Origin of the sequence: Mycolicibacter heraklionensis (genome assembly GCF_001021505.1) — a bacterium.
In the GTDB taxonomy this organism is placed as follows: Bacteria; Actinomycetota; Actinomycetes; order Mycobacteriales; family Mycobacteriaceae; genus Mycobacterium; species Mycobacterium heraklionense.
Window position 1 is genome coordinate 397,235 of record NZ_LDPO01000002.1, and the last position, 50,269, is coordinate 447,503.

The following is a 50,269-nucleotide window of genomic DNA, read 5'->3' on the forward strand; positions in this document are numbered from 1 at the left end:
TGATCTCCTGCGCCTTGACCTTGCCGACCTTCGGCAACGCCTCCAGCAGCGCAGACACCTTCATCTTGCCAAGGACCTCGTCGGTCTCGGCGTCCTTGAGCACCTGCTTGAGATTGGTGCCGCCACGCTTGAGCCGGTCCTTGAGCTCCGCTCGGGCCCGACGCGCGGCCGCCGCCTTCTCCAACGCGGCGGCGCGCTGCTCGTCGGTCAACTGGGGAAGGGCCACGATTCCTCCGTCTCGTCATCATCGACAACGTCGATGTTTTCCTTGTCCCGGCCAGGTACTTCGGCCAGAGACGACGACCGTACCCACGCCGTCTGACGAAATCTAACCCCACCCCCCCGTTTCCGGCTACAAATGCCCAGCGTATGGGGTCCGGGCGCGCGCCATCCACCCGAGTCAGCCACGATCGGTCTGCCCTCCCGGGGTGAAGCGCGATCCCCGGCGGCGCGACCCGAAAAACCACTCTGAACTAGCCTTTTGCTTCTTCTCGCCGGCCGGATGGGACGCCGCGCCGTGGGCACGGCGGTGGACTTCGGGATGGGACCGGACATTCATGCCATTGACTTCGCACCTCGCGGCGTGTCGGGCGTGTCGAGGGCGGCTTCGGCCACCTACCGGGGATCCATCGCGACGAACGCCGGCTCCGGCTTGATCCATCGGCCACCCGGGGACCACGTCCGGGAGGGGGTTTGGCGACCGAATTCGCATGCCAGCCTCTCGCGGGCCCCCGCCATTCGCTGGCAGCTGAATACCCCGTAAGCCCGCAGCCCGTTATTGCTATGCGAAGGCGTAAGTGGCGCATCAAGACGCCGAAAAACCGGGAACCCGATGGACTAACAGCAACAATTCAGGGAGTTTTTACACTTAAACGGCCGAAGTCGTGGGTTGGCTACCTAACGTTCCGGCCAGGTGGGTGGTCCACCCGGGGGTGTTTATGGGGGGGGGGTATGACTATGAACATTTCCGCTGAATACCGTTTCGGTAGAGAAAGTGGGAATTCATGACAATGACGACAGTTGGCCGTGCTGGCCGGTGGGCTCTTGCAACGGCCGCGGTGTTGACCCTCGGCGCTTTTGGGATTGGCGCAGCCAGCGCCGAACCCAATGACGGAATCACCGGTGGCGCCGGCAACAACGGCGGCGTGAATGTGAATATGGGGCCGTTCGGCGGCGGCATGAATGTCGGCAGAAACGGCGGCTTCAACTTCGGCCCCAACGGAATCGGCGCCGGCGGCGGACAGAACAACAGCGCCAACGTCAACATGGGGCCCTTCGGCGGCGGCATGAATGTCGGCAGAAACGGCGGCTTCAACTTCGGCCCCAACGGAATCGGCGCCGGCGGCGGACAGAACAACAGCGCCAACGTCAACATGGGGCCCTTCGGCGGCGGTTACAGCACGAACGCCGGTGGCGGAGTCAACTTCGGCGGCCGGTAGCTGACAATCCAGGGCCTGCGGCGGCGCCCCCCGAACGGGCGCCCCCGCAGGCCCTGGTGCGTCGAGCCTCGCTGGGTCTCCGGAGCTATCCCGCAGCCAAGTAGGCCACGGCGTCCCGCAGCCGTTCGGCCGCGGCACGCAGCGCGCCAGTCTGCGGGCCGACACGCAGCACCTCACGCGAGACTGCCGGCAGCAAGGCGCCCGGAGCGGCCCCTCCCAGCCCGGCAAGGGCCTCTGGGCGTCCGCCCTGGGCACCAACGCCCGGCACCAGCACCGGACCGCCCAGGGCGCTCAGATCGGGCACCTCGCGCAGCGTGGCGCCCACCACGACCCCGGCTGAGCCCAGTCCCGCCACGCTCTCGGCCCGATTCGCTGCCGCGGCCGCGTCGACGACCGCCTGAGCCACCGTGCGGCCGTCCTCGCCCCGGGCTCGCTGCACGCTCGCCCCCTCCGGGTTGGAGGTGGCCGCCAGCACGAAGACACCCCGCCCATGGGCCGCCGCGGTCTCCAGCAGCGGCTGCAGTGACCCGAAACCCAGGTAGGGCGAGGCCGTCACCGCATCGGCGGCCAGCGGCGACTCGCCCGCCCAGGCGGTTGCGTAGGCGGCCATGGTCGAGCCGATGTCACCGCGCTTGGCGTCGGCCAGCACCAGCACACCGGCCTCGCGCAGCGCCGCGATGGTGCGCTCCAGCACGACGAACCCGGCCGACCCGTACGCCTCGAAGAACGCCACCTGCGGCTTGACAACCGCGAACCCGGCGAACGCCGTCACGCAGGTCTCGCTGAACGCCGCCAGCCCGTCCGGCGTGGCGGGCAGGCCCCACGAGGCCAGCAATTCGGGGTGCGGGTCGATGCCCAGGCACAGCGGCCCGCGGGCCGCCGTCGCCTCGGCCAGCCGTGCACCGAACCCCGGTATCACTAGTGCCCGCCGAGGGTGCTGTGCAGCTCCTGCAGGGAACGCACCCCGATATCGCCCCGGATGCCGGCCTCGATGCCCTGCACCGCCGCGGCCGCACCTTGAACCGTGGTGATGCACGGGATGTTCACACCGACCGCGGCAGAGCGGATCTCATAGCCGTCCACCCGCGGGCCGGAGTTGCCGTACGGGGTGTTGATCACCAGATCCACCTCACCGGCCCGGATCGCGTCCACCGCGGACAGGACCGGCCGGTCGGGGCTGGGCTCCTCGAAGTTCTTGCGCACCACATCGCACGGAATCCCGTTGCGGCGCAGCATCTCCGCGGTGCCCTCGGTGGCCAGAACCCGGAAGCCCAAGTCGGCGAGCCGTTTGACCGGAAACACCAGGGAACGCTTGTCGTGGTTGGCCACCGACACGAAAACCGTGCCCTGGGCGGGCAGCGACCCATAGGCGGCGGTCTGGCTCTTGGCGAACGCGGTGCCGAAGTCGCGGTCGATGCCCATCACCTCACCGGTGGACTTCATCTCCGGGCCGAGCAACGAGTCGATGCCGGAGCCGTCCGCGCGACGGAACCGGTGGAACGGCAGCACGGCCTCCTTGACCGCGATGGGGGCGTTCGGGCCGACGGTGGCGCCGTCCCCGGTGGCCGCCAACAGGCCCTCAGACCGCAGTTCGGCGATGGTGGCGCCCAGCATGACGCGCGCGCAGGCTTTGGCCAGCGGTACCGCGGTGGCCTTGGACACGAACGGGACGGTGCGGCTGGCCCGCGGATTGGCCTCCAGGACGTAGAGCACGTCGTCCTTGAGGGCGAACTGCACATTGAGCAGCCCCACCACCCCGACACCGTGAGCGATCGCCTCGGTGGCACGGCGCACCTTTTCGATGTCGCTGCGCCCCAGCGTCACCGGCGGCAGCGCGCACGCCGAGTCACCGGAGTGGATGCCGGCTTCCTCGATGTGCTCCATGATGCCGCCGATGTAGACCTCGGTGCCGTCGCACAGCGCGTCGACGTCGATCTCAATGGCGTCTTCCAGGAACCGGTCGACCAGCACCGGGTGCTCCGGTGACAGCTGGGTGGCCCGGGTGATGTAGCCCTGCAGGGTCTCTTCGTCGTAGACGATCTCCATGCCCCGCCCGCCCAGCACGTACGACGGGCGCACCAGGACCGGGTAACCGATGTCGGCGGCGATCCGCTTGGCCTGCTCGAACGTCGTCGCGGTGCCGTAGCGCGGCGCCGGCAGCCCGGCGGTGGTCAGCACGTCGCCGAACGCACCGCGGTCCTCGGCCAGATCGATGGCTTCCGGGCTGGTTCCGACGATCGGCACCCCGGCGTCGGCCAGCCGCTGGGCCAGCCGCAACGGGGTCTGCCCGCCCAGCTGCACGATCACGCCGACCACCCCGGGGCCGCCCTGCCCGGACTGCTGTTCGGCGTAGTACACCTCGAGCACGTCCTCGAACGTCAACGGTTCGAAGTAGAGCCGGTCGGCGGTGTCGTAGTCGGTGGACACCGTCTCCGGGTTGCAGTTGACCATCACCGTCTCGAACCCGGCCTGGCTCAAGGTGATCGCGGCATGCACGCAGCTGTAGTCGAACTCGATGCCCTGACCGATCCGGTTGGGCCCCGAACCCAGGATGAGCACCTTGGGTTTGGTGTCCTGCGCGGCCACCTCGGTCTCGGCGGCGGGGTCGAGCTCGAAAGTGCTGTAGTGGTACGGCGTCTTGGACTCGAACTCCGCGGCACAGGTGTCGACGGTCTTGAACACCGGGTGGATGCCCAGCCGGTTCCGCAACAGCCGCACCCCGTCCTCGCCGGCCAGTTCCGGGCGCAGTACAGCGATCTGATGATCCGACAGGCCGCTGTATTTGCAGCGCCGAAGCAGGTCCGCGTCGAGCACCGGGGTGTCGACGACCTCAGTGCGCAGCGCCACCAGGCCGTTGATCTGCTCGACGAACCACGGGTCCACCCCGGAGGCCTCGGCAACCTGTTCCACGGTGGCGCCCAGCCGCAGTGCCAGCTCGATGTCGTAGAGCCGGCCCTCGGTGGGCGTGCGCAGCCGCTCCAGGGCGGCGGCGGGCGAGTCTTCCTCGGGGTCGGGTTTGGTCCAGAACCCGGCGCGATCGGTCTCCAGCGAGCGCATCACCTTGCCGAGCGACTCGATGAAGTTGCGGCCCAACGACATCGCTTCGCCCACCGATTTCATGGTGGTGGTCAGCCGCGGGTCGGCGCCGGGGAACTTCTCGAACGCGAAGCGCGGTGCCTTGACCACGACGTAGTCCAGCGCCGGCTCGAAACAGGCCGGGGTCTCTTTGGTGATGTCGTTGATGATCTCGTCGAGGGTGTAGCCGATCGCGAGCTTGGCGGCGATCTTGGCGATCGGGAAGCCGGTGGCCTTCGAGGCCAGCGCACTCGATCGCGACACCCGCGGGTTCATCTCGATCACGATCAGCCGGCCGTCTTGGGGGTTGACCGCGAACTGGATGTTGCAGCCGCCGGTGTCCACGCCGACCTCGCGCAGGATCGCGATCCCCAGGTCACGCATCCGCTGGTATTCCCGGTCGGTCAGCGTCATGGCCGGTGCGACGGTCACCGAGTCACCGGTGTGCACGCCCATCGGGTCGACGTTCTCGATCGAGCAGACCACCACGACGTTGTCGTTGCCGTCGCGCATCAGCTCGAGTTCGAATTCCTTCCACCCGTAGATGGATTCCTCGATCAGGACATTGGCCGTCGGCGAGGCGGCCAGTCCGTCGCCGGCCATCCGCTCGACCTCGTCGAGGCTGGCCGCCAGACCGGAGCCCAGGCCGCCCATGGTGAAGGAGGGCCGAACGACGACCGGTAACCCGAGCTCGGCGACGGTCTCGGTGACCTCGGCCATGGTGTAGCAGACCCGGGAACGGGCCGACTCGCCGCCGACTTTGGCGACGATGTCCTTGAACTGCTGGCGGTCCTCGCCGCGCTGGATGGCCTCGAAGTCGGCGCCGATCAGCTCGACGCCGTAGCGCTCCAGCACCCCGTGCTCATGCAGGGCCACCGCGGTGTTGAGCGCGGTCTGCCCGCCCAGGGTGGCCAGCAGGGCGTCGACCTTGTTGTCCCGCTCGGCTTGCTGGGCGAGCACCTTTTCGACGAACTCCCAGGTGATGGGCTCGACGTAGGTGTTGTCGGCGTACTCGGGGTCGGTCATGATGGTCGCGGGGTTGGAGTTGACCAGGCTCACCTGCAGGCCCTCGGCCTTGAGCACCCGGCAGGCCTGGGTTCCGGAGTAGTCGAACTCACAGGCCTGGCCGATCACGATCGGCCCGGAGCCGATCACCAGAACATGGCGCAGGTCGGTACGGCGCGGCACTAGCTCTCTCCTCGTGTTGCGCGAGCGTGCGCAGATGTGCGCTCGCCCGCGGCGTGTCGTGTGCAAACACGCACACTCGCGGCAATGTTGTTCACTGCCCGGTCTCCATCAGGTCGACGAACTGGTCGAACAGGTATTCCGCGTCGTGCGGTCCGGCCGCGGCCTCGGGGTGGTACTGCACCGAGAACGCCCGGCCGTTGGCGAGCTTGACGCCCTCGACCACGCCGTCGTTGGCGCAGGTGTGGCTGACCACCGCCGGACCGAAGTCGGTGTCAAAGCGCTGGCCCGCTTCGCCTTCGAGTGCGAATCCGTGATTCTGCGCGGTCACCGCCACCCGGCCGGTGGCGTGGTCGATCACCGGGATGTTGATGCCGCGGTGGCCGAACGTCATCTTGTAGGTGTTCAGCCCCAGCGCACGCCCCAGGATCTGGTTGCCGAAACAGATTCCGAACAGCGGGATTCCGGCGCCGAGCACCTCGCGGGTCAACGCCACCATCGCCGCTGCGGTGGCCGGGTCCCCGGGTCCGTTGGACAGGAACACCCCGTCGGGCTTCAACTCGGCGATCTGCGCGAAATCCACCGACGACGGCAGCACGTGGCTGCGGATTCCGCGGCGGGCGAAGTTGCGTGGCGTGTTGGTCTTGATGCCCAGGTCCAGCGCGGCGATGGTGAACCGGTGGGCCCCCTCAGGTTCCACCACGTATTCCGCATCAGTGCTGACCTGCCCGGCCAGGTCGGCGCCAAGCATCGACGGCTGCTCGCGGACCCGGGTCACCAACTCCTCCGGTGATGCCAGCGCGTCACCGGAGAACACCCCGGCCTTCATCGAGCCGTGATTGCGCAGGTGGCGCACCACGGTGCGGGTGTCAACACCGGCGATACCGACGATGCCCTGACGGACCAGCTCGTCGTCCAGCGTGCCGGTGGCCCGCCAGTTCGACGCCCGCGGCGACGGGTCGCGCACCACATAGCCTGCCACCCAGATCTTTTCGTCGCGGCTCTCCCCGTCCTCGCGGTTCCAGCCGGTGTTGCCGATCTGCGGGGCGGTGGCCACCACGATCTGCCGGTGGTAACTGGGATCGGTCAGGGTCTCCTGGTAGCCGGACATCCCGGTGGAGAACACCGCCTCACCCAGGGTCTGTCCGACGGCCCCGAACGGTGTTCCGGTGAATGTCCGGCCGTCCTCGAGAACCAGCACCGCACGCGCGTTCATCTGTCGTCTTCCTCTTCTTCTAACCAGCGGCTGTGCTCGGCGCGGTCGTCCGCGCGGAAGCCGGTGTCTATCTCGGTGCCCGACGGCAGTCGCCATCGGATGGCCAGCACTCCGTTCTGATTTCGGGTCGGGATGGCGCGCCCGGCGATGCCGCGTTCGGCGCGAACCGCGATCACCGCCTCCTGAGGGATCCAGATCGGCCGGGCGCCGCTGCGCTGCACCATGATTCCCTCGGGGTAGCGGGTCAGCACCGCTTTGGTCCGATAGCCCAGGTCGCCGACCACCACCCGGTCGTTCCACTTCGGGGCCAGCGTGCAACCCAGGTACTGCCCGCGGGTGGCCTCCACGGTGGGCGAACCCACCGTGTCGGGCACGCTCGGCAGCGTCCCGATCAGCGCGTCCTGCAGCTGGCCGCGGCGGCGCCAGCCGCGCATCATCAGCCGGATCACCACGCCGATCAGCACCGCCAGCAGAAAAGCGAAGACCAGCGAGCCGATCAACGTGGGGGTGTTCATGCCGGACTCTTCCCGTCCCGGGCGGTGATCCGACCACGCAGCAGGGTCGCGGTGACGGTCGCCGGCAGCGTCATCTCCTCATAGGGGGTGTTGTCCGAGCGGCTGGCCAGCTGCCCGCCGGTGACCACCCAGGTCGTGTCGGGATCGACCACGGTCAGGTTGGCCGGCTCGCCCACCTCCAGCGGGCGGCCCTGATCGGGCAGACCGACGATCTGCGCCGGCCGCTCGCTCATCACGCGGGCCACGTCGCGCCAGGTCAGCAGGCCGGTCTGCACCATCGTGGCCACCACCACCGACAGCGCGGTCTGCAGGCCGAGCATACCGGGCCGGGCAGCGGCGAACTCGCAGGTCTTCTCGTGTTCGGCGTGCGGGGCGTGGTCGGTGGCCACGCAGTCGATGACACCGTCGGCCAATGCCTGCCGCAGCGCCTGCGCGTCGGACGCCTCCCGCAGCGGCGGGTTGACCCGGTTGCGGCCGTCGTAGTCGGCGAGCCGGCTGTCGTCGAGCATCAGGTGGTGCGGGGTGACCTCGGCGGTCACCGAGATCCCTTGCCCTTTAGCCCATTTGAGGAGTTCGACCGTTCCGGCCGTGGACGCATGGCAGATGTGCAGGCGGGCGCCCGCGTCGCGGGCCAGCAGGACGTCCCGGGCCACGATCGACTCTTCGGCGGCGCGCGGCCAGCCGGCCAAGCCCAGCCGGGCGGCGTTGGGCCCCTCGTGGGCGACCGACCCGACGGTCAGCCGCGGCTCCTCGGCGTGCTGGGCGATCAACACTCCCAGGCCGGTGGCGTACTCCAGCGCGCGACGCATCACCAGGGGGTGGTCCACACAGACACCGTCGTCGGAGAACATCCGAACGCGCGCGGTACCGGCGGCCATCATGCCCATCTCGGTCAGCTGGGTGCCGCCCAGTCCGACGGTGACCGCGCCGACCGGGTGCACGTCGACCAGGCCGATCTGCTGTCCGCGCTGCCAGACATGGTCGGTGACCACCGGGGAGTCGGCGACGGGATCGGTGTTGGCCATCGCGAACACCGCGGTGTAGCCGCCCAGAGCCGCTGCCGCCGAGCCGGTTTCGATGTCCTCGGCGTATTCGCGTCCCGGTTCACGCAGATGGGTGTGCAGGTCGACAAAGCCCGGCAACAACACCTGCCCGGGCGCGTCGACGATCTCGCAGTCGTCCGGGACGGACAGGCCCGCACCGATCTGGGCGATCTGGCCGCCCTGTACCAGGACATCGACCTGGTCGCCTTCGCCGTAACACCGCACTCCGCGAATCAGCACGCTCACAGCGCTGCTTCCTCTCCCGCCGACCCCGAATCCGTCGCCGGCCCCGCGGACTCGCTACCCACCAGCAGATGGAACAGCACCGCCATGCGCACATGTACCCCGTTGGAAACCTGTTGCAGCACCGCGGATTGGGACGAGTCCGCCACCGACGAGGAGATCTCCATGCCGCGCAACATCGGGCCCGGATGCAGCACCACCGCGTGGTCGGCGAGCATCGCCCGGCGCTTCTCGCTCAGCCCGTAGCGCACCGAGTACTCCCGCGTCGACGGGAAGAACCCGCCGGTCATCCGTTCGGCCTGCACCCGCAACATCAGCACCGCATCGGCGGCCGGCAGCTCGGCGTCGAAGTCATGCGAGACCGTCACCGGCCACTCGGCGACCCCGACCGGCAGCAGGGTCGGCGGCGCCACCAGCACCACCTCGGCGCCCAGCGTCGCCAGCAGGCTCACGTTGGAGCGGGCCACCCGGCTGTGCACGATGTCGCCGACGATGACGACGCGGCGGCCCTCGATGCCGCCCAGGCGCTGCCGCAGCGTCAGCGCGTCCAGCAACGCCTGGGTGGGGTGCTCGTGGGTACCGTCACCGGCGTTGATCACCGACGGGCCGGTCGCATCGGTGGCACCGGTCCACTCCGACAGCAGGTGCGCCGCGCCCGACGACGGGTGGCGGATGATCAGCGCGTCGGCACCGGCGGCCCGCAACGTCAGCGCGGTGTCGCGCAGCGACTCGCCCTTGCTGACCGAGGATCCCGACGCGGACACATTGATCACGTCGGCGCTCATCCACTTGCCGGCCACCTCGAACGACACCCGGGTCCGGGTGGAGTTCTCGTAGAACATCGTGATCACGGTGCGCCCGCGCAGAGTGGGCAGCTTTTTGACCTCGCGCCCCACCAGCGCCTGAGCGAAGCGGTCCGCGTCGTCGAGGATCGCGGTGGCCTCATCACGGCTCAAGTCGCCGGCCGCCAGCAGATGCCTGGTGCTCATCGGGTAATCACCACCTGGTCGCGACCGTCATGTTCAGCCAGCAGGACATGCACGCTTTCGCCGCGAGATGTCGGCACGTTCTTGCCGACGTAGTCGGCGCGTATCGGCAGCTCGCGGTGGCCGCGGTCCACCAGGACGGCCAACTGCACGATCCGGGGCCGCCCCACGTCGCGCAGCGCGTCCAGCGCGGCGCGCACCGACCGGCCCGCGAAGAGCACGTCGTCGACCAGGATCACGCACGCGTCGTCGATGCCGCCGGCTGGGATAGAGGTGGGCTCCAGGGGCCGCGGGGGCTGACGCATCAGGTCGTCGCGGTAGAGGGTGATGTCCAGTGCGCCGTGCGCGACGTCCACGCCGCAGAATTCGCTGATCTTGCCGGCCAGCCGCTGGGCCAGGGTGACGCCGCGGGTGGGGATGCCCAGCAGCACGACTCGCGGGGCGTTGGTTCTGTCGGGGTCGTCTAAAGCGGTCTTCTCGATGATCTGATGTGCGATACGAGAAACAGTGCGACCCACATCCGCCGAGGACATCAATTCCCGGTCGGTGCTGGAATTACCGGCAGCGCCCATGCGAAACCGCAGGACCTCCTTCTCCGCCTCGCAGGACGGATCGTTAAAGGATGTCGAACTGCCGCGTAGCCTAGCATCCGCCAGCCGCTGGTCCGGCGCGAGTGTGCGCAGAATCGCGGTCGACCGCGGCGTGTCGACCCCAGACACGCACTCTCGGCACATGAGGCCCGCCGTTAGCCTAAGCGGGTGAACCTCGACCCCAACCAGGCGCCGCTGCGCGAAGCCTGCGATACCGGCCTGCTCGCCGGTGTGGTGACGCTTGTCTGGCAGCGCGGCACGGTGCTGCAGGTCAACGAGATCGGCCATCGCGATGTCGGCGCCGGCCTGCCGATGACCCGCGACACGGTGTTCCGGATCGCCTCCATGACCAAGCCGGTCACCATCGCCGCTGCGATGACCCTGGTCGACCAAGGCCGGCTGCGGCTCACCGACCCGGTCGCGCACTGGCTGCCGGAGTTCGCCGCACCGCGGGTGCTCCTCGACCCAGCCGGATCACTGGAGGCCACCACCGCGGCGCGGCGGGCGCTCACGGTCGACGATCTGATGACGCACCGCTGCGGCATCGGCTACGGCTTTTCCGTGCCCGGTCCGATCGCGCGGGAGTACCAGCGGCTGCCCTTCGGACGCGGCCCCGAGGCCTGGCTGACGGCGCTGGCGGCGCTTCCCCTGGTGGACCAGCCCGGTGAGCGAGTCACCTACGGCCACGGCACCGACGTGCTGGGCGTGCTGCTCTCGCGGATCGAGGGCAAACCGCTGCCGCAGGTGCTCGAGGAGCGGATCCTGGGCCCGCTGGGGATGACCGACACCGGATTCTGTGTCACTCCGCAGGCACGCGGGCGCAGCGCCACCATGTATCGCGTCGACGGAGACACCCTGCGCGACGATGCGATGGGGCCCGTGCCGATCGCGATGCCCGCGTTTCCCAACGCCGGGGGCGGCCTGATGTCCACCGCCGACGACTACCTGGCGTTCGCCCGGATGTTGCTGGCCGACGGCATGTTCGACGGCACCCGGGTGCTCTCCGCCGAGTCGGCCCGAGCAATGCGCACCGATCAGCTCACCGACGACCAGAAGCGGCACCCGTTCCTGGGAGCCCCGTTCTGGATGGGACGCGGGTTCGGGCTCAACCTGTCGGTGGTGACGGACCCGGCGAAGTCCCAGCCGCTGTTCGGGCCGGGCGGTGCGGGCGCGTTCGGCTGGCCGGGAGCCTACGGGACGTGGTGGCAGGCCGATCCGGCCGCAGACCTGATCCTGATCTATCTGGTGCAGAACTCCCCGACGCTGTCCACCGACATGGCCGTCGCGGTTGCCGGCAATACCTCGATCGCCAAACTGCGGGTCGCGCAGCCGAAGTTCGTCCGCCGGACCTACGCGGCCCTGGGCTTGTGAGTCTGGGCCGACGGCAAACCCGTTGAGCCTCAGGCGTGCATCGAGTGTGCGGTTTGGTAGGCCAGAACGCGATTTCGCCGACCAAACCGCACACTCGGCACGTTTCTGCGCTAGCGGCTCTCCCCCGCGAGGCTCTTCCCGGCCAGGCGTGCCTTCTCGAGAGCGGCCTCGCGCATCTGTTCGCGCTCCTCGGGGGTCCACCGCGTGGTCGGCTCGAACACCAGGGTCTGCACCGTGTAGCCCAACATGGTGAATACGTACTCCAGGTAGGGCCGCTGGAAGTCCTGCAGGTCGTGACGGGTGCCGTCGTAGGCGCTGGAGCGGGTCAAGATGAGCTGCACCGGTTTGCCGTCGCCCAACGTGCCCACGTGTTCCCCGCGTTCGTTGACCGTGAAGCTGGCCATCGGTTGCACGATGACGTCGATCCAGGCCTTCAACGCATGCGGCACATGCCAATTCCACATCGGCGACGACACCACCAGCCGGTCGAATGAGCGCACCCGCTCAATCTCGGCCAGCACTTTCGACCAGATCTGCTTCTGCTCCGGTGTCCGGCGTTCGCCGTAGAGCGGCGCGAACTTGGCGAAGGCGGCATCCCGCCCGAAGATCACCATCTCATCGGTCCACACCGAGAACCGTTCGACGTCGCCGACCGCGGCCACGGGCGCGGCCTGCAGGAACGCCTCGGCCAGCGCCGACGACAGCGAATGTTCTCCCTTCGGGCTCGCCTGGACCCACAGGGTTTTCATGGCGGCCATTAGATCATCGAGATCGGCGAGATCTTGACGCCGACTTCCAGTGCGCCGGACAGTTCGCGTGCGGTGTCGTAGTCGTAAACGACATGCCCGCAGATGATGTCGACGTCACGCTTGGCGCGCTGCATCGGGTTGGTCAGGAAGTGCACGCTGGCGCCGGAGGCTTCGAGCAGATCGGCGATCACGGCGCGGGATTCGTGCACGATGTGAGCGGCCGCCGCCCGGGCGTCGGCACGCATGGAGCGGCTGATCCGTTCACGTGCGTCCACCGCGTCCTGGATCCCGCTGACGGTGTTGTCGAACAACCCGTGCAGGGCACGCAGCCTGACCCGCGCATCACCGAGCCGGATCTGCGCGGCAGGCTGATTCTTCTGCGCGGCACCGGAATACGCCAGCATCCGCTCGCCCAGGCGCTTCGCGAACAGATCGGCCACCCGTTCGGCCGCGCCGAGGGCGGGCATCGCCGCGACCAGCGCCAGCGCCGGAACCATCGGCCACCGATATGCCGAGGAGTCGTGCAGCGCGGCGCCCGGTGCCGTTCCCGAGTAGATGTCGACCACCGTCACCAGGCGGTGCTGCGGCACCCAGGCATCGCTGATCACCACGTCGTTGGATCCGGTCGCCCGCATCCCGGCGGTGTGCCAGACATCCTCGACGACGATGTCGCTTGCCGGCAGTAGAGCCAGCGCCGGGTAGGGAGCGTCGTCGGGCCCGCAGATCGCTCCGACCATGATCCAGTCGGCATCCATCACCCCGGTGGCCCAGGACCACCGCCCGGAAAGCCGGATCCCGTCGCCGTCGGGCACACCGCGGCCGGTGGGGGCCAGCGGCGCCGGGCACAGCACCGGCCCGTCGGCGAACACCTCGTCCTGGGCCTGCTCGCCGAAGAGCGCCAGCATCCAGTTGTGCAGCGTGTAGAACGCCAGCGTCCAGGCACTCGATGCGCAGCCGTGCGCCATCCGGCGAACCGGGTCGAAGATCTGCGGGAAGTCGGCCTGTTGGCCGCCGTAGCGCGCGGGCAACAGCAGGCCGGCCAGCCCGGACTTGCGATAGTCGCTGATGGTGTCGGCCGGAAGCCGGCGCAGTTCTTCGGCTTCCGCGGCACGTTCGGCCAGGCCGGCGATGAATTCCTCCGTCACACGCGAGTCCGCAGCGGTCGTCATGTCCGGACCGTACCATACCTTTTGGTATGGAAGTCAGTGCCGAAGCATCACGTCCAGGAACTGCTCCCGCCAGCCCACCGCACGCGGGCTCGGCCGCGAACCGGACAGGTGCAGGATCCCGATCCCGGTGGCGAACGTGGCGTTGGCCCGCATTTCTGCCTCGTCCTCGTCGAAACCGTCGTCGAGAAAGACCTGCCGGACCGCCTTGAGCACCCGCAGATCCGAGCTGCGCACCGCCGCGGCAACGTTGTCCTCCGAGCGCGCCCACTCCCGCATCGCCCGTTCGAGCATCCAATGGGCGGGCCCGACCAGCGAGGTCATCATGCGGGACAACCGCTCCCGGGGTGGTAGCGCGGCCAGCGCATCGAAGTCGTCGCGGTCGGAGTCACGCGCAGCCGCCCAAGTGTCGGTCAGGACTTGCCGGTAGGTCTTCATGTCGGCGAAGTGCCAGTAGAAGCTGCCTTTGGTGACCCCGAGCCGCTTGCAGAGCCGGTCGATGGTCAGCGCCTTGACCCCGTCCTCGGCCAGAATCCGGAAGCCGGCCTGCACCCAGTCCTGCACGGACAGCCGGGGATTGCCACCCGGCCCGCCAACAGCGTCGGACGTGGCCATGGCCAGTCAGCGTACTGACCCGGCCGCTTCCTGCAAGGCCCGCCGCGCGTAGGCGCGCACGTCGGCGTCGTTGTCCTTGACCGCGATCCCCAGCGCATCGCGGGCAGCGACGTCGGATTCGGCCCAGCGGGTCAACCCCAGCACCGCGGCTTTGCGCACGTCGAGATGCGGGTCCTCCAGGGCCACCGTCAGCAGCGGCACCGCCGCCTCGGCGTGCGCGCCGGCCAGGGCGCGGGCCGCCCCGACCCGCACCTGCCACGCCGACTCGCGCAGCGCCGGTGTGACGACGGCCAGGTCCTGCGGCCCGCAGCCGATCTCACCGAGCGCGGCCAGCGCGGCCGCACGCACCAGCGGGTCGGGGTCGGCGATCAAGACCCGCACGGTATCGGCCCCGGCGCGCAACGTCGCGCACGCGTTGGCCGCTGCGACACGCACTTCGCGGTTGCCGTCGCCGGCGGCGACCGCCACCGTCGCGGCATCGTCGACCGAGACCAACGCACGCACCGCCTCGATGCGCACCCGGTGGTCGGGGTCGGCCAGTGCGGCCCGGTAGTCCGCCGGGTCTCCGGCCCGCCGACTGGACAGCAGGTACACCACGCAGGCCCGCACCACCGGGTCCGGCGAGTTCAGCTGCGGACCGGCCGCCGACGGGTCGGGTACCACCTCGACCAGTTCACGCACCCCGTCGGCGGCGGTGCGGCGCACCGCGGCGTCAGCGTCGGCGAGCGCGCCGAACAGCGCAGCGGCGTAGCCGTCGGGAGTGTGCTCGCTCAACGCGGCGACCGCGGTCCGCCGCACCGCCGGATCGGGATCGGCGAGGAAACCGGCCAGATCGGCCAATGTCGGCTCCTCCAGCGCGACGACCGCCGCGATCCGGGGCGACGGCGGGTGCGCCGCGGCCGGTGCCGCAACCCGCGACCCCGCGGTCGCGGGGGCCTGGCCACCCAGCAGCGGCGGCTGCGACACCGCATGCACTGACTGGTCGGCCGGCGGCAGGCCGTCCAGTTCGGGGACGGCCACGAAGTAGGGGGCGACCGGCCGCTTGAGGAATTCCATTGCACCGTCGGCACGTTTGCGCACGTTGAGGTGATAACCCCACTGCGCGTCGTCACGGCCGGGCAGGTCGGCGCGGTCGTGGTAGAGGCCCCAGCGTGACTCGGTGCGGGTCAGCGACGACCGAGCCGCCAACTCCGCGCAGTCCCGGATGAAGGACACCTCGACCGCGCGCATCAGCTCGTGCGGACTGCGCGCACCCATCTCGGCGATCTCCCCGCGCATCCGCTCGAAGGTCTGCACTGCCAGCGACAGCTTGGCAGCCGTCTTGGGCGGCGCCACATAGTCGTTGACGAACCGGCGCAGCTTGTATTCCACCTGCGGCTGCGGTGGGCCGTCGAGGTGACGCAGCGGGCGATAGATCAGCTCGTGTGCCTCGGCGAGCTGATCAGCCGGAAGCTCCTGCGGTGCCGTGATTTCGGCCAGCGTGGAGGCCGCGTGCGCACCGGCCAGATCGCCGAACACGAAGGCCCCGATCATGTAGTTGTGCGGCACGCAGGCCAGATCTCCGGCCGCGTACAGCCCGCGCACCGTGGTGCGGGCATGCTCGTCTACCCACACTCCCGATGCGGAATGCCCCGAGCACAAACCGATCTCGGAGATGTGCATCTCGATGTCGTGGGTGCGGTAATCATGGCCACGGTTGGCGTGGAAGGTACCGCGGGTGGGCCGCTCGGTGGTGTGCAGGATGTTCTCCAGCGCCGACAGCGTCTCGTCGGGCAGGTGCGACACCTTGAGGTAAATCGGCCCGCGCGCGGAGTCGACCTCGGACTTGACCTCGGCCATCATCTGCCCGGACCAGTAGTCGGAGTCGACGAATCGCTCCCCCAGCGCGTTCACCTGATAGCCGCCGAACGGATTGGCCACGTAGGCGCAGGCCGGGCCGTTGTAGTCCTTGATCAGCGGGTTGACCTGGAAGCATTCGATGCCGGACAGCTCGGCGCCGGCGTGATAGGCCATCGAGTAGCCGTCGCCGGCATTGGTCGGGTTCTCATACGTGCCGTAGAGGTACCCCGACGCCGGCAGCCCGAGTCGCCCGCACGGCCCAGTGGCCAGGATCACCGCCTTGGCGCCGACGGCCACGAATTCGCCGGTGCGGGTGTGCAATGCCGCGGCCCCCACCGCCCGGCCGTCCCGGGTGAGCACCCGCACCGGCATCAGCCGGTTTTCGATGCGGATCTTCTCGCGCATCGCGCGTTGCCGCAGCACCCGGTAGAGCGCCTTCTTGACGTCCTTGCCCTCGGGCATCGGCAGCACGTAGGACCCGGAGCGGTGCACGCGGCGCACCGCGTACTCGCCGTGCTCGTCCTTTTCGAACTTCACCCCGTAGCGTTCCAGCCGCTGCACCATGGCGAAGCCCCGGGTGGCGGTCTGATAAATGGTGCGCTGGTTGACGATTCCGTCGTTGGCACGGGTGATCTCGGCGACGTAGTCCTCGGGTTCGGCCTTGCCGGGGATCACCGCGTTGTTGACGCCGTCCATGCCCATCGCCAGCGCCCCGGAGTGCCGTACGTGAGCCTTCTCCAGGAGCAGCACCTGCGCGCCGTGTTCGGCGGCGGTGAGCGCGGCCATGGTGCCGGCGGTGCCCCCGCCGATCACCAGCACATCGCAGTCCAGCCGCAGCGGTGTCGCGACATCCGGTATCTGCAAGGACGTCTGCGTCATGATGAGTGCTCCAATGCGGCGAGAACGGCGGCACGCAGTCCGGGTTCGGCTCGGCCGCTGCGTGGTTCGGGGACCTCGATGAGCGCCCGCAACGGCTGTCCGGCGCGCCCCAGCACCGCCACCCGGTCGCCGAGCGCCAGTGCCTCGTCGACATCGTGGGTGACGAACACGATCGTGGTCGGGTGGGATCGCCAGGTGTCGATCAGCAGCGCCTGCATGGCAGCTCGGGTGGCGCTGTCCAGCGCCCCGAAGGGTTCGTCCATCATCACCGCCCGGGGTGCGCCGGCCAGGCCGCGCGCCAACTGAACCCGTTGCCGCATCCCGCCGGAGAGGCTTTTCGGCAGGTAGTCGCCGAAGCCGGTCAGCCCCAACTCGGCGATCCACCGGTCGGCCTCGGTCCGTCGCCCGGTGCGCGGCACGCCGCGCAGCCGCAGCGCGAGCTCGATGTTGGAGCGCACCGAACGCCACGGCAGCAGCGCGTTGTCCTGGAACACCACGCCACGGTCTCGCGAGGTGGTCCGCACCGCGGCGTCGTCTGCCAGCACCCGCCCCTGCTCGGGGAGCAGCAATCCGGCCAGTGCGCGCAGCACCGTCGACTTGCCGCAGCCGGAGGGACCGGTCAGCACCAGGATCTCGCCGGGGCGCACGGCCAGGCTGAGCTCGTCGATCACCGGAGAGTCGGTGTAGGACAGCCGGACCCGGTCCAGGGTCAGGCTCATGCCAACCGTCATCGCCGGTTCTCCTCGCTGCGCGGCAGCCAGCGGGTCAGCCGGCGCCCGACCGTCTCCACCACCGCCGAGGTGACGAACCCCAGCACCCCGATGGTGATGATGCCGACGAACACGTCCGGGTAGGCCAGCACGGTGTAGGCCTGCCAGGTGCGATATCCGATTCCGAGGCGCCCGGAGATCATCTCCGCAGAGATCACGCAGATCCACGACACCCCCATGCCGACCGAGAGCCCACCGAACACGCCCGGCGCGACGCCCGGAATCACCACCTGGCTCAACACATCCCAGCGTCCGCCGCCCAGGGTGCGGACCGAGTCCTCCCACAGCGTGGGCAGGGCACGCACCGCGTGGCGGGTGCTGACCAAGATCGGGAAGAAGGCGGCCAGGAACGTGATGAACACGATGCCCTGTTCACTGGCCGGGAACAGCAGGATCGCGACCGGAACCAGCGCAATGGCAGGGATGGGCCGGATCAGTTCGGTGAGCGGGCCAACGACATCTGCGGCCACCCGCGATCTGCCCAGCAGGATGCCGGTGGCGACGCCCACCGTTGCCGCCAGGCCGAATCCGGTGAGGATCCGGATCAGCGACTGGGCCAGATCGAGCCAGTACGCCTCGGTGGCCAGCCGGCGCACCAGCGTGGTGAAGACCTCATCGACGGTGGGCAGCGTGTCGAACCGCAGCCACCACCGCGCATCGGCGACGGTCAGCAGCTGCCACAGCCCGAGCGCTGCCGCCACCGACGCCAGCCGCAGCAACCATGACCACCGTGGTTTCCGTGCCCGGCGCGGCACTGCGTCGACCGGAGCAGTCGCGGCCGGGGCACCGGTCAGGACCGCGGTCACGCCGCACCCGCCAGGGCCTGCCGGTAGTCCAGCACGATGCCGCCCGGATGCGCGGCGACATAGCGTTGCGCCCCCGCGGTCGTGTCGAAGGGCAGGTAGTGCGCACCGTCGCGAACCCACGCGGATTTGTCGGCGAACCAGCGGGTGCCCAGTTCGGCGTCGTGGACATAGGCCGCCCGAAGGTGATCGCCGCGGGCGGTCGCGGCCCGCACGGCGTCCAGCAGGGTGTCAGCGTCCGGCACGGTCACGGTCGTTTCGGATCCGTCCAGCCACAGCTCGCCGCCGACCGTCGTGGGTTTGTCGATCGCGCCGAGCACCTTGTCGTAGTCCAGCTTTCGCGCGGCGAACGCCTCCCGCAGCGGCTGGTCATTGACGAACCCGTCCACGTCGAAGTCGGCCAGTTCGGCGAAGTCACCGATGGACTTGAGGTAGGGCACGTCGTTTTTCAGCGCAGCGACCAGCTGCGGTTTGAGAGTGGCGTCGAACGAGGTGCCGCCCGGCCCGTTGTAGAGGTAGACGACCTCCTGCGGCAGCCCGCTGCCCTCGGCGACGATCCGGGCCGCCTCCAACGGTTTGCGTTTCAGGAAGTCGGTGGCGTCCAACTGGGCTTGCAGGAACGCGTCGAGCACCTCCGGGTGGGCCCGCGTATAGCTGCGGCGCACGACCACCCCGTGCAGGGTCGGGTAGTTGAGTTCGGCGCCGTCGTAGAGCAGGCGTGCCCGGTCCTGGTACACCAGCAGTCCAGGCCAGGCCACGAATTGTGACAGGCCTTGGACCTGACCGGATTCCAGCGCTGAGGCGCCGACCTGCGGCTGCTGGTTGAGCACCTCGACGCCCGTTCCGGTGCCCGCCAGGGCCCGCAGCAGGGTGCCGTGGCCGGCCGAACCCACGCTGGCGGACACCTTGACGCCGGCCAGATCGGCCAGCGTGGCCGCATCGGAGTCGGGCGCCACCACCACCATGTTCAGCGCACCGGCGGGGTGGTAACCGGTCACCGAAACGATCTCGGTGCGGGCCTGTTCGTTGGCCCGGGTCCGGACGCCGTTGACCAGCATGGGGTAGTCACCCATCGAGCCGATGTCGATCTTCTCGGCGAGCATCTGCGCGGTGATCGGCGCCCCGGTGTCGTAGTCCTGCCAATCGACCCGGTACCGGGTCCCGGTCCGGTCGGTGATGTCGGCGAGCCGACGCTCCAGGTAGCCGCGGGCGCGCAGCAGCGTACCGGCGGTCGCGGTGTTGATGGTCTTGGACTGGTAGCCCACCACCACGTCGACGGAATCACCCGCCGTCGTGGAGTCCAGCGAGCATCCGGCCGCGGCGAGGACGACGCTGGTCAGCAGGACGAGGGATCTCTTCATGAAAAACCTTGATGGTCAACGCATTCAGCGAATGAGATAGGGCATGTTGACGGTGACAGCACCGGTCGGACAGCGTGCGGCGCACGGTCCGCAGTACCAGCACTCGTCGACGTGCATGAAGGCCTTGCCGTTGTCCGGGTTGATCGCCAGGGAATCCAGCGGACAGATGTCGACGCACAGCGTGCAGCCGGAGATGCACAGTGATTCGTCGATCGTCACGGGGACGTCGGCACGGCCGTTGACCAGTGTCATGGATAGCTCCTTGTCAGGGTGCCGCGCATGGTGACGCGGTCACCGCGCATCCGGATGTATTCGAGATCCACGGGCCGGCCGTCCTCCAGGCTGGTGAGCCGTTCCAGCATCAGCAGCGCCGCGCCGCCGGGAAGCTGCAGGATCGCCGCGGTGTGCGGGTCGGCCGGAATCGCCTCCAGCGCCAAAGTCGCGTCGCCCAGGCGTTGCCCGCTGATCTGTTCGATCAACGGAAACACGTCGGTGGACTCCAGCGGATGGGCCAGTACGGCCGCACCGATATCGGGCGCCAGATAGGTCTGGTCCAGGCTCAGCGGCACATCACCCAGGTAGCGCAGCCGTTCGACGAAGACCACCTGGGCGCCGACACCGAGTCCCAGCCGCCGGGCGACCGACGGCGGGGCGCCCACCGTCGTCGCCACCCGCACTTCGTTGCGCACTTCTTGAGCATCGAAGGTCTCCTGCAGGCCGCGCAGGGCGTCCAGTCCGTGGTCGTATTTGTGCTGCGCCACATGGGTGCCCGTTCTCGGCCCGCGGTGGATCAGCCCTTCGGCCTTCAGGGCGGCCAGTGCCTCGCGAACGATGTTGCGGGAGACGACGAACTCAGTGGCCAGTTCCGGTTCGCCGGGCAATCCCTCGTCGTAGGCGCCGGCGTGGATCTGATGGCGCAGCACGTCGGCGACCTGCCGCGCCCGGTCCGCGCGGCGAATCGGCTGCGATGCGACGCGGGCTTCGGCCATGCAGACACGCTAAAGGCCGCCGCCTCGGCCACCCCAGACCTGGGAATTCCGCTGATCGGGGGGCGAAACTCATTGCGCCACCCAAGCGCTGCGGGCTGCCAGCGGAAACCGCTCGGTGCGGGCACATTGCGCCGCCGCGGCGCCCACGGCCCGGGTAACAATCGCGGTGAGGCTAATCGCCCACATCCGATGCCCGCGCATAACGGGCCAGGGCCTCCGGAGTGAACACGGCCAGCCCCAGTTCGGGGTTGTAGCCGTGGATCTCTTTCACGTCGAGTTCGGCCAGGAAGTACAAGATCTCCTTGGAGATCACCTGACCGGGAACCAGCACCGGGAAGCCGGGCGGGTATGGCACGACGAAGGTGGTCGAGACCAGGGTCTTACCGTCGGCGACCCGGCGGCCGGCGTCCCCCAGCAGCACGTGCTCGCGGTCGGCCTCCTCGTAACCGCCGTAGAACGCCGCACGCATGTCGCCGATCGGGCTGGTGCCGCCCGGACGGAACGCCGGCGCGAACGCGCTGAAGTCGGGCAGCGGCGGCAGGTCCTCGGTGATCTCGGTGACCCGGCGGCGCTGCAGCGCGCGGTCGTCGGTGCTGGCCGCGTTCCAGGCGCGGTCCAGTTCGCCGGCGACCCGGCGCAGCGCGTCGAGCAGGTAGTGCACGCTGGACCAGGTGACGCCGATGGTGAATATCAACAGCACCGAGTTGATCGACGTCTTGTTGATCTGAATTCCGAACCGCTGCATCAAGATCTTCTCGCGGAAGTCGTAGCCGCTCATCCCGGTCTTGCCGACATACAGGGTGACCCGGGTCGGGTCGAGCACGAACTCGTCGGACCGCCAGGCCTCGTTCCACTCCTCCAGCGCGCCCTGACGTACCTCCCGGTAGGAGCTGACCGTCGACTCCCGGAATCGGTCGGGCACCAGATCGCTCTCGTCGAGGATGTGGAACCACTTGCCGATCAGCCGGTCCTTGCGGACCCGGTGGCGAAACACCAAGGCCATGTCGTAGACCCGGCGGACCATGTCGAAGCCTTCGATGTCCACCTGCCGGCGGGCCAGGTCCAGGGAGGCCAGCAGCTGCTGGTTCGGCGAGGTCGAGGTGTGGGTCAGAAACGCCTCGGCGAACGACTCCCGGGCCAGCGCGTTGAAGTCCTGATCCCGGACGTGGATCATCGAGGCCTGCCGCAGCGCCGACAGCGACTTGTGGGTCGAGTGAGTGGCATACACCCGCACCCGCGCCGACGGGTGCGGCAGCAGGCGGTGCTCGCTCCACTGGTCGCGATCGATGCCTTCCATGCTGTCGTGCCACGCCTGGTATTCCTGGGCATAGTGGGCCGAGCCCAGCGTGGCCTCCAGCCCTTCGGCGGCGACCATCGCGGTGCGCTGCCGGGCCCACGGCACCGCGGTCGCAAACGCGTACCACGCCTCATCCCACAAAAAGCAGATGTCCGGCTTGATCGCCAGGATTTCCTCCATGACCCGGCGGGGGTTGTAGACGACTCCGTCGAATGTGCAGTTGGTCAGCAACAGCATCCGGACCCGGTGCAGCTGGCCGGCGGCCTCCAGGTCGAGCAGGGCACGTTTGATGGTGCGCAGTGCCACCGCCCCGTAGATCGCGAACGGCGCCAGTGGGTAGGCATCCAGGTAGAGCGGGTAGGCACCGGCCAGCACCAGCCCGTAGTGGTGCGACTTGTGGCAGTTCCGGTCGATCAGCACGATGTCGCCGGGCCGGGTCAGGGCCTGCACGACGATCTTGTTGGCAGTCGAGGTGCCGTTGGTGACGAAATAGGTGTGGTCGGCGTTCCAGGTCTTGGCGGCCTTGTTCATCGCCACTCGGATGGTGCCGTGCGGGTCGAGCAACGAGTCGAGGCCGCCGGACGTGGACGAGGTCTCGGCCATAAAGATGTTGCGGCCGTAGAACTCTCCCATGTCTTGCAGCGAACGGGAGTTGAAGATGCTGGCGCCGCGCGCCACCGGAAGCGCGTGAAACTGCCCCACCGGCTCGGCCGCGTAGGCGCGCAGCGCATCGAAGAACGGTGTGGCGTAGCGCTTCCGGATACCGGCCAGTACGGTGCTGTGCAGGTCGGTGACGTCGTTGAGCCGATAGAAACTTCGGTCATAGACGTCCGGCTCGTCTGCGGTGTCGGCGGCGATCGATTCGTCGGTGAGCAGGTAGAGGTCGATGTGCGGTCGCAGCAGACGCATCCACTCGCCGCATTCGATGGCGTCGCGGCCGCTGCCGACGTTCGTCGGGTCGTCGTCGGCACCCAACAGGGTGGTCATCAGCGGCACCCGGTCGCGTGACCGCAGCGGCAGATCGTGCCGCACGATCGCGGCCTGAATCTCACCGTTGAGCGCGACGGCGGTGACGGCGTCCTCGACGCTGGACACCACCAGCAGTTCGATCTGCACGTCGTCATCGGGGCTGCGCAGCCGGCGCAGGCTTTCCACCAGGCTCTCGGGCACATCCGCCGGCGAGTCGTCGGCCAGCAGCACGGTATAGAACTGCTGTTGCCGAGCCTGGGCCACCAGTTCCTGATCAGACAGCGGCAAGCCGAGATCGAACAGCGCCGCCCGGTCACCGTAGTCCGACAGCAACCGCACCACCAGCGACACCCGCTCGGACAGCGACACCGTCGCCATCGACTCCAGGTAGCCGCGGAAGGCCGCCAGGTTGGCCGCGCCGGGGAACAGCCAGTACCGCTCGTAGGCGCCGAGCCGGTCGAGCAGGCGTTTCACCCGCGCGGCTTCGTGGGTGGTGTCCAGGCCGGCCCGGTTGACCTCGGCCAGTTGCCGGCAGGCGTCGTCGAGCAGGTTCCAGGTATCGAGGCGCGAATACGACGGGTTGGCCACCGCCGCCAACGCCGATACCCGCAGTCTCCGATTCGGTGCGTCCCAGCCCTCGCCCATAGGGCAAGTGTGCCCGTGCTGCGGCGGCCCGGGGCGGGTTCAGTCCGCTGAGTCGAGGTCCGGCTCCGCGTCGACGTCGGCGTCGACGTCGGGGTCGAGAGACGCTGTCGCCCCCCGCACCGCCAGCGAGGCGGCCCGCAACTGCGGTGTCACCAGCATCACCTGGCCGAGCACGCCGTTGACGAACCCGGGCGACTCGTCGGTGGACAGCTCCTTGGCCAGTTTCACGGCTTCGTCCACGGCGACCGGCTCCGGTACGTCGTCGGCGTGCAGCAACTCCCAGATCGCCACCCGCAGAATCGCCCGGTCCACGGCCGGCAGCCGCTCCAGCTTCCAGCCCTGCAGGTGCGAGGTGATCAGGTCGTCGATATGGGCGGCGTGCTCGGTCACCCCGCGGGCCACCGTGACGGTGTACGGGGGCAGCGGCGACACATCGGGCTGCTCACTCGCCAGTGCCGTTCGCAGCTCCGCGCCCTGGGCCGGGGTCAGTCCCCGGGCCTCGGCCTCAAAGAGCACGTCGACGGCGCGTTTACGGGCCTGGTGCCGGCCTTTAACCGGCTTGCCAGCAGGCATGGTCAGGAGTTGACCCGTCCCAGGTAGCTGCCGTCGCGAGTGTCGACCTTCAGCTTGTCTCCGGTGTTGATGAACAACGGCACGTTGATCTGGGCGCCGGTCTCCATGGTGGCCGGCTTGGTGCCCGCGCTGGACCGATCGCCCTGCAGGCCGGGCTCGGTGTGGGTGACCTCCAGCTCGACGCTGACCGGCAGCTCCAGGTACAGCGGCACCCCGTTGTGGAAGGCGATCTGCACCAGCATGCTCTCCAGCAGGTAGTTCGCCGAATCGCCGACCAGCGATTCGGGCAGCGGGTGCTGCTCGTAGTCCTCGCTGTCCATGAAGACGAAGTCGTTGCCGTCGCGGTACAGGTAGGTGGCGTCGCGGCGGTCCACGGTGGCGGTCTCCACCTTCACGCCGGCGTTGTAGGTCTTGTCCACGACCTTGCCCGACACCACGTTCTTGAGCTTGGTGCGCACGAAGGCCGGACCCTTGCCCGGCTTGACGTGCTGAAACTCGGTGATCTGCCACAACTGGCCGTCGATCACCAGCACCAGCCCGTTTTTGAAGTCAGCAGTTGAAGCCACGGTCGTTCACGTCTCCTAGAGAATGGTCAGTTCCTTGGGGAACCGAGTCAGCAGGTCCGGGGCCTGCCCGGCAGTATCAGCGACCACGAGCGTGTCCTCGATACGGACCCCGCCACGATCAGCCAGATAGACGCCGGGCTCTACGGTCACCACAGCACCGGCAAGCAGTGTACCGTCGGCCGCCGCATTGATTCCGGGCGCTTCGTGAATCCGCAACCCGACCCCGTGGCCGAGGCCGTGGCCGAAGGTCTCGGCGTAGCCGGCCTCCGCGATCACGGTGCGCGCGGCCGCGTCGACCGCACGCAGGTCCGCACCCGGTTGCAACGCCTCGCGACCGGCCCGCTGCGCGGCCCGCACCACTTGGTAGATCTCGCGTTGCCAGTCGGCGGGCGGCCCCAGCACGAAGGTGCGGGTCATATCGGAGTGGTAGCCGGCCACCAGTGCGCCGAAGTCGATCTTGACGAAGTCACCGGCGGCCAGCACGGCGTCGGTGGGTCGGTGATGCGGAATCGCCGAGTTGGGGCCCGCGGCCACGATCGTCTCGAACGACGCGGCCTCGGCGCCGTGGTCGAGCATCAGGGCTTCCAGTTCCCGGCGGACCTCACGTTCGGTGCGCCCCGGCCGCAGGCCGCCGCGCTCCACCAGATCACTCAGGGCCGCGTCGGCGGCCTCGCAGGCCAGCCGCAGCAGGGCCACTTCGCCGGCGTCTTTGACCTCGCGCAGCGCCTCCACGGTGTTCGACGCCCGGACCAGCTCAACGGCGTCGTCGACCCCGCACAGCGCCGCCGACAGCGCGTCGAAGCCGTCCACGGTCACCACGTGAGCCTCGAAGCCGATGCGGCGCGCGCCGGCCGCCGCGGCCTGCGTGACGAGGTGTCGGGGCCCGCTGCGTTCGATCGCGACCTGCAGGTCGGGGGCCTGCCGGGCGGCCTGGGTGCGGTAGCGGCCATCGGTCGCCAGCACCGCCGGCCGGTCGTCGGCATAGACCAGCAGCGCCCCGGCCGACCCGGTGAACCCGGACAGATAGCGCACGTTGATCAGGTCGGTGACCAGCATCGCGTCCAGGTCTGCGGCGCAGATCTCGGCACTCAGACGCGCCCGACGGGAGGAATGTGTCACGCGGTGTGACGGTACTCGCTACGCTGTGGCCCCATGAGCAAGTGGTTTCTGCGCGGGCTGGTCTTCGCTGCACTGATGGTCGTGATCCGCCTCATCCAGGGGGTGCTGATCAACGCCTTCGAGGCGCAGGCAGGTCTGATCAGCCTGGTGTTGATGATCTTGTTCGCGATCGGCGTGTTCATCTGGGGCCGTTCGGACGGCCGTGAGGACGCCAAGGCCCACGCCGACCCGGACCGGCGCGATGACCTCGCGATGACCTGGCTGGGTGCGGGACTGGTCGCCGGGCTGCTCAGTGGGTTCGTCTCGTGGGTCATCGGCCAGTTCGACAAGGCGCTCTACATCAGCAGCTTCTTCAACGAGCTGACCAGCTTCGCGGCCTTCACCGCGCTGCTGGTGTTCGTGGTGGCGGTGGCCGGCGTGGCGCTCGGGCGCCGCGCCGTCGACAAGGAGTACGAGAAGCATCCGGAACGTCGCCCGGTCCCGGCCGCCGCCGAGGAGAGCCAGCCGGCGACCGACGTGTTCGCCACCGTCGGCGCTCCCGTGGTGGCCGCCGAGGAGACCGGCGCCGTGCAGACCGAGGCCGCCGCACCCGCCGCCGACGCGACCCTGGCCGGCCCGTCGGCGGGCTTCACCACCGAAGAGTTCCCGGCCGATGCCGACGCCACTACCGAAATCCCCGTGATCGAGGACAACGGCGGCACCGAGGTTCAGTCCGAAGACTCGGCGCCCGACGACTCGGCCAAGTAGCGCAGCGCCAGCAGGTAACCGCGCACCCCGAAGCCGACGATCACGCCGTTGGCGATCGGGCTCAGGTAGGAGTGCCGCCGAAAGTCTTCGCGGGCATGCACATTGGAGATGTGCAGCTCGATGAGCGGGGCGGGCAGCTCGGCGCAGGCGTCCCGCAGGGCCACCGAGGTGTGGGTCAGGCCACCGGCGTTGAGGATCACCGGTTCGGCGGCGTCGGCTGCGGAGTGAATCCACTCCAGCAGCTCGGCTTCGCTGTCGCTCTGGCGCACCACGACGTCGACCCCGAGTTCGGCCGCTTCCCGCTCGATCAGCGCCTGTAGGTCCGCATAACTGGTGCTGCCGTAGACATCAGGCTCACGCCGGCCCAACCGCTGCAGGTTGGGGCCGTTGATGACGTTGATCCGGTTCATCGCCGCTCCAATCGGAATCGCCGCCCCACCTCGTCGTAGGCGGCCGCCAGCAGCATCGGGTCGGGCCCTTCCAGCCGGCCCGGCTTGGCCAGACCGTCAAGCACCACGAACCGCAGCACCCCGGCCCGAGTCTTCTTGTCCCCCATCATGTATTCCAGCAGCGCCGGCAGCGCGTCTTCGTAGTAGCTGACCGGCAACCCGAGCGACAGCAGGATCGATCGATGCCGGTCCGCGGTCGCGTCGTCGAGACGCCCGGTGATGCGGGCCAGCTCGGCGGCGAACACCAGCCCGACGGACACCGCGTCGCCGTGGCGCCATTGGTAGTGCTCCAGCGCTTCGATGGCGTGCGCCAAAGTGTGGCCGTAGTTGAGGATTTCGCGCAGATCCGACTCTTTCTCGTCGGCGGCGACCACTTCGGCCTTGACGGTGATGGCACGCCTGATCAGCTCGCCGAGCACCTCCCCCGCCGGATCCATCGCCGCCACCGGATCAGCCTCGATCAGGTCCAGGATCACCGGATCGGCGATGAAGCCGGCCTTGACGATCTCCGGCATGCCCGCGACGATCTCGCGCTGCGGCAACGTCTCCAGGGTGGCCAGGTCGACGACGACGGCGGCGGGCTGGTGAAACGCACCGACCAGGTTCTTGCCGGCTTCGGTGTTGATGCCGGTCTTGCCGCCGACTGCGGCGTCCACCATGGCCAGCAAGGTGGTGGGCACATGCACGATCGAGATGCCGCGCAACCAAGTCGCCGCGGCGAATCCCGCGACGTCGGTGGCAGCGCCGCCGCCGAGACTGACCAGCGCGTCGCGGCGGTCCAGACCGATGCGGCCCAGCACGTCCCAGATGAAACCGAGCACCTGCAGCGACTTGCCGTCCTCGGCGTCCGGGATCTCGATGCGGTGCGCCTCGATCCCCTTGTCGGACAGGTACGTTCGGATTCCCTCGGCGGTAGCTTCCAACGTGGGCTGGTGCAGGATCGCGACCTTGTTGCGCCCGGCGAGCAACCCGGCGAGATCACCGAGCAGGCCTTTACCGATCACCACCGGGTACGGCGGGTCGGTGGCCACCGTCACGGTGATCGGCTCGGGAATGTCGGTCACTTGCGTCCTCCGGTCTGTCGGGCGGCCAGGGTGGCGGGTGTGGGCGGCGAGTCGGCGGGTGTCGGTGCCGCCGGTCGCGGGTGCGTCCGGCCGGCGGGTGCGCCGGCCTCCAGCCGAGACACGATATAGCGCACCACCGCACCCGGGTTACGCCGGTTGGTGTTGACCCGGATGGTCGCGAGCCTCCGGTACAGCGGCACCCGCTGCGACATCAGCTCGCGGAACTTCTCGGCCCGGCCGGGACCGGCGAGCAGGGGCCGTACCGTACTGCCACTGGTGCGCCGCACGCCTTCGGCGGCACTGATCTCCAGGAACACCACGGTGTGTCCGGCCAGCGCCTCGCGCACGCCGGGGGTGGTGACGGCTCCCCCGCCGAGCGACAACACACCGGAATGCTCGGCGAGCGCTTCCCGAATCACCTCTTCTTCAATGCGACGGAATTCCGGTTCGCCGTCGGTGGCGAAGATGTCGGCGATGGTGCGACCGGTGCGGGCCTCAATGGCGGCATCGGTGTCGAGCATCTCCACGTCGAGGGCCTTGGCCAGGCGCCGTCCTATCGTGGACTTGCCCGCCCCGGGCAATCCCACCAGAACCGCCTTGGGTGCCATGGGCTATCCCGATGCCCGTTCCTGGTCGCCCGCCGGCACGCGATCGGCCACCGAACGCCGGTAGGCCTCGATGTTGCGCCGGGTTTCGGTCAGCGAGTCTCCGCCGAACTTGTTCAGCGCGGCGCGGGCCAGCACCAACGCCACCATGGCTTCGGCCACCACACCGGCGGCCGGCACCGCACACACGTCGGAGCGTTGATGGATCGCCACGGCTTCCTCTCCGGTGGCCATGTCGACGGTGGCCAGTGCCCGCGGCACCGTGGAGATCGGCTTCATCGCCGCACGCACCCGCAACGGCAGGCCGTTGGTCATGCCCCCTTCGAGCCCGCCGGCCCGGTTGGTGGAACGCACCACCCCGTCGGGACCCGGGTACATCTCGTCATGGGCCGCGCTGCCGCGCCGGCGGGCGGTGGTGAAACCGTCGCCGATCTCGACGCCCTTGATCGCCTGGATGCCCATGATCGCGGCAGCCAGTTGACTGTCGAGTCGGTCATCACCGCTGATGAACGACCCCAGGCCGATCGGCAGGCCCGACACGACCACCTCGACCACGCCGCCCAGGGTGTCGCCGTCGGCCTTGGCCGCCTCGATCTCGGCGATCATGGACTCCTGGGCGCCGGCGTCGAAGGCACGCACCGGGCTGGCATCGATGGCGGCCAGGTCGGCCGGTTGCGGCACCGGACCGTCGTAGGGATCGGACGCGCCGATCGAAATGACGTGGGAGATCACCTGAACACCCAGAGCCTGGTCCAGGAACGCCCGCGCGATGGTGCCCGCAGTCACCCGGGCGGCCGTCTCCCGCGCGCTGGCACGTTCGAGCACCGGGCGGGCGTCGTCGAAGCCGTACTTGAGCATGCCGGCGAAGTCGGCGTGGCCGGGCCGTGGCCGAGTCAGCGGCGCGTTGCGGGCACCGCCCTCGCTGTCCAGCACCGCCGGGTCGACGGGATCGGTCGACATCACCGTCTCCCACTTGGGCCATTCGGTGTTGCCGATCTCGACGGCGATCGGGCCGCCCAGGGTCACACCGTGCCGCACACCCGACAGGACGGTGACCGCATCGGCCTCGAACTTCATCCGGGCCCCGCGGCCGTAGCCCAGGCGCCGGCGGGCGAGCTGGTCCGCGATGTCAGCCGAGGTGACGGCCACTCCGGCGACCATGCCCTCGACCATGGCCACCAACGCGCGACCGTGCGATTCCCCGGCGGTTATCCAACGCAACACGTGTCCCATCTTCCCATGCCGGTCAGGCCCGCCCGGGCTTGGAGGAGTTAACGGTTGCGCACACCGGCCGCTCAGGGCAGCGACAACCGGGATTCGGTCCCGCCCGCCAGGCTTGGCCGGGTTCAGGAACCGTTTTTGAGGATCAGGTAGGTGACGGCGTCAGGGCCGTTGCTCGGCGAGGTCACCGCGTTGAGCTGACTGCCGGCATTGCCGACGATGCCGTCGAGGATCTGGTCGAAGTCCTCCGCGGAGGCCTCCGGGTCGATCAGCACCAGGGGCGATTCGCCGGGTGGGACAGCGGAACTCGGGTCCAGCAGGTAGCCGCCGAAGGAGTCCGCGTTGGCGGCCGAGGTCTGCGCGAACAGGTCCAGCCACTGCACGGTGGCGTCGTTTCCTTCGGCGCTGGACAGCTGGATCGCCGGAACCTGCACGTCAGGCAGGGACGGTGACGCCATGTTGCTGGCGAGTACGGTGCCGCCGACGATAACCGCGGCAGCCGCCGCGCCCCCAATCACAGCTCGCTTCACGGTCACCCCCTCTGGCTACGCACCGGTCAGCAGCAGTTCAATACGGTCAATGTTACCTAATAATGGGCTGAGCGGCAAACGTTTCCTGACAAGGTCACACTCGACGTTAATTTGTGTTCCCTGAGCTTCACAGCATCCCCAGGCCCGCCGCCACCGCGCTGGCAAGGCACATCGACGGTCCGTGCGGCACCGTCCGCCCGCCACCCGCCATGGCCACCGACAGCCCCCACAGCCCGGTCAGCAGCGGCGCGGACACCGCGGCCAGCAGCCACACGTCAGCTCCGAAGGAACCCGTCAGCGCCCCGAGCGCGGCGGCCAACTTGACGTCGCCGGCCCCCAATCCGGCCGGTGCGATCAGGTGAACGACCAGATAGACCCCGGTCAGAGCCGCCGCGCCGGCCAGCGCCGCGGGCCCCCGGCCGGCCGCGGCCGCCACCGCCGGGACCAGCACCGCCGCAGGCAGTGTCAACCAGTTCGGCAGCCGGCGCTGCCGGATGTCGTAACCGCTCAGCAGTGACAGCCACGCCACCGCCAGGCCCGCGACCACCATGGCGCCATGCTCAGGCGAGGTCGGCGACCGCGCAAGTCATCTCCGCGCGGGGCGCGGGCCGACCGGTGAACAACTCGACCTGAGTGAACGCCTGGTGCAGCAGCATCTGCAGTCCGCTGATCACCGTGCCGCCGGCGGCGCTCACCGCAGCTGCCAGCGGCGTCGGCCACGGGTCGTAGATGGCGTCCAGCAGCACCGGCACGCGGGCCAGGACCGGCGCATATCCGGCGGCGACATCGGCCGGAAGCGTGTTGACCAGCACCGCGGCGTCGGCGGCTGCGGCGGCCAGGTCGGGGTCGTCGAGCGTGTAGACGCGCGCCGGCACACCGACTTCGGTGGCCAACGCCGCCACCCGGGCGGCGTTGTCGGCGTTGCGGGCGGCCACCGTGATGTGGCTGGCGCCCAGTTCGGTCAGCGCCACCACCGCGGCCGGGGCGGTGCCGCCGGAGCCCAGCACGATCGCTGACCCCGACACCGAACCGAGCGCCCCGCTCACCCCGTCGACGTCGGTGTTGTCGGCCAGCCACCCGGTTGCGGTGCGTACCAGCGTGTTCGCCGAGCCGATGCGCTCGGCGCGCCGGGTGCGTTCGTCGGCGAACGCCAGGGCCGCGAATTTACCCGGCATGGTGACCGAGACGCCGACCCATTCCGGCCCCAAACCGGCGACCAGCGCCGGCAACTCCTCGGCGCCGCACTCGATGCGCTCATAGGTCCAGTCCTGCAGGCCGAGCGCCCGGTAGGCCGCCAGGTGCAGCTGGGGTGACCGCGAGTGGGCGATCGGCGAGCCCAGCACCGCGGCCCGGCGTGGCCCGGGGTCAGCGGGAGCTGTCGAGGACACCGTTGTCCAGCGCCATCTCGATGTTGTTCAGGTGCTGCTGGTAGTTGTGGGTGAACAGAGTGGTGCCGTCCTTGTCGATCGTCACGAAGTACAGCCAGTCGCCGGGCTCGGGATGCTCGGCGGCATGCAGGGCGTCCATTCCCGGTGAGCAGATCGGGGTGGCCGGCAGACCGTCGGAGGCATAGGTGTTCCACGGCGTGACCTTGGCCCGGTCGGCGTCGGTGGTGGCCACCTCCTGGCGGTCCAGCGGGTAGTTGACCGTCGAGTCGAACTCCAGCCGCTGCGGCTCACCCAGCCGGTTGTCGATAACCCTGGCTACCTTGGCGAAGTCGTGCGGCAGGGCTTCGCGTTGTACCAGCGAAGCCACCACCAGCATTTCGTAGGGAGTCATGCCCAACTGTTCGGCGGTGCCGGGCAGGCCGGACTTGTCCAGCTGCGCGCTGCTCTGGCTGATCAGTTTCGAGAGCACGGTGGGTGCCGGTGCGGTCGGGTCGACGTTCCAGGTGCCCGCCGTGATCAGGCCCTCGATGCGGCGGTGGTCGCGACCCATCTTGGTGACCGGCCCGAGGGCCCACTCCGGCACGGACAGTGCCTGCGGCGTCTCGATCTCCGCGGCCCGACGCAGATCTGGGGCTTTGAGACAGGTGCGATCGCCGTTGAGGTCCAGGCAGCTGGCCTCGGCGATGAGTGTGAACACCCCCGGGGTCACCCGGTCGGTCTTCATGTCGGTGGTGTCGTCGAGTTGACGGCCCTCCGGGATCACCAGCTTGCCCACTCGATTGTCCGGGTCGGCGAGCTGCTGCACCGCGGTGGCGGCCGGGATCTCGGCCCGCAACCGGTAGAAGCCGGGCTGGATCGCCGCGATGGCGGCGTTGCCCTGCGCGGCGTTGAGGAACGTTCCGACGTTGGCGATCACCCCCGCGTCCAGCATCGTTTCGGCGATCGCGGTGGTGAAGTCGCCCTCGTGCACCTCGATCAGCACCTGCTGGCCGCCGTCGCCGGTGTAGTCGAGGACGGGACCGCTGGAGTGCCAGAACTTGGAGCCCAGGAAAACGCCGGCGATCGCGACCAGCACCACCAACGCGACGCCGAGGCCGCGGGCCACCCGGCGGTGCCGGTTGTGCTGGCGCCGGCGCCGGGTCTCACGGGCCCGCTCGGTCCGGCTCATCCGCCGCCGCGGCGGCCCGACCGCCACCGGCTTGGCCTTCTTCCCGGGCTGGTCGTGGGCCGCCCCGGGCTCTTCATCAGGCACTGTTGTCCTCCGTCGGCACAGCCGGGGCCGGTGCGGCCAGAGCCCGGCGCTGGTCGAGCCAGCTCTGCAGGATCGTCACCGCGGCAGCCTGGTCGATCACCGAACGCTGACGTTTGGAGCGCACCCCGGCCGCGTGCAGGGACCGCGCCGCGCTGACGGTGCTCAGGCGCTCGTCGGCCAGCCGCACCGGGGCGGGCCGACGGCGTTGGGCCAGCACCCGGGCCAGGGCGTCGGCAACCGCGATGGCGTCCTCGGCGGCCGAGCCCGCCCGGTCGGCCAGGGTGCGGGGCAACCCCACCACCACTTCGACGACGTCGTATTCGTCGGCCAGGTCGGCCAGCCGGCGCAAGTGCGAACCGGATGCGTGTCGTCGCACGGTCTCCACCGGGGTCGCCAACAGTCCATCGGGGTCGCTACATGACACCCCGATACGCACACTGCCCACATCCACCCCGAGCCGTCGTCCGCGGCCGGGATCGTCCCGCCCGCCGGGCCGGTCCGGGGTGCGATGGTGGGGTGGGGTCACGCCGGCGCGCTCCGGGCGACCGCCGCGCGCACCGCCGCGAGCGCGGCATCGATCCCGGTGGAGTCCTTACCCGAGCCCTGCGCCAGATCGGCCTTGCCGCCGCCGCGGCCGGAGACCGCCGCCGCCAGGTCTTTGACCAGGTCATCTGCTCGCAACCCGAGGTCTTGCGCGGCGGCGTTGGCGGACACCACATAGGGCACGCTGTCTGGGCCGTCGGCGATCAGCGCCACCACTGCCGGCTCCTCGCCCAGTTTGCCGCGAATGTCGCCGACCAGCGAACGCAGGTCGCCACCGCCGACACCACCCGACATCCGCTGCGCCACCAGGCGCACGTTACCGATTTGTTCAGCGCCGGCGGCGGCATTCGAGGCAGCCGCTCGCGCACTCGCCAACCGGGCGCGGTCCAGTTCCTTCTCGGCGGCGCGCAGCCGCTCCACCAAGTTGGCCACCCGGGCGGGAACTTCCTCCGAGGGCACCTTCAGCGAGGAGGCCAGCCCGGCCATCAGCGCCCGCTCCTTCGCCAAGTGCCGGAACGAGTCCAGCCCGACGTAGGCCTCGACGCGGCGCACCCCGGAACCCACCGACGATTCGCCCAGGATGGTGACCGGGCCGATCTGCGCCGAGTTGTGCACGTGCGTGCCGCCACACAGCTCCAGCGAGAACGGCCCGCCGATCTCGACGACCCGCACCTTCTCGGGGTACTTCTCGCCGAACATGGCCATGGCGCCCATCGCCTTGGCCTTCTCGAGTTCTTCGGTGAACGTGTGCACCTCGAAGTCGGCCTGTACGGCCTCGTTGGTGACCTCCTCGACCTGGCGGCGTTGGTCATCGCTGAGCGCGCCCTGCCAGTTGAAGTCGAACCGCAGATAGCCGGGCCGGTTCAGCGAGCCGGCCTGAACCGCGTTGGGCCCCAATACTTGCCGCAGCGCGGCGTGCACCATATGGGTGCCCGAGTGGCCCTGGGTAGCGCCCTTGCGCCAGGCTGGGTCCACCGCGGCGGTGACCGTGTCACCCTCGACGAATTCGCCGGACTCGACGGCGACCCGGTGCACGAACAGCGTCTGGGCGATCTTCTGCACGTCGGTGACCGTGGCCTGGGCAGTTCCGGCCCTTATCGTTCCGGCGTCGGCGATCTGCCCACCGGCTTCGGCATAGAGCGGGGTGCGGTCCAACACCAGCTCGACACGATCTGCGGCGACGTCTTCGTGGGACACCACCGGCACTCGCTTGCCGTCGACGAAAATGCCCAGGATGCGGGCGTCGGTGGTGAGCTCGTCGAACCCGGTGAACTCGGTGGGTCCGGCGTCGATCAGGTCCCGGTAGGCGCTCAAGTCGGCGTGGGCGTGCTTGCGCGCGGCGGCGTCAGCCTTGGCGCGCTGTCGCTGCTCGGCCATCAGCGTCCGGAACCCCGCCTCGTCGACCTGCAGTCCGGCCTCCGAGGCCATCTCCAGGGTGAGCTCGATCGGGAACCCGTAGGTGTCGTGCAAAGCGAAGGCGTCGCTGCCGGACAGCACGGTGATCCCGGCGGATCGGGTGGCTGCGGCCGCCTCCTCGAACAGCTTCGAGCCCGAGGTCAGGGTGCGGTTGAACGCGGTCTCCTCGGCTACCGCGATCCGGTTGATCCGGTCGAAGTCGGTGACCAGTTCCGGATACGACGGGCCCATGGCGTCACGCACGGTTGCCATCAGGTCACCGACTATCGGGCCTTCGATGCCCAGCAGCTTGGCCGAGCGGATCACCCGGCGCAGCAGCCGGCGCAGCACGTAGCCGCGGCCGTCGTTGCCGGGGCTCACGCCGTCGCCGATCAGGATGGCCGCGGTGCGGGAGTGGTCGGCGATGATCCGGTAACGCACGTCGTCGGCGTCGTTGCCGGTGTTATAGCCACGCGGCGCGCGGGTGGCGACCAGATCAATAACCGGCCTTACCAGGTCGGTCTCGTAGACGTTGTGTACGCCCTGGAGCAGGAAGGCCACCCGCTCGATGCCCATCCCGGTGTCGATGTTCTGACGCGGCAGCGGCCCGAGGATCTCGAAGTCCTCCTTGGAGGTGCCCTCGCCGCGCTCGTTCTGCATGAACACGAGGTTCCAGATCTCGATGTAGCGGTCCTCGTTGGCGACCGGGCCGCCGTCGACACCGAACTCCGGGCCGCGGTCGTAGTAGATCTCCGACGAGGGTCCGCAGGGTCCGGGGATGCCCATCGACCAGTAGTTGTCGGCCATGCCGCGGCGCTGGATCCGCTCCAGCGGCAATCCCGCGATCTCCTGCCACAACGCGATGGCCTCGTCGTCGTCGAGATAGACGGTGGCCCAAAGTCGTTCGGGGTCCAGTCCGTAGCCGCCGTCGGAGACGCTGTTGGTCAGCAGCGTCCAGGCCAGCTCGATCGCCCCGCGCTTGAAGTAGTCGCCGAACGAGAAGTTGCCGGCCATCTGAAAGAAGGTGTTGTGCCGGGTGGTGATGCCCACCTCGTCGATATCCGGGGTACGGATGCACTTCTGGATGCTCGTGGCGGTGGCGTACGGCGGAGTGCGCTGGCCCAGGAAGAACGGCACGAACTGCACCATGCCGGCGTTGATGAACAACAAGTTGGGGTCATCAAGGATCACCGAAGCGCTCGGCACCTCGGTGTGGCCCGCTTTCACGAAGTGATCGAGGAAGCGTTTCCTGATCTCGTGTGTCTGCACTATCTATCGCTTCCCGCCGTCTCGCCCGTTTAGACGGCACTACAGTACCGGGCTGCCGATCGCGTTCTCTGCAGGCAAGGATCCTCAGGTGGCGCCGGCGCCGACAAAGCTCAGTCGCACGCTGCGACGAGGGTTGTCGCGGTTCAGGTCGACCAGGACCACCGACTGCCAGACTCCCAGCAGCGGCTCCCCGTCAGCCACGGGAACCGTGATCGAGGGCGCCACGATCGCCGGCAGCACGTGATCGGCCCCGTGTCCCGGCGAGCCGTGCGCGTGCCGGTAGCGGTCATCGCGCGGCAGCAGCCGCTCCAGCGTGTCGACCAGGTCGGCGTCGGACCCGGCACCCGTCTCGATGATCGCCACCCCGGCCGTGGCATGCGGCACGAAGACGTTGCACAGCCCGTCGCCGTGGCCGGCGCAGAACGACCGCACCTGCTCGGTGAGGTCGACGGTGCGACGCCGGGCCGTGTCGATGTCGAGCACTTCGGTGTTCATAGCTCCAGGGTAGGAGCCAACCCGCTTAGCGCTTGCCGTCGATCAGCGCCACCCGCGCCAGGGTGTTCTGCGCCATCTTCACGTGCGCGGCGTCGACCAGTACGCCATCGACCCCGACCGCGCCCAGCCCTCTCGCCTCGCCCTCGCGGTAGGCGGCCATGTTGCGTTCGGCCAGCGCGACCTCCTCGGCGGTCGGCGAGAACACCGTGTTGGCGACCGGGATCTGGGTGGGATGGATCGCCCACTTGCCGGTGTAGCCATACAGCGCAGACCGGCGGGCTTCCGACTCGTAGCCGTCCAGGTTCGCGTAGTCGGGGTAGGGCGAGTCGATGGCCTCGATGCCGGCAATGCGGGCCGCGACCAGCACCTTGTTGCGGGCGTAATGCCAGAAGTCGCCCGGGTAGTCCCAGATCGGCACGAAGTTGGTGTCCACCCGCGCGCCCTGGGACAGTGAGAAGTCGCCGACCCCGAAGATCAGCGCATCGATCCGCGGGCTGGCCGTGGCGATCTCCTCGGCGTTGGCCAGTCCCTCGACCTCCTCGATGAGCACTTCGAGGCGGATCTGGCGTTCCAGACCGAGTTTGGCCTCCAGCTGGGTGAGCAGCAGGTCGACCCACCAGACGTCGCGGGCGGTGCAGGCCTTGGGGACGACGATGGTGTCCAGGTTGGCCCCGGCAGCGGTGACGACCTCGATGATGTCGTCGTGGCACCACTGCGTGTCCAGACCGTTGATCCGGATGGCGCGCGCGGTGCGTCCCCAGTCCAGTTCGTTCAGCGCGGTGATCACCTTGGCGCGGGCGCCGACTTTCTCGGCGGGCGCGGTCGCGTCCTCGAGGTCGAGGAAGACCAGGTCGGCCTGCGAGGCGGCCGCACGCGCGAACATGTGGTCGTTGGCAGCGGGCACGGCCAACTCGGAACGGCGCAACAGCATGGGTGTCTTCTCCTCGGTGTCAGAGCACGCCGCGGGCGTGCAGGTCGTCGATGTCGGATGGGGTGAGGTCGAGCAGTTCGCAATAAACCTCGGTGTTGTGCTCCCCCAGGCGCGGGCCCAGGTGTTCGACGCGCCCGGTCACCGCGGAGAAGCGCGGCACCGGTGCTTGGACGGTCATGGCGCCGAGCTCGTCGTCACCGACCTTCACGAACACCTCGCGATGCGCCAGCTGCTCATCGGCGACCAGGTCGGTGATGTCGTACACCGCTGCGGCCGCGACCTGTTCGGCGTCGAAGACGGCCATCGCCTCGGCCAGGGTTTTGCTCGCCACCCAATCGGCGACCACCTGGTCGACTTCTCGGGCACGGGCCAACCGGCGTTGCGGGTCGGAGAAATCGGCGTCGTCGACCAGGTCGGCCCGCCCGATCGCCCGAAACACCCGCAGCGCCAGCGCCGGTGAGCTGCCCGACATCGCCAGCCAGCGGCCGTCCGCGGTGCGGTAGGTGTTGCGCGGCGCCGAGATATCCCAGCGGTTGCCGGCCCGGGTCGGCACCAGCCCGAGCTGGTCGTAGCCGAGCAGGGTCTGCTCCAGCAGGCGGGCCAGCGGGTCGATGAGGTTGACGTCAATCAGCTGACCCGAAGCACCGTGCACGTCCCGGTGATACAGCGCCATCATCACCGCGTAGGCGGCGTTGAGCGACGCGACACCGTCGGCCAGCATGAACGGCGGCAGCGTGGGTGGGCCGTCGGCTTCACCGGTGATGTTGGCGAACCCGCTCATGGCCTCACCGAGGGTGCCGAAGCCGGGCCGCTCGCTTTTCGGACCGGAGAGCCCGAAGCCGGTGATGTGCAGCATCACGATGCGGTCGTTGACCGCGCGCAGCGCCTCGTAGTCCAACCCCCAGCCGCGCAGCGTCTGCGGGCGGGTGTTGACGATCACCACATCGGCATGGGCCACCAGCTTGCGCACTAACCCCTGGCCTTCGGGCACCCGCAGGTTGCAGGTGATGGAGCGTTTGTTGCGCGACACCGACTTCCACATCAGCCCGACGCCATCGCGCTGGTTGCCCCAGCTGCGGATCGGGTCCCCGATCCCGGGTTGCTCGACCTTGATGACATCGGCACCGAACTCACCGAGGTAGGTGGCCACCAGCGGCGCCGCCGCCAGGGTGGCCAGGTCGAGCACCCGGACGCCTTCGAGCATCGCGCCGGTCATGCCGGTACGGCGGCCGCGGCGGGCCGGGGCAGGCCCAGATGATCGCGCAAGGTGTTGCCCTCATAGTGGGTGCGGAACAGTCCGCGACGCTGTAGCTCGGGGACCACCATCCGGACCACGTCTTCGTAGGATCCCGGCGAATGCGTTGCGGCCAAGACGAAGCCGTCGCAGGCGCCGCTGTGGAACCACTCCGCCATCTGGTCGGCGACCTGGGCTCCGGTGCCGACGAAGCGCGGGCCCTGCAGCAGCGTGGCCCGATGTCGGGCCAGGTCGCGCAGCGTGACGGTGTCACCGCCGATGTGGGTGCGCAGGTTCTGCACCAGACCGCGGATTCCCGACGCCGACGCGATCAGCTCGTCGGTGATCGGGTCATCGAGGTTGTGCTGCGCGAAGTCGTAGTTCATCAGCTCGGAGAGCAGCGTCAACGACGCCATCGGGTGCACCAGGTCGTTGAGCAGGATCTGTTCGCGGTCCTTGGCCTGGGCCTCGGTCTCGCCGACCACCGCGTAGGCCATCGGGCAGAGCTTCACCGTGGCGGGATCACGACCGGAGTCACCGATGCGTTCCTTCTGATCGGCGTAGTGGCTGCGCGCCACCTCGATGCCCGGATCTCCGGTGAAGATCAGATCCGCCCAGCGTGACGCGAAGTCGCGGCCTCGACCGGACGACCCGGCCTGCAGGATCACCGGCCGGCCCTGCGGGGTACGCGGCACCGTCAGCGGGCCGCGCGAGGAGAAGTACTCGCCGATGTGGTTGAGTTCGTGCACCTTGGACGGGTCGGCGAAGATGCCGGCCTCCCGGTCGGCCACGATCGCGCCGTCTTCCCAGGTGTCCCAGAGCCCGGCGACGACATCGAGGAACTCATCGGCTCGGTCGTAGCGTTCGTCGTGACTGAGGTGGCTTTCCAGGCCGTAGTTCTGGGCCTCACTGTCATTGACCGAGGTCACCACGTTCCACGCCGCCCGGCCGCCGGAGAGGTGGTCGAGGCTGGCGAAGGTGCGGGCCACGTGGAACGGCGGGTAATAGCTGGTGGAGTACGTGGCACCCAGGCCGATCTTCGAGGTGGCCTGGGCGAGAACGCCGAGCACGACGGACAGATCGAGCTTCACCGGCCGCGCCCCGTAGCGAACCGCTTCGGCGACCGAACCACCGTAGATGCCCGGGATCGCCAGCCGGTCGTCGAAGAACATCAGATCGAAGCAGCCCTCTTCGAGCTGGCGGCCGATCTTGGCGTAGTAGGAGGCGTCGAGATAGCCGTGCTCGCTGGCCGGGTGGCGCCACGATCCGGCGTACACCGAGGCGTTGCCGGCTTGCATGAAGGCGACCAGCGCCATCTTGTCGGTCCGTTTCGTCATGCCCAATACCTACCATCTGATATATCAGATATCAACTATTGGATTTCAAAGCGTGTACGATTCGCCTGTGGCGGCCAACAATGTCGACATCGGGGGCACGGTGCGCGAGCGTGCCGCCCGCGAGCTGCGCAACCGCATCCTCACCGGCGAGCTGGCGCCCGGCACCCGCCTGGATCTGGACGCCATCACCACGGAGTTCGCCACCAGCCGTACGCCCGTGCGCGAGGCGCTGCTCGAACTCTCCTATGAGGGCCTGGTGGAGGTCGCACCGCGCAGCGGTGTCACGGTGATCGGGATCCGCCCCGAGGACGTGCTGGACAGCTTCACCATCCTTGGGGTATTGACCGGTCAAGCCGCGGCCTGGGCCGCCGAGCGGATTTCCCCCGCCGAGGTCGATCGCCTGCGCACGCTGGCCGCCGACGTCGAGGCGCTGCGCGGCTCGGACGGTATCGGCGACGCCAACTGGCAGTTCCACCAAGAGATTCACCGCGCCGCCCACTCCCCCCAACTGCTCATCCAGATTCGGCACGCGGCGCGGGTGGTCCCGACGAACTTCCTCACGGTGTTCCCCGAACACGAGCACCATTCGCTGGAAGACCATCAGAAGCTGGTGCAGGCGCTGGCCGAACGCGACGCCGAAGCCGCGCGCGCCATTGCCGAGCGACACGTGCTGGACGCCGGACGCTCACTCGCCGACTGGCTGGGCCAGGCCGGCGCAGGCTGACCCTGCGCGTTTGCTGGCAATACCCGCCGCGGCCACTGAAAGCTGCGGTCGTCCCCGACTCGCATTGCTACCGTCACCTGAGTTTTTCATTAGCCGATGCCGTGCCATAGCTGACGACTGGGGGCCCAAAATGCCGGAGATGCGCTCTAGCTGCACCGCCGCGGGAATCGCGCTGATCGGCGCCGGCCTCATCGCCCCGATCGCAGCGCCGCCGCCCCTGCTGCCGGCATCCGTGATCGCCGACATCGCACTGACCGCCCAGGACATCGTCATCGACATCGTCCGGCACGCCGAGGACCTGGCGCCCGCCAACTCGCGGATCCCGTTCTCCCCCGAGTTCCCCGGGGCAGGGATCAGCGACCTGGGCAAGCAGCAGGCGATCGACACCGCCAACCAGATCTTCGGCCAGGTCGGCGGTCCCGGCCACGTAGCCGGGCTGTTTTCCGGGCCGGACACCGACGCCCAGGAAACCGCAGTGCCATTCGCCGCGCTGGAGGACCTGCAGCCGCAGATCCTCAACGGGTTGGTCGAGGTCGACGGCGGAATCTTCGCCAACCAGCCGGTGCTGAGCCTCGGCGGCATCTACTACGACGTGGCCGTGGTGCTATGGATGTTGGGTCTGGTCAACGCCTTTCCGATTCCGGGTGCCGACGAATACAACGGAGTGGTCGTCAACGACAACTACACCGAGGCCATCAACGCGATGTATGCCGCCGCGCTGGCCAATCCGGTGGTCGGAGACGACGGCAATATCACCGCCGTGGGCTACACCAGCGAAGCCTCGATGATGATCTGGACCATGCTCAATGTGAAGAACCCCGATCCGACGGCGCTGGTCAACGAGCTGATCTCGTCGTTGCAGAACGGCGGGTCGCCCGGGCTGGTCCCGAACGCCGGACTGATCCAGCTCGCGGGCAACCCCGAGGACGGCTGGACGCTGCTGAGCTGGGCCGGACAGCAGGTCCCGGAGAATCCGGGCGTGCTGGGTGATCTTTTCCTGATCTGGCGTGACCTGGTGCTGCCGCCGCAGGTGGCGGTCGACCACGTCCTGGACGCCCTGGTGTCCGGTGACTCGGCGGCGCTCGCCGCGGCATTCCAGGACGGGCTGACCGGCATCTCCGCGGCGCTGGAAGCAATGCCCGACACGCTGAACAACCTGTTCGCCGACCTCGCCGCCGGCACCTGGTGATCAGCGGCGACGGATGATCGCCCGCAACCGCGCCAACCGCCCGCCGATCTCGCGCTCAGCTCCCCGGCCGGTGGGCTGATAGTAGTCCACACCGACCAGATCGTCGGGTGGATACTGTTGCGGCACAACGCCGTCCGGATGATCGTGGGCGTAGCGGTAGCCGACCGCATTGCCCAGCGCCTGCGCGCCCGCATAGTGCCCGTCGCGCAGGTGCGCCGGAACCGCCCCGGCCTTGCCGGCCCGGATGTCGGCCATCGCCGCGCCCAGCGCGGTGGTCACGGCGTTGGACTTCGGCGCGGTTGCCAGGTGCACGGTGGCGTGCGCCAGCGTCAGCTGCGCCTCGGGCATACCGATCAGCGCGACGGTCTGCGCGGCGGCCACCGCGGTCTGCAGCGCGGTCGGGTCGCCCATCCCGATGTCCTCGCTGGCCAGGATCATCAGCCGGCGGGCGATGAACCGCGGGTCCTCCCCGGCCACCAGCATCCGGGCCAAGTAGTGCAGTGCGGCATCGACGTCGGAGCCGCGCACCGACTTGATGAACGCGCTGATGACGTCGTAGTGCTGGTCGCCGTCGCGGTCGTAGCGAACCGCGGCCTGATCCAGGGATCCCTCGACGATCTCGACGGTCACCCGCCCGCCCGCCTCAGCCGCCACTTCCAGTGCGGTCAAGGCCCGGCGGGCGTCCCCGGCGGCCAGCCGGACCAGCAGATCGACGGCGTCGGGCGCCACCTCCACGCGTCCGCCCAGGCCGCGTTCGTCGTCGATGGCGCGACGCACCACCGTGGCGATGTCCTCGGGCCCGAGCGGACGCAGCTGCAGGATCAGCGAACGGCTCAGCAGCGGGGCGACCACCGAGAACGACGGGTTTTCCGTGGTGGCTGCCACCAGCAGCACCACCCGGTTCTCCACCGCGGCCAGCAACGCGTCCTGCTGGGTCTTGGAGAACCGGTGCACCTCATCGATGAACAACACCGTCTGCTCGCCGTACGCCGCCGCGCGCCGGGCGGTGTCGATCACGACGCGCACCTCTTTGACCCCGGCACTCAGCGCCGAGAGCGCCTCGAATCGGCGTCCGGTGGCGCCGGAGATCAGCGAGGCCAGCGTGGTCTTACCGGTGCCCGGCGGACCGTAGAGAATGACCGACGCCGCCCCGGAGCCGTCGACCAGCCGGCGCAGCGGCGAGCCCGGCCCCAGCAGGTGATCCTGGCCGACCACCTCGTCGAGGGACGCCGGACGCATCCGCACCGCCAGCGGCGTGGAGGTGGCACCGGACTCATGCGGCTCATGCGCCGGGGCGCCGGTCAGGTCGAACAGTCCATCGGACACGCCTTCAGGCATACCATTCCCGCCTGAGCACCGTGACGTCAGCGGTGCACGATCACCCCGCGGATGTTCTTGCCGTCGCGCAGGTCCTGGTAACCCTCGTTGACCTGCTCCAGCGTGTAGCGGCGGGTGACCAGCTCGTCGAGCTTGAGCTGGCCGGCGTCATAGAGGCGCAACAGCCGCACGATGTCGTACTGCGGGTTCGCCCCGCCGAACAGCGTGCCTTTGATCGTCTTTCCGAACAGCGCCAACATCGTGCCCGACACCTGCACATCGAGGTCCTCCAAGCGGGCCATCGCCGCGATCACGACGGTGCCGCCCTTGCCCACCGTGTTGATCGCGGCAGTCGTGACGGCCTCACCCAAGTCGCCGACGGTGATCAGCGCCTGGTCTGCCATCTGTCCCCAGGTCAGCTCGGCGATCTTGGCCATCGCCTCATCGGCGGTGGCGAACGCATGCGTGGCACCCAGCTTCAAGGCAGTGTCGCGTTTGAACTCCACCGGGTCGACCGCCACCACGTACTTGGCGCCGGCATGCGCGGCGCCCTGCACGGCGTTGATGCCGACCCCGCCGATGCCGTAGATCACCACGGTGTCCCCGGCTCGCACTCCGCCGTCGTAGTTGGCCGTCGCCCAGCCGGTCGGCACCCCGCAGCCGGCCAGCACCGCAGTCTCCAACGGCAGCCAGTCGTCGACCTTGACCACCGAGTGCTGCGAGACCGTCGCACGCTCGGCAAAGGTGCCCAGCATGCAGAACCCGCCGTAATCGGTTCCACCCGAGTGGAATCGGAACGTGCCGTCGGGCATACAGCCCTCCAGGATGGTGGCGCCCATATCGCACAGGTTCTGCCGTCCGGTCGAGCAGTACCGGCAGGCGCCGCAGCTGGGGATGAAGCAGCACACCACGTGATCGCCCGGTTTGACCTTGGTGACCCCGGGGCCGACGTCCTCGATGATCCCGGAGCCCTCGTGCCCGCCGACGATCGGGAACCGCGCCGGCCAGTCGCCGTCGGCCAGGTGCAGGTCCGAATGGCACAGCCCGGCGGCGGTGAACTTGATCAGCACCTCGCCAGGGCCGGGCCCGTCGAGGTCCAACTCCATGATCTCGAAAGGCTGGTTGGGCGCATGGGCCACGGCGGCAATTGTTTTCATGCCCGCCATCCAACTCGCTCAGGCGGCCCCGGTGGCCCGATTCAGCCGGATTCAACCGGATCGTCACGCCGGTCCAGCTTCGCCTCTCCTGCGTCGAGGCTCGCTAACCGCCGGATTGCGTCACGAAGTCGATCAGCTCCTCGACCCGGCCGATCAGCTCGGGCTCCAGGTCGGTCCAGTCCCGCACCCGGCCCCGGATGCGCTGCCAGGCAGCGGCGATGTCGGCCTGGCCGGTGTGCGGCCAGCCCAGTGCAGCACAGATCCCGTGCTTCCACTCCACGTTGCGCGGGATCTTCGGCCACACCTCCAATCCCAGCCGCCCCGGCTTCACGGCCTGCCAGATGTCGACGTAAGGATGTCCCACGATCAGGGTGTGCGCACCGCCCGGCCCACGGCGCACCGCCTCCGCGATGCGGGTCTCCTTGGAGCCTGCGACCAGGTGGTCGACCAGCACCCCGAGGCGTCGGCCCGGCCCGGGCTGGAATTCGGCAACGATGCCGGCCAGGTCATCGATGCCGCCGAGGTACTCGACCACCACACCCTCAACGCGCAGGTCCTCACCCCAGACCTGCTCGACGAGTTCGGCATCGTGGCGGCCCTCCACGTAGATCCGACTGGCCAGTGCGACCTTGGCGCGGGTGCCCCGCACCGCCACCGAACCCGACGCCGTTCGGGCGGGTGCCGCCGGCGCCGTGGGCCTGGCCTCGGTCAGGATTACCGGCTTGCCGTCGATCAGGTAGCCCGGGCCGACCGGGAATCCACGGGTGCGTCCGTGCCGGTCCTCGAGGTCCATCCGACCGTAGGCGATCCGCACGACGGCCCCGACGTAGCCGCTCTGGGCGTCTTCGACCACCATGCCGCGTTCCACCGGCACCTCCACCGAGCGGACTTTGCGGGCGGCGTGCGGGTTGCTGGAGAGGATGTCGGTTCCATAGCGGTCGGCCACCCGAGGCAGCCTAGGGGCGTCTGGCCATGCCCCCGGGGAACCGGGCGCGCGATTCCAGCGATTTTTTCTCGGCTGGGTCAGCTCGGGGCGCCCGCGCGCCGGGATCGCCCAACTACCACTCTGACCTCAATAGTCACTTCAGCAACATTAGTAACTCAAAATTCTCTTAATTTCTAAGAGATCTCTCGCAACATACGTAACAATCACAACTTCATTAACTCAAACAACTGTTGTTTACTTTTACCTCAACTTATAACAACAAACTCATTTGCATCTTTAGGTGACCAAAATGTGCAATTTCATCATTTATCGCGTTATGCTCGGAAACCTCACTGATAGACACCTATCACGGAGGTTGTGATATGTACCGGAACACGGCACGGCGTGTCGTGCAGTTCGGACGGCGGCAGCTGACTTGGGCCACGTCCGGGCTGATCACCGGGGGGATTGTGGGCACGCTGCTGTCCTCGGCAGGAGTGGCCCACGCGGATAACGTGGCGATGGGCTGGGATGCGGTCGCACAATGCGAATCGGGCGGCAACTGGGCCGCCGATACCGGCAATGGTTTCTATGGCGGGCTGCAGTTCAAACCGTCGACCTGGCGTGCATTCGGCGGTGTGGGATCGCCGGCGAAGGCATCGCGGGAAGAACAGATCGCCGTCGCCACTCGGGTTCTCGACGAGCAGGGCCCGTATGCGTGGCCGAAATGCGGACCGGGACGGGTATTCCCGTCGTCGGTGAAAGGCTGGGTTCCGCCGGCGATGCGCCAGCTGCTCAAACCGTTCTGGTGAGTCCGGCTACTGCGGCTTCGGCGACAGCACCGCCTGGGTCTGGGTGACCCTGGCGACCAGTTTGCCGTTGTCGTCGCTCAGGTCGGTCTGCACGACGATCGTCGTGCGCCCGACGTGCAGCGGAATGCTGGTCGCCGTCACAGCGCCGTCACGCACCGCGCGGAAGAAGTTGGTCTTCGACTCGATGGTCGACGTGCTGGCGCCCTGCGGCAGGTTGACCACCGCGCACACCGCCCCTGCGGTGTCGGCGAACGCCATCAACGCTCCCCCGTGCAGCATCCCGCCGGTGGTGCAGCGCTCCGGCGCCCACGCCATGGTCGCGCGAACCTCTTGCGGTGACAGCTCAGCGATCTCGATCTGCAACGCCGCCGCGAACGGCATGTTGGCCACCACCAATCGGGCGAACTCGGCCGAATCCATACCCGTCAGCCTTGCCGACCGTCAGGCCGCTGTCTAGCGCCTGCGCCTCAGCGCTGGTGGGGCACCGCGTCGATGCCGGCTTCCTTGCGCTGAGCCGCGGTGATCGGCGCCGGTGCGTCGGTCAGCGGATCGATGCCGCCGCCGGACTTCGGGAACGCGATGACCTCGCGGATCGAGTCGACTCCGGCCAGCAACGCCACCACCCGATCCCAGCCGAACGCCAGGCCGCCGTGCGGAGGCGCGCCGAAACTGAAGGCGTCCAACAGGAATCCGAACTTCTCCTGCGCCGCCGCCTCATCGATCCCCATCACCTTGAAGACCTGCTGCTGGATGTCGCGGCGGTGGATACGGATCGAGCCGCCGCCGATCTCGTTGCCATTGCAGACCACGTCGTAGGCGTCGGCGAGCACCGCGCCGGGATCGGACTCGACGCTGTCGGCGTGCCCCGGCTTGGGCGCGGTAAACGCGTGGTGCACCGCGGTCCAGGCGCCCGCGCCGACCGCGACGTCACCGGCCGCGGTGGCGTCCCCGGCGGGCTCGAACAGCGGCGGGTCGACCACCCAGGTGAACGCCCAGGCTCCTTCATCGATCAGGCCCAGACGCCGGGCGATCTCGCCACGAGCGGCCCCCAGCAAGGCCCGAGACGGCTTAGCCGGTCCGGCCGCAAAGAAGATGCAGTCCCCCGGTGCGGCACCGACGTGCCCGGCCAGCCCGGCGCGCTCGGCGTCGGTCAGGTTCTTGGCCACCGGTCCGGACAGCTCGCCGTCCTCGCCGACCAGCACGTACGCCAAGCCCTTGGCGCCGCGCTGTTTGGCCCACTCCTGCCAGCCGTCCAGGGTGCGGCGCGGCTGCGACGCCCCGCCCGGCATGACCACTGCGCCCACATAGGGGGCCTGAAACACCCGGAACGTGGTGTCGGAGAAGAACTCCGTGCACTCCACCAGCTCCAAACCGAACCGCAGGTCGGGCTTGTCAGAGCCGAACCGGCGCATCGCGTCGGCGTAGGTCATCCGGGGCAGCGGCAACGGCAGGTCGTAGCCGATCAGTGCCCACAGCGCCTTGAGCACCTGTTCGGCGACGCCGATCACGTCCTCGGCGTCGACGAAGCTCATCTCCAGGTCCAGCTGGGTGAACTCCGGCTGACGGTCGGCGCGGAAGTCCTCGTCGCGGTAGCAGCGGGCGATCTGGTAGTAGCGTTCCATGCCGGCCACCATCAGCAGCTGCTTGAACAGCTGCGGGCTCTGCGGCAACGCGTAGAACGAGCCGGGCTGCAGCCGTGCCGGAACCAGGAAGTCGCGCGCCCCCTCGGGGGTAGAGCGGGTCAGCGTGGGGGTTTCGATCTCCACGAAGTCGTGGGCGGCCAGCACGGCGCGGGCGGCGGCGCTCACCTTGGAGCGCAGCCGCAGCGCAGCACCGGGGCCGTCTTCACGACGCAGATCCAGGTATCGGTAGCGCAGCCGGGCCTCCTCGCCGGCCGACTCGTCGAGCTGGAACGGCAACGGCGCAGCCTCGTTGAGCACCGTCAGTTCGGTCGCGTTGACCTCGATGGCCCCGGTGGGCAGGTCCGGGTTCTCATTGCCCTCGGGGCGGACCTCGACACCACCGGTGACCGCCACGCAGAACTCCGCCCGCAACCGATGCGCCTGCTCCAGAACAGCGGCGTCGCGGAATACCACCTGCGCCACCCCGGAGGCGTCGCGCAGGTCGATGAAGATGACACCGCCGTGGTCACGTCGGCGCGCCACCCAACCGGCAAGCGTGACGCTGCGCCCGGCGTCGGTGGCCCGCAGTGAGCCGGCGTCGTGGCTGCGCAGCACAAATACCCCCTTGGTGCGGATGATTCGATAACGGTTTGACGGTCGCCAAGTCTAGAGGCCCTTCGTGGCACTGCCCCGCGCCGGTCGGTGCTTTAAGCTGGCTCACTGTGACCAATGGCAGTGATGACCTCGACTTTGATTACGACGACGAGGACGAGGACGAGGACTACGACGACGACGAAGTCGCTGCCCCTAAGCAGAACAAGAGCCTCAAATGGGGGTTGGCCGCGGTAGTCGTGCTGGCGGTGGTTGCGCTGGTGTTGGTCGCGGTGGTGCTGATGGGCGGCGACCCCGGTAAGGGTTCGCTGGACGGCTCGGCCTCCAGCCGCAACGCGGCGGCTTCGGGCATCGCCAGCGCGGACGACACCGGCCCGGTCTCGATCATCATGAATGACCCCAGTTGCACCGCGTGGATATCGATCAGCGGCAATTTGTCCAGCACGCTGTCGATGCTCGGACAGGGCAAGTGGAACGAGCGTGATCAGTCGATTCCGGCGTCGGCGTGGAACGACGAGCAGAAGAAGCAGTACCTGGCCGCCGGCCAGGTGGTGCGCAACGCTGCCGCCCAGACCGTGGGTCTGGTGAAGCTGACTCCGCACCGGGTGATGCGCGAACTCTACGAGCAGTTCATCGCTTATGCCCGGACCTTCGTCGAGCACATTCCCACCTACACCGAGCGGGACGCTGCTCTGGCCGGTACCGCGCACAGCGCCGCTTCGGCGCTGGCCGCGATCTGCGCAGCCGCCAACAACGGATCGGCAGCGACCCGCGCACCGCTGGTCGAAGCGCAGGCCTCACCCACCAAGACCGCCTCGCCGGGCAACCCCGCCAACCCGCAGCGCTATTTGACCGGGTCCAATCCGGTGTGCGCGGACTGGAAGGCCACGCTGGAAAAGTTCGGTGTCGATGCCGCCGAATGGCACGGGATCGACCCCAGCATCCCCGGGACCTACTGGAACCCGCAGCAGAAGGCGATCAACCTGGCAGTCGGGCCCATCATGATCAGCTTGGCCAACAAGATGCAGCAGCTGGGCCGCCGCAGCAACAACCCCACCCTGCAGGACTTCGCGGAGCTGTCCGCCCAGTACCGGCGGGCGTTCGTGTTGGCGCTGCCGACCTACGACCCGACCGACAACTATCTGGCCAATGCCGCGACATTCCTGTCCACCACGGTGCTGGGCGCATGCTCGGCGGCAGCGACGACGGGGTAACGACAGTGCGGTAGACAGACCGGCCCGCCCGTTCTCTCTCCCCTGGAACGCAAGAAACCGGCGCAGCCTGCAGGCTGCGCCGGTTTCTTGATCGAAACTGGCTTGGATCAGGCCCAGCTGGAGCCCACCGAGGCGTCGGTGTTGGCCATGTTGTTGCCGGCCGACTGCACCTTCTGACCGTGAGAGTTGGCCTGCTCGTAGATCACCGCGAAGTTGCGGCCCAACTGCGCCACA

47 protein-coding genes and 1 pseudogene (1 of these 48 only partly in view) are annotated in these 50,269 nt (G+C 68.8%); 7 read left to right on the forward strand and 41 right to left on the reverse strand.

Translation table 11 applies throughout. The annotated features are described in order from the left end of the window. A protein-coding gene (gene mihF / locus ABW16_RS05180) for an integration host factor, actinobacterial type (protein ID WP_003932123.1) crosses the window boundary here: on the reverse strand, positions 1 to 226 show its 5' portion. It extends 92 nt beyond the left edge of the window; 226 of the gene's 318 nt are visible here — the first part of the coding sequence; it begins with the start codon at positions 224 to 226; its stop codon lies off the left edge, out of view. Between the two features lie 778 nt (positions 227 to 1,004). Between mihF and ABW16_RS05185 the strand changes: the two genes are divergently transcribed. Then, on the forward strand, positions 1,005 to 1,439 hold the full coding sequence (locus ABW16_RS05185; protein WP_131721470.1) for a hypothetical protein: 435 nt from the start codon (positions 1,005 to 1,007) through the stop codon (positions 1,437 to 1,439). Positions 1,440 to 1,524: 85 nt separating this feature from the next. Here ABW16_RS05185 and pyrF read toward each other — a convergent pair whose 3' ends face one another. The 7 genes from pyrF to pyrR form a co-directional block, all read right to left on the reverse strand. Then, positions 1,525 to 2,355: an orotidine-5'-phosphate decarboxylase gene (gene pyrF / locus ABW16_RS05190; RefSeq protein ID WP_047318146.1), complete on the reverse strand. Its 831-nt coding sequence runs from the start codon at positions 2,353 to 2,355 to the stop codon at positions 1,525 to 1,527. 2 nt (positions 2,356 to 2,357) lie between these two features. After that, entirely contained in the window at positions 2,358 to 5,702 is a 3,345-nt protein-coding gene (gene carB / locus ABW16_RS05195; RefSeq protein ID WP_047318043.1) for a carbamoyl-phosphate synthase large subunit, read from the reverse strand. A 91-nt stretch (positions 5,703 to 5,793) separates the two neighbouring features. Further along, positions 5,794 to 6,915, reverse strand: coding sequence for a glutamine-hydrolyzing carbamoyl-phosphate synthase small subunit (carA, locus tag ABW16_RS05200; RefSeq protein WP_047318044.1), 1,122 nt, complete (start codon positions 6,913 to 6,915; stop codon positions 5,794 to 5,796). Beyond that, positions 6,912 to 7,430 (reverse strand): PH-like domain-containing protein, encoded by a 519-nt coding sequence (locus ABW16_RS05205; RefSeq protein ID WP_047318045.1) that lies wholly within the window; start codon positions 7,428 to 7,430, stop codon positions 6,912 to 6,914. The genes carA and ABW16_RS05205 overlap by 4 nt, the downstream gene beginning before the upstream one ends. Continuing rightward, on the reverse strand, positions 7,427 to 8,719 hold the full coding sequence (locus ABW16_RS05210; protein ID WP_047318046.1) for a dihydroorotase: 1,293 nt from the start codon (positions 8,717 to 8,719) through the stop codon (positions 7,427 to 7,429). The genes ABW16_RS05205 and ABW16_RS05210 overlap by 4 nt, the downstream gene beginning before the upstream one ends. Further along, a complete protein-coding gene (locus tag ABW16_RS05215; protein ID WP_047318047.1) occupies positions 8,716 to 9,705 on the reverse strand; it encodes an aspartate carbamoyltransferase catalytic subunit in 990 nt (329 codons plus the stop codon). Before ABW16_RS05215 ends, ABW16_RS05210 begins: the two co-directional genes overlap by 4 nt. After that, positions 9,702 to 10,274 carry a bifunctional pyr operon transcriptional regulator/uracil phosphoribosyltransferase PyrR gene (pyrR, locus tag ABW16_RS05220; RefSeq protein ID WP_047318048.1) on the reverse strand — a complete coding sequence of 191 codons (573 nt, stop codon included), beginning with the start codon at positions 10,272 to 10,274 and terminating at the stop codon, positions 9,702 to 9,704. Before pyrR ends, ABW16_RS05215 begins: the two co-directional genes overlap by 4 nt. A 186-nt stretch (positions 10,275 to 10,460) precedes the next feature. Here pyrR and ABW16_RS05225 point away from each other — a divergent pair, with 186 nt between their 5' ends. Continuing rightward, the gene (locus ABW16_RS05225; protein ID WP_047318049.1) at positions 10,461 to 11,663 is read left to right on the forward strand and encodes a serine hydrolase domain-containing protein; all 1,203 of its coding nucleotides are present in this window, start codon (positions 10,461 to 10,463) and stop codon (positions 11,661 to 11,663) included. 110 nt (positions 11,664 to 11,773) lie between these two features. Here the strand turns inward: ABW16_RS05225 and ABW16_RS05230 are convergent, their stop codons facing one another. From ABW16_RS05230 to ABW16_RS05290, 13 genes are all read right to left on the reverse strand, one after another. Then, a complete protein-coding gene (locus ABW16_RS05230) occupies positions 11,774 to 12,412 on the reverse strand; it encodes an FMN-dependent NADH-azoreductase (protein ID WP_047318147.1) in 639 nt (212 codons plus the stop codon). 8 nt (positions 12,413 to 12,420) lie between these two features. Continuing rightward, on the reverse strand, positions 12,421 to 13,581 hold the full coding sequence (locus ABW16_RS05235) for an acyl-CoA dehydrogenase family protein (RefSeq protein ID WP_047318050.1): 1,161 nt from the start codon (positions 13,579 to 13,581) through the stop codon (positions 12,421 to 12,423). 33 nt (positions 13,582 to 13,614) lie between these two features. Beyond that, positions 13,615 to 14,193, reverse strand: a complete 579-nt coding sequence (locus ABW16_RS05240; RefSeq protein WP_047318051.1) for a TetR/AcrR family transcriptional regulator — start codon at positions 14,191 to 14,193, stop codon at positions 13,615 to 13,617. Positions 14,194 to 14,199: 6 nt separating this feature from the next. Continuing rightward, positions 14,200 to 16,911 (reverse strand): fumarate reductase/succinate dehydrogenase flavoprotein subunit, encoded by a 2,712-nt coding sequence (locus ABW16_RS05245; RefSeq protein WP_047318052.1) that lies wholly within the window; start codon positions 16,909 to 16,911, stop codon positions 14,200 to 14,202. Next, positions 16,908 to 17,642: an ABC transporter ATP-binding protein gene (locus ABW16_RS05250; protein WP_047318053.1), complete on the reverse strand. Its 735-nt coding sequence runs from the start codon at positions 17,640 to 17,642 to the stop codon at positions 16,908 to 16,910. Before ABW16_RS05250 ends, ABW16_RS05245 begins: the two co-directional genes overlap by 4 nt. Next, positions 17,639 to 18,487, reverse strand: a complete 849-nt coding sequence (locus ABW16_RS05255; RefSeq protein ID WP_047318054.1) for an ABC transporter permease — start codon at positions 18,485 to 18,487, stop codon at positions 17,639 to 17,641. Before ABW16_RS05255 ends, ABW16_RS05250 begins: the two co-directional genes overlap by 4 nt. Next, positions 18,484 to 19,845, reverse strand: a complete 1,362-nt coding sequence (locus tag ABW16_RS05260) for an ABC transporter substrate-binding protein (protein ID WP_047318055.1) — start codon at positions 19,843 to 19,845, stop codon at positions 18,484 to 18,486. Before ABW16_RS05260 ends, ABW16_RS05255 begins: the two co-directional genes overlap by 4 nt. Before the next feature lie 24 nt (positions 19,846 to 19,869). Next, entirely contained in the window at positions 19,870 to 20,097 is a 228-nt protein-coding gene (locus tag ABW16_RS05265; RefSeq protein ID WP_047318056.1) for a 4Fe-4S dicluster domain-containing protein, read from the reverse strand. Further along, positions 20,094 to 20,834 (reverse strand): GntR family transcriptional regulator, encoded by a 741-nt coding sequence (locus ABW16_RS05270; protein WP_047318057.1) that lies wholly within the window; start codon positions 20,832 to 20,834, stop codon positions 20,094 to 20,096. The genes ABW16_RS05265 and ABW16_RS05270 overlap by 4 nt, the downstream gene beginning before the upstream one ends. 172 nt (positions 20,835 to 21,006) lie before the next feature. After that, the gene (locus ABW16_RS05275; protein ID WP_047318058.1) at positions 21,007 to 23,745 is read right to left on the reverse strand and encodes an aminotransferase class I/II-fold pyridoxal phosphate-dependent enzyme; all 2,739 of its coding nucleotides are present in this window, start codon (positions 23,743 to 23,745) and stop codon (positions 21,007 to 21,009) included. 39 nt (positions 23,746 to 23,784) lie between these two features. Further along, the gene (gene nusB, locus ABW16_RS05280) at positions 23,785 to 24,318 is read right to left on the reverse strand and encodes a transcription antitermination factor NusB (RefSeq protein WP_047318059.1); all 534 of its coding nucleotides are present in this window, start codon (positions 24,316 to 24,318) and stop codon (positions 23,785 to 23,787) included. Positions 24,319 to 24,320: 2 nt separating this feature from the next. Beyond that, positions 24,321 to 24,884 carry an elongation factor P gene (gene efp, locus ABW16_RS05285; RefSeq protein ID WP_024442176.1) on the reverse strand — a complete coding sequence of 188 codons (564 nt, stop codon included), beginning with the start codon at positions 24,882 to 24,884 and terminating at the stop codon, positions 24,321 to 24,323. A gap of 15 nt (positions 24,885 to 24,899) precedes the next feature. Continuing rightward, complete coding sequence (locus ABW16_RS05290; RefSeq protein WP_047318060.1) at positions 24,900 to 26,003, reverse strand: M24 family metallopeptidase; 1,104 nt, start codon at positions 26,001 to 26,003, stop codon at positions 24,900 to 24,902. A gap of 33 nt (positions 26,004 to 26,036) precedes the next feature. On the opposite strand from ABW16_RS05290, the gene ABW16_RS05295 reads away from it, so the two are divergent. Beyond that, positions 26,037 to 26,750 (forward strand): B-4DMT family transporter, encoded by a 714-nt coding sequence (locus ABW16_RS05295; RefSeq protein WP_082133961.1) that lies wholly within the window; start codon positions 26,037 to 26,039, stop codon positions 26,748 to 26,750. On the opposite strand, the gene aroQ is transcribed toward ABW16_RS05295, so the two are convergent. The 14 genes from aroQ to ABW16_RS05365 form a co-directional block, all read right to left on the reverse strand. Then, a complete protein-coding gene (gene aroQ / locus ABW16_RS05300; protein WP_047318061.1) occupies positions 26,711 to 27,160 on the reverse strand; it encodes a type II 3-dehydroquinate dehydratase in 450 nt (149 codons plus the stop codon). The genes ABW16_RS05295 and aroQ overlap by 40 nt on opposite strands. Beyond that, positions 27,157 to 28,254, reverse strand: coding sequence for a 3-dehydroquinate synthase (gene aroB / locus ABW16_RS05305; RefSeq protein WP_047318149.1), 1,098 nt, complete (start codon positions 28,252 to 28,254; stop codon positions 27,157 to 27,159). The genes aroQ and aroB overlap by 4 nt, the downstream gene beginning before the upstream one ends. Positions 28,255 to 28,259: 5 nt before the next feature. Beyond that, a complete protein-coding gene (locus ABW16_RS05310) occupies positions 28,260 to 28,871 on the reverse strand; it encodes a shikimate kinase (RefSeq protein ID WP_047318062.1) in 612 nt (203 codons plus the stop codon). A gap of 3 nt (positions 28,872 to 28,874) precedes the next feature. Continuing rightward, on the reverse strand, positions 28,875 to 30,101 hold the full coding sequence (gene aroC / locus ABW16_RS05315) for a chorismate synthase (protein WP_047318063.1): 1,227 nt from the start codon (positions 30,099 to 30,101) through the stop codon (positions 28,875 to 28,877). A 113-nt stretch (positions 30,102 to 30,214) separates the two neighbouring features. Beyond that, positions 30,215 to 30,619, reverse strand: coding sequence for a hypothetical protein (locus ABW16_RS05320; protein ID WP_233424701.1), 405 nt, complete (start codon positions 30,617 to 30,619; stop codon positions 30,215 to 30,217). A 127-nt stretch (positions 30,620 to 30,746) separates the two neighbouring features. Beyond that, positions 30,747 to 31,169: a prepilin peptidase gene (locus tag ABW16_RS05325; RefSeq protein ID WP_047318064.1), complete on the reverse strand. Its 423-nt coding sequence runs from the start codon at positions 31,167 to 31,169 to the stop codon at positions 30,747 to 30,749. Positions 31,170 to 31,179: 10 nt separating this feature from the next. Then, a complete protein-coding gene (locus ABW16_RS05330) occupies positions 31,180 to 32,007 on the reverse strand; it encodes a shikimate dehydrogenase (protein WP_047318065.1) in 828 nt (275 codons plus the stop codon). Continuing rightward, positions 31,985 to 33,259: an endolytic transglycosylase MltG gene (locus tag ABW16_RS05335; RefSeq protein ID WP_047318066.1), complete on the reverse strand. Its 1,275-nt coding sequence runs from the start codon at positions 33,257 to 33,259 to the stop codon at positions 31,985 to 31,987. Before ABW16_RS05335 ends, ABW16_RS05330 begins: the two co-directional genes overlap by 23 nt. Then, complete coding sequence (gene ruvX, locus ABW16_RS05340; RefSeq protein WP_047318067.1) at positions 33,252 to 33,785, reverse strand: Holliday junction resolvase RuvX; 534 nt, start codon at positions 33,783 to 33,785, stop codon at positions 33,252 to 33,254. The genes ABW16_RS05335 and ruvX overlap by 8 nt, the downstream gene beginning before the upstream one ends. Further along, positions 33,782 to 36,466 (reverse strand): alanine--tRNA ligase, encoded by a 2,685-nt coding sequence (alaS, locus tag ABW16_RS05345; RefSeq protein WP_047318068.1) that lies wholly within the window; start codon positions 36,464 to 36,466, stop codon positions 33,782 to 33,784. Before alaS ends, ruvX begins: the two co-directional genes overlap by 4 nt. 84 nt (positions 36,467 to 36,550) lie before the next feature. Next, positions 36,551 to 36,961 carry a secondary thiamine-phosphate synthase enzyme YjbQ gene (locus tag ABW16_RS05350; protein WP_047318069.1) on the reverse strand — a complete coding sequence of 137 codons (411 nt, stop codon included), beginning with the start codon at positions 36,959 to 36,961 and terminating at the stop codon, positions 36,551 to 36,553. A 25-nt stretch (positions 36,962 to 36,986) separates the two neighbouring features. Then, a complete protein-coding gene (locus ABW16_RS05355) occupies positions 36,987 to 37,892 on the reverse strand; it encodes an HpcH/HpaI aldolase/citrate lyase family protein (protein ID WP_047318070.1) in 906 nt (301 codons plus the stop codon). 19 nt (positions 37,893 to 37,911) lie between these two features. Continuing rightward, positions 37,912 to 39,096, reverse strand: coding sequence for a CaiB/BaiF CoA transferase family protein (locus tag ABW16_RS05360; RefSeq protein ID WP_047318151.1), 1,185 nt, complete (start codon positions 39,094 to 39,096; stop codon positions 37,912 to 37,914). An 8-nt stretch (positions 39,097 to 39,104) separates the two neighbouring features. Next, positions 39,105 to 40,463: an LLM class flavin-dependent oxidoreductase gene (locus tag ABW16_RS05365; RefSeq protein ID WP_047318071.1), complete on the reverse strand. Its 1,359-nt coding sequence runs from the start codon at positions 40,461 to 40,463 to the stop codon at positions 39,105 to 39,107. Positions 40,464 to 40,530: 67 nt separating this feature from the next. Between ABW16_RS05365 and ABW16_RS05370 the strand changes: the two genes are divergently transcribed. Further along, the gene (locus ABW16_RS05370) at positions 40,531 to 41,187 is read left to right on the forward strand and encodes a GntR family transcriptional regulator (RefSeq protein ID WP_047318072.1); all 657 of its coding nucleotides are present in this window, start codon (positions 40,531 to 40,533) and stop codon (positions 41,185 to 41,187) included. A gap of 139 nt (positions 41,188 to 41,326) precedes the next feature. Further along, entirely contained in the window at positions 41,327 to 42,376 is a 1,050-nt protein-coding gene (locus tag ABW16_RS05375) for a histidine phosphatase family protein (RefSeq protein ID WP_131721471.1), read from the forward strand. On the opposite strand, the gene ABW16_RS05380 is transcribed toward ABW16_RS05375, so the two are convergent. The 3 genes from ABW16_RS05380 to ABW16_RS05390 all read right to left on the reverse strand — a co-directional run bounded on the left by ABW16_RS05380 (position 42,377) and on the right by ABW16_RS05390 (position 45,796). Then, complete coding sequence (locus ABW16_RS05380) at positions 42,377 to 43,714, reverse strand: replication-associated recombination protein A (protein ID WP_200900617.1); 1,338 nt, start codon at positions 43,712 to 43,714, stop codon at positions 42,377 to 42,379. It abuts the gene before it with no gap. Between the two features lie 26 nt (positions 43,715 to 43,740). Continuing rightward, complete coding sequence (locus ABW16_RS05385) at positions 43,741 to 44,850, reverse strand: NDMA-dependent alcohol dehydrogenase (RefSeq protein WP_047318153.1); 1,110 nt, start codon at positions 44,848 to 44,850, stop codon at positions 43,741 to 43,743. Between the two features lie 103 nt (positions 44,851 to 44,953). Then, positions 44,954 to 45,796 carry a DUF3097 domain-containing protein gene (locus ABW16_RS05390; RefSeq protein WP_047318074.1) on the reverse strand — a complete coding sequence of 281 codons (843 nt, stop codon included), beginning with the start codon at positions 45,794 to 45,796 and terminating at the stop codon, positions 44,954 to 44,956. Positions 45,797 to 46,158: 362 nt separating this feature from the next. On the opposite strand from ABW16_RS05390, the gene ABW16_RS27975 reads away from it, so the two are divergent. Continuing rightward, a complete protein-coding gene (locus ABW16_RS27975; RefSeq protein WP_200900618.1) occupies positions 46,159 to 46,587 on the forward strand; it encodes a transglycosylase family protein in 429 nt (142 codons plus the stop codon). A gap of 6 nt (positions 46,588 to 46,593) precedes the next feature. On the opposite strand, the gene ABW16_RS05400 is transcribed toward ABW16_RS27975, so the two are convergent. Together ABW16_RS05400 and aspS are read right to left on the reverse strand one after the other, a co-directional pair. Continuing rightward, a complete protein-coding gene (locus tag ABW16_RS05400; RefSeq protein WP_047318075.1) occupies positions 46,594 to 47,007 on the reverse strand; it encodes a PaaI family thioesterase in 414 nt (137 codons plus the stop codon). A 47-nt stretch (positions 47,008 to 47,054) separates the two neighbouring features. Continuing rightward, positions 47,055 to 48,824, reverse strand: a complete 1,770-nt coding sequence (gene aspS / locus ABW16_RS05405; protein WP_047318076.1) for an aspartate--tRNA ligase — start codon at positions 48,822 to 48,824, stop codon at positions 47,055 to 47,057. 107 nt (positions 48,825 to 48,931) lie between these two features. Here aspS and ABW16_RS05410 point away from each other — a divergent pair, with 107 nt between their 5' ends. Further along, positions 48,932 to 50,035 carry a hypothetical protein gene (locus ABW16_RS05410; RefSeq protein WP_047318077.1) on the forward strand — a complete coding sequence of 368 codons (1,104 nt, stop codon included), beginning with the start codon at positions 48,932 to 48,934 and terminating at the stop codon, positions 50,033 to 50,035. A 107-nt stretch (positions 50,036 to 50,142) separates the two neighbouring features. Here the strand turns inward: ABW16_RS05410 and ABW16_RS24200 are convergent. Continuing rightward, positions 50,143 to 50,269 (reverse strand): annotated as a pseudogene (locus tag ABW16_RS24200) (type VII secretion protein EsxI); the annotation flags it as partial.

Coding starts and splice junctions, on each gene's coding strand:
- ABW16_RS05185 (WP_131721470.1), top strand. CDS start 1,005: ATGACAATGACGACAGTTGGCCGTGCTGGCCGGTGGGCTCTTGCAACG.
- carA (WP_047318044.1), bottom strand. CDS start 6,915: ATGAACGCGCGTGCGGTGCTGGTTCTCGAGGACGGCCGGACATTCACC.
- ABW16_RS05205 (WP_047318045.1), bottom strand. CDS start 7,430: ATGAACACCCCCACGTTGATCGGCTCGCTGGTCTTCGCTTTTCTGCTG.
- ABW16_RS05215 (WP_047318047.1), bottom strand. CDS start 9,705: ATGAGCACCAGGCATCTGCTGGCGGCCGGCGACTTGAGCCGTGATGAG.
- pyrR (WP_047318048.1), bottom strand. CDS start 10,274: ATGGGCGCTGCCGGTAATTCCAGCACCGACCGGGAATTGATGTCCTCG.
- ABW16_RS05230 (WP_047318147.1), bottom strand. CDS start 12,412: ATGAAAACCCTGTGGGTCCAGGCGAGCCCGAAGGGAGAACATTCGCTG.
- ABW16_RS05235 (WP_047318050.1), bottom strand. CDS start 13,581: ATGACGACCGCTGCGGACTCGCGTGTGACGGAGGAATTCATCGCCGGC.
- ABW16_RS05240 (WP_047318051.1), bottom strand. CDS start 14,193: ATGGCCACGTCCGACGCTGTTGGCGGGCCGGGTGGCAATCCCCGGCTG.
- ABW16_RS05245 (WP_047318052.1), bottom strand. CDS start 16,911: ATGACGCAGACGTCCTTGCAGATACCGGATGTCGCGACACCGCTGCGG.
- ABW16_RS05250 (WP_047318053.1), bottom strand. CDS start 17,642: ATGACGGTTGGCATGAGCCTGACCCTGGACCGGGTCCGGCTGTCCTAC.
- ABW16_RS05260 (WP_047318055.1), bottom strand. CDS start 19,845: ATGAAGAGATCCCTCGTCCTGCTGACCAGCGTCGTCCTCGCCGCGGCC.
- ABW16_RS05265 (WP_047318056.1), bottom strand. CDS start 20,097: ATGACACTGGTCAACGGCCGTGCCGACGTCCCCGTGACGATCGACGAA.
- ABW16_RS05270 (WP_047318057.1), bottom strand. CDS start 20,834: ATGGCCGAAGCCCGCGTCGCATCGCAGCCGATTCGCCGCGCGGACCGG.
- ABW16_RS05275 (WP_047318058.1), bottom strand. CDS start 23,745: ATGGGCGAGGGCTGGGACGCACCGAATCGGAGACTGCGGGTATCGGCG.
- nusB (WP_047318059.1), bottom strand. CDS start 24,318: ATGCCTGCTGGCAAGCCGGTTAAAGGCCGGCACCAGGCCCGTAAACGC.
- ABW16_RS05295 (WP_082133961.1), top strand. CDS start 26,037: ATGAGCAAGTGGTTTCTGCGCGGGCTGGTCTTCGCTGCACTGATGGTC.
- aroQ (WP_047318061.1), bottom strand. CDS start 27,160: ATGAACCGGATCAACGTCATCAACGGCCCCAACCTGCAGCGGTTGGGC.
- ABW16_RS05310 (WP_047318062.1), bottom strand. CDS start 28,871: ATGGCACCCAAGGCGGTTCTGGTGGGATTGCCCGGGGCGGGCAAGTCC.
- aroC (WP_047318063.1), bottom strand. CDS start 30,101: ATGGGACACGTGTTGCGTTGGATAACCGCCGGGGAATCGCACGGTCGC.
- ABW16_RS05325 (WP_047318064.1), bottom strand. CDS start 31,169: ATGGTGGTCGCGGGCCTGGCGGTGGCGTGGCTGTCACTGCTGAGCGGT.
- ABW16_RS05350 (WP_047318069.1), bottom strand. CDS start 36,961: ATGAACACCGAAGTGCTCGACATCGACACGGCCCGGCGTCGCACCGTC.
- ABW16_RS05355 (WP_047318070.1), bottom strand. CDS start 37,892: ATGCTGTTGCGCCGTTCCGAGTTGGCCGTGCCCGCTGCCAACGACCAC.
- ABW16_RS05360 (WP_047318151.1), bottom strand. CDS start 39,096: ATGCTCGAAGGCGTCCGGGTGCTCGACCTGGCCACCCTGGCGGCGGCG.
- ABW16_RS05365 (WP_047318071.1), bottom strand. CDS start 40,463: ATGACGAAACGGACCGACAAGATGGCGCTGGTCGCCTTCATGCAAGCC.
- ABW16_RS05375 (WP_131721471.1), top strand. CDS start 41,327: ATGCGCTCTAGCTGCACCGCCGCGGGAATCGCGCTGATCGGCGCCGGC.
- ABW16_RS05380 (WP_200900617.1), bottom strand. CDS start 43,714: ATGCCTGAAGGCGTGTCCGATGGACTGTTCGACCTGACCGGCGCCCCG.
- ABW16_RS05385 (WP_047318153.1), bottom strand. CDS start 44,850: ATGAAAACAATTGCCGCCGTGGCCCATGCGCCCAACCAGCCTTTCGAG.
- ABW16_RS27975 (WP_200900618.1), top strand. CDS start 46,159: ATGTACCGGAACACGGCACGGCGTGTCGTGCAGTTCGGACGGCGGCAG.
- ABW16_RS05400 (WP_047318075.1), bottom strand. CDS start 47,007: ATGGATTCGGCCGAGTTCGCCCGATTGGTGGTGGCCAACATGCCGTTC.